Raw genomic sequence first — 47109 nt, 5'->3', positions numbered from 1 at the left:
ATAGGACATATGAACTGGCTTAAGCTTTAACCGAATACCCGACGCCTTGAAAACGCCAGAACCCGGAGCCGCCGCCCACATGTCCCTTCATCTAAACCAACAATGTCAAAGAACAAAACGCCGGCGCCGAATGTCACCCCCTTTCGGGAGTGGCCCGGTACCTCGCGTCTTAGAACCGTTCGAACCAGGCCGTGAAGGCCGCCCCGTCCGGTGAACAGGCATTTAGGGTAGGGGTCGGATACCGTCAAGCGATTCGATTGCAGTTTTTTGAAAAAAGTTCCGGTCGCCCGCCAAGGCGACGAAAAAAGCCGCACCGCGCCCCTTCCCCCGCCTGATGGACGCCTCTCCCTTAGCCTTCCGCATATTCCAGCTGCGGCTCCAGCACGGCCGGGCCATCGGAATGCACGGTGACCGGGATCGACTTGGCCGCAGGCGTCATGCTCTCCGCCGCATAGTGCCATACCGGCATCAGCACGTTGCACTCCGGATAATAGCCGCCGATGCAACCGAGCGGGACGTCGTAGGCCACGACCAGCATGCCCGACAGATGGCGATCGACGCCGTCGTCGGCAACCGTGCGCAGCGTCACGGCCTGACCAACCTTCAGCCCGAGGCGGTCGATGTCCGAGCGGTTCATCAGCACCACCTTGCGGGTGTTCTTGATGCCGCGGAAGCGATCGTCATAGCCATAGACGGTGGTGTTGAACTGGTCGTTGCTGCGCAGCGTCATCAGCCGCAGCACGTCCGGGCCTTGCGCCGGCATGTCGGCATCCTCGTCGAGCATGGTGGGCGTCACGAAGTTCGCACGCCCCGTGTCGGTCTTCCACTCGCGCTTCTTGGCCGGCAGCGGCCGCTGGAACCCGCCCGGCTCCCACATCCGCCGGTCATAGTCCCAGAAGGTGTCGGGCAGCGTCTCGCCGATCTCGCGGCGAATTTCGGCATAGTCGCGCATATAGGCGTCCCAGCGCATGCGCGGATTGGGGTCGAGCACGCGCTGTGCCAGCTCGCAGATCAGCCGCATCTCGCTGATGAGGTGCGGCGAGGCCGGGGTGCGTAACCCGCGGTTGCCGTGCACGCAGCCCGACGTGTCCTCCATCGACAGCGCCTGCTGTCCCGCCTCGGTCTCGTCGATCTCCAGCCGGCCGATCACGGGCAGGATGTAGCTGATCTCGCCCGGCAGCAGCGCGCTGCGGTTGAGTTTGGTGATGACGTTCACCGTCAGGCGGATGTTGCGCCACGCCGGCTCCATCTGGCCATGATCGGGGATCGCGCGCACGAAATTGCCGCCGAGCATGAAGAAGGCCTTCACCTCCCCCTTCAGCACCGCTTCGCAGGTCTCCACCGTGTTGTAGCCGGGCTCGCGCGGCGGCTCGAAGCCGAACTGCTCGCCCAGCCGGTCGAGCGGGAACAGCTCGGGCTTCTCGGTCACGCCCATGGTGCGCTGGCCCTGCACGTTGGAATGGCCGCGCACCGGGCAGATGCCCGCGCCCTCGCGGCCGATGTTGCCGCGCATGAGCAACAGGTTGACCAGCATGCGCACCGTCTCGACCCCGGCATGATGCTGGGTCAGCCCCATGCCATAGACGGCGATCACCGCCTGCGACTGGGCATAGACCTGGGCGGTCGCCTCCATGTCCGCGCGGTAGAGGCCGGAATGCCGCTCGAGCTCGGCCCAGTCCTGGGCACGCAGCCAGTCGGCGAACTGGTCGAAGCCATGGGTGTGCTCGGCGATGAACGCCTCGTCCAGCACGGGCGCCCCGCCGGTGCCGCGCGCGCCCTCGTGCAGCGCCAGCACCGCCTTGCAGATGCCGGCGATCGCCGCCAGGTCGCCGCCCGCCTTGACCTGATGATATTGCGAGCTGATCCGCGTTTCCTTGCCGGTCACCATCTCGGTCGGCGACTGCGGGTTCAGGAACCGCTCCAGCCCGCGCTCGCGCAAGGGGTTGTAGGTGATGATCGGCACACCCCGCCGGCTCGCCTCCTGCAGCGGGTGGAGCATGCGCGGCGAGTTGCTGCCCGGGTTCTGGCCAAAGAACAGGATGCAGTCCGACTTGGCGAAATCGCCCAGGTCCACCGATCCCACCGCCTGGCCGATGCTCTGCGGCAACGCGACCGAGGTCGTCTCGTGGCACATGTTGGAACTGTCGGGGAGGTTGTTGTTGCCATAGGCGCGGGCGAACAGCTGGTAGAGATAGCTCGCCTCGTTCGACAGTCGCCCCGAGCTGTAGAACACCGTCCCTTTCCGCTTGTCCTCGACCGCTCGGAGTTCGCGCGCGATCTCCTCGATGGCATGGCCCCAGGACACCGGCACATATTTGTCGGTCGCCGCGTCATAGCGCAGCGGATGGGTCAGCCGGCCCGGCTGCTCGAGGTGATAGTCGTCCCACTCGAGCAACTCGCTCACCGTATGCTCGGCGAAGAAGGCGGGCGTGCAGCGATTGGCTGTCAGCTCCCAGGCGACCGCCTTCACGCCGTTCTCGCAATATTCGAACGGCAGCGGGCTTGCCGGTTTCACCCAGGCGCAGCTGTTGCACTGATAGCCATCGACCTTGTTGTGGCGGCTGAGCGCCACGGGCACGCTTCCCAGCACGCCCTCTCGCCTGAGGATATTGCCCACCGACCGGGCGGAACCCCATCCGCCTGCGGGAAGGCGGTACGGCTTATATTCGGGCTTTTCCAACGACATCACTCCGGCGGGAGACAGGAGCCAAACACCTGGTGCCCGCCAGGGTTGCACCGGAACCGCCAGCGCCGCGAATTGTTCGTGGAAAAACTCGAAACACAGGCCTGGACCGGGAGGACCGCATGCTGGTCGATCGCGATTATATGCTGAAGAAGCCGTCCGGCCCGTCGGCCCCCAAGCTGTTCCTGGATACGCAGGTCGTACCCGTGGTGGTCAACGCACTCGGCGGCGGCGAGGTGGCGCTGCACCGCGTGTCGGCCCGCACCGGCGTGCGCCCGGCGGTGCTGCTTGCCGGCCTGGCCGGGGTGCTGGCCTATGCCATGGTGCAGATCTGGATCGCCGCGACCGAGGACGACGACGACGCGCCGCTGCCCGCCGACACCGCCCCGCCCGAGGCGCTGGCGGAAGCGCACCCGAGCTGACGCAGCCCCCTACTTCTTCACCGTGTAGAGATACGCCGCCATGTCGCGCGCTTCCTGCTCGGTCAGCCCCTGGTTCGGCATGCCGTTGCCGGGCACCACCTGCTGCGGCTGCCGCAACCAGCGGACCATGTTGCCGGGGTTGTTGACCAGCACGCCCGCGATCTCGGCCCGCACCGCGATGCCGTTGAGCGCGGGGCCGGTCGTGCCCGTGGCGCCGGCGATCCCCGGGATGCGATGACAGGCGCCGCAATTGGTGCGCGCCATCGCCGCCTTGCCCGCATCGACATGGCCGCCGGTCATCGCTTCGGCCTGGGTGCGCGCCTGGGCCGCATCCTGGCGGTAGATGCCGAACACCGACGCCGCACCCGCCAGCGTGGCGATGCCGGTGAGGATCAGCACGAAGCGCAGCTCAGACGGCATCGGCGGTCCTTTGCGTTGGCACCAGCAGCGTGCGGAACAGCACCAGCGCGGCGACCAGGTGGACGAGCCCGCCGGGCACCCACATGACGAGACCCGCGACCTGCTGGTCCTCCGCCGGGGTCATGCCGAACGGGGCGAGCGCCAGCCGGGCATAGCCCGCGTACCAGGGCGATTGGGAGAAGGCCATCAGCGCCCCCAGCGCCCCGGTGACGAAGGAGGTGACGAGCAGGCAGAAGGCGGCAAGCGCCCGGTCTCCCTGCGCGCTCGCCCCCGCCCCGCGCCGGCCGAGCATTGCCGTCCAGAACAACAGCGCGCTGACCAGGAAGCAGAGATGCTGGACCGCGTGCCAGCCCTCGCTCGCCAGCGCGATGTCGAAGAGCGACGGCATGTGCCAGATCCACAGCACTGCCGCCTGGAGGACGGTGGCGACGATCGCGCCGGTGGCCCAGGTGAAGGGCACCGACACGGCCCGGCTCGCGCTGATCCGGCCGAGCGCGCGCCGTGCGCCGGGCGCGAACGCCCAGAGCATCGCCGACAAGGGTTCGGCCAGCACCACCAGCGGTGCGGCGAGCAGCATCAGCAGTTCATGCTCGATCATGTGGGCGGTGAAGGATCGCTCCCCCGCCTCGTGCAGCGGCGACACCAGCGCGCCGGCAAGCACGACCCAGCCGGCGGCGAACCACCATGCCCGTCGGCGCAACTGCGCCCGCCCCCCGCTCGACCGTGCGTACAACCGCCGCCAGCCGAGCGCGAACAGCAGCGCGGATAGCAGCAGCGGCACCGTGATCCACGGGTCCCAGGTCCAGCCGGGGGGCTCGCCATGATCGTGGCCGCCATGCGCGAGCGCCGCGCCCGGCAGCGCAAGCGCCGGCAGGGCAAGCGCCGGCAGGGCCAGAAGGCGGATCAGTTGACGCATGGCGGGACGATCAGCACGGCCAGCGTCTGGAAGGCGATGGCGAGCGCAAAGATGCCGGCGAGCAGCAACGCCACTCGCGAAAGCCACGCACGCGGCGGCGTCTGGTCTCCCGCCGGCTGCGCGCAGGGCCAGGCGATTGCCGCCGCCAGCGCACACAGCAGCAGGCTCGCCGCTCCCCAGGAAAGCCCGAGCCAAGTGCCGACCGGGGCGCAATCGACCTTGAGCACGCTCCCCAGCCCCAGTTCAAAGACATACCAGGCCGCCGGCGGCAGCAGCAGCGCCGCCCAGGGTCGCACGCGCGCCCAGCGGGAAAGCGGCGCGCTCACCCCAGCCTCGGCGCCAGATGGATCAGTGCGCCGATCGGCAGCCAGGTCAGCACCACGAAGGTCCAGTAATTGGCATTGTCCTCGACATCGGCGAACTGGTCGTCGCCCACCTCGTGGGTAAAGAGCCACACGCTCTGGACCGCGGTGTCGCCGATGTCGGTGATGAGGTGACTGGTATGCAGCACCATCAGCATCCACACGAGCGAGCCATAGGCATTGTCATACCAGGCGACATTGAGGTGCGCGAACTCGAACCCGCGCGGGATCAGCAGCAACAGACCGATCACGGTCATCGCCAGCGTGCCGAACCGCACGCCGCGCTCGTCCTTCGCCTTTGCCCTGCGCCGCACCCACAGGTTCGGGATCTCGCTCAGGAACAGCCCCAGCGTGAGCACCGCGGGCCACAGCAGGTCGGGCGGGCGCACGCCATCGGGCGGCCAGCCGGCGGTCTGGCTCATGAGATACAGATAGGCGCCCGCGGCCAGCGCAAAGGCCGTCCCCTCGATCGCCATGAAGCCGATGTTGCCCCACCACACCAGGTGGCTGGCGCCGGCCGCGCTTTCGGGCAGGTCGGACAGGTCGCCGACGGTGCGGGTGGGCACGGCGTCGCTCATCGGCTGCGCGCCCGCAGCGGGCCGGTCTTGGCGCGCTCCCGCTGCGGCCAGAACCACCAGGTCAGCGCGATCCCCACCGGCACCGCCCCCCACACCAATGCCCAGGGGGTGAAGATGCTGCCGATGAACAGGATGGTGACGGCGATCGCCGCCACCAGTGGCGCGATCGAGGGCGGCGGGCTCTTCTGGCGGTACTCCGGGGTCGCCTCCACAACCGAGGTCACCAGCACTTCGCGCCGATCGACGGCCAGACCGCTCATCACCGCGAGCCCCTCTTTCTGCGTCCACATGGGCGTCAGGCTGTCGACCACCGGCGTCGCCTCGAAATTATGCGGCGGCGGCGGCGAGGGCACCGCCCATTCGAGGGTCGAGCCGTCCCACGGGTTCGGCCCGGCCGCCCGGCCACGATAGAAGCTCCAGGCCGCGTTGGCGACGAAGACCAGCCCGCCGGCCACGGCGATGGCGGAGCCGATCGAGGCCACCATGTTGAGCGTCCCCCAGCCCATGCCCTCGCTATAGGTGTAGATGCGCCGCGGCATCCCCTGCAGCCCCAGGATGTGCATCGGGAAGAATCCCAGGTTGAAGCCGCCGGCGATCAGCCAGAAGCTCACCTTGCCCCAGAACTCCGACATCATCCGTCCGGTCGCCTTGGGATACCAATAGGTGAAGGCGCCAAACAGCGGGAACATCGCGCCGCCGACCAGCACGTAGTGGAAATGGGCGACGATGAAGTAGGTGTCGGTCAGCTGCTGGTCGAGCGGGGCCGATGCCGTCATCACCCCCGACAGCCCGCCGATCACGAAGGTGACGATAAAGCCCAGCACCCACAAAAGCGGCGTGTCGAACCGCGGCCGCCCGCTCCAGAGCGTCGCGATCCAGCAGAATATCTGGATGCCGGCGGGCAGTGCCACCGCCATGCTGGCCGCGGTGTAGAAATCATTGCCCAGCCGCGGCAGCCCGACCGCGAACATGTGGTGGACCCACAGTCCAAAGGCGAGCGCGGCGATGCCGAGCATCGACAGCACCACCGCGGCATGGCCGAACAGCGTCCGGCGCGAAAACGTCTCCACGATCACCGACACGAAGCCGGCGGCCGGCAGGAAGATGATGTACACCTCCGGGTGCCCGAACCACCAGAACAGGTGCTGGAACAGCACCGGGTCGCCGCCGGCCCCTGCCGCAAAGAACTGGGTCGACACCAGCCGGTCCGAAATCAGCATGCTGGTGACCAGCATGACCGCGGGCAGCGCAAAGATCGTCATCAGCGCGGACAGGAACATCGCCCAGACGAACAGCGGGATGCGCGCCAGCGTCATGCCGGGCGGCCGCATCTTGAGCACGGTCGCCGCCACGTTGACCGACGCCGACAGCGCGGCGACCTCGGTAAAGGTGATCATCTGCGCCCAGATGTCGGCGCGGTGGCCGGGCGAATAGGCAGGCCCCGACAGCGGCGGATATTCGAACCAGCCGAGGTCGGGCGTGATGCCGAACGCATGCGGCACCCACAGCATCAGCACGCCGCCGAGATACAGCCAGTAGCTGAACGCCGCGAGCCGCGGAAAGGCGAGCGCCCGCTGCCCCAGCATCAGCGGCACCAGCCAGATCGCCATCGCCTCCATCACCGGCACCGACACCAGGAACAACATGGTCGAACCGTGGAGCGAGAAGCTCTCGTTGTAGAGCTGCGGCGTCATCCGCTCCATGTCGGGCATGGCCAGTTGCAGCCGCATGTCGAGCGCGAGCATGCCCGCCAGGAACAGGAGCAGCACCACCGTCAGGATATAGCGCGCGGCGATCCGCTTGTGATCGACCGTGGTCAGGAAGCCCCAGATCCCCGGGGCATCGGCCCAGGAGACGCGCAGCTTGCCGCGTTCGACAGCTGGGGTGCGCGGATCGGTCATTTCAGGTCCATCAGATAGCGCGAGGCCGCATCGGCATCGGCGGGCGAGAGCGCGACCGGCGGCATCATCGTGCCGGGCTTCACCGCCTGCGGCTGGGTGATCCAGCCCTGCACGGCGCCGCGGCTCATGGTGAGGGTACCGGCGGCGACCGAGCGGCGTGCGCCGAAATGGGTAAGGTCGGGTCCGGCCCGGCCGGTCGCCTGGGTGCCGCGGATCGCATGGCACATCGCGCACTGGCCGCGCGCGACCACCTGGAGCCCGCGTGCCGCCACCGCATCGGCCGGGGCCGCGGCGGGGCGCCTCTGGCTCGCGAGCCATGTCGCGAATTCCTGCGGCGTGTCGACCTTCACGTCCAGCGCCATGTGCGCGTGCTGGACGCCGCAGAACTCCGCGCATTGGCCGCGGAACCAGCCGGCGCGCGTCGGCGTCAGGTCGACCTGGTTGATGCGGCCGGGGATCAGGTCGAGCTTCTGGGCGATGTTGGGGATCCAGAAGCTGTGGATCACGTCCGCCGAGCCCAGCGACACGCGGGTCGTCTGCCCCAGCGGCAGGTGTAGCTCGTTGGCGGTTTCGATCCAGCCGCCGGTCGCGGGATCGCGTACCTGGATGCGCCACCACCATTGATGCCCGGTGACGCGGATCTCCAGCGCATCGCGCGCTCGCGCCTCGGCAATGCCGCGTTCGACCAGGAAGCTGCCGGTGATGAGCACGGTCAGCCCCGTCACGATCAGCCCGGCCCAGAACAGCAACCCGCGATTGAGGCCGCGATCACCCGGGTTGATGCTGGGCGCGCGCACCTCTCCCCGGCGGCGGCGCGCACGCAGCACGCTGACGCCCAACCCAGTCAGCACCAGCAGGTACATGAACCCGCACACCGCCATCATCAGCCAGAACAGCGAGCCGATGCTGGCCGCCTGCTCGCCCGCGGGCGCGAGCGGCGACTGGAAGCCGCCCTCGCACGCCGACAGCGCCAGCAACGGCAGCAGTGCCAGCCTGCGCGCGCTCATGGCAGTATCGGCCCTGTCCAGCTGCGGCCCTGCGCCTCCCCGACCTGCTCGACGTCCTGCCGCCGCCGCTTCTCCGGCTTCAGCTGGGGCAAAGTGCGGACATAGGCGGTGATCTGCCACAGCTGCTCGGGCGGAATACGCTCGCCATAGCGCGCCAGCGCTCCGGCATGGCCCCGCGCGATGTAGCGATAGACCTGTTCCAGGTCGCTGCCATGCGCCCACAGCTTGTCGTTGAGGTTGCGCGTCCCGGTCGCATCGCTGCCGTGGCACACGCCACAACCATACCAGGTGAAATAGCGCCCGCCCTGCGCGACCTGATAGACGTTCCGCTCATAGCGGGCCGCGCGCGGATCCTGCGCGCCATTGGGCTCGGTCTGCGGCAGGTCCGGACCGACGCTGCGCGATTCCGCGCTGCATCCCGCAAGGGCAGCTACCAACACGACCAGCAAAGGGAAGCGTTTCCTGCCCGACACCCGCCGAACCTCGCGCGCCGTGCAGTCGCGGTCAAGAACGCAAATCAGTCGAGCCGTCGTTCTTCTTCGAACCCGCCTTCACACCACGATCCGCACCGGCACGGCCTTGCTCGCCGGCGTCTTCGATTCCTGGTCGTGGTGCGCCAGCGGCACCAGCACGTTCATCTCGGGATAATAGGAGGCGACGCACCCGCGCGGCAGCAGGAACGGCGTGACCGTCAACCCGCCGACCGCGCGATGGACGCCATCGCGCGCATCGGTCTTCAGTCCCACGACCTGGCCTTCCTTCAGCCCGGCTGCGGCGATCTCGTCCGGGTGCATCAGCAGCACGTCGCGCGTGCCCTCGATCCCGCGCAACCGGTCCGAATAGCCATAGATGGTGGTGTTGAACTGGTCGTTCGACCGCAGCGTGATCAGCCGGTAGCGCCCCGGCGCATCCTCGAACCCCGCCGCCGACAGATGCTCGGGCACCGTGAACTGCGCCTTGCCGCTCTCGGTCTTCCAGATCCGCTCGCGCGCCGCATTGCCGCGGTAGAAGCCGCCGGGCGTGAACATGCGCGCGTTGAACTGCGCGAACTCGTCCGGATAAGTTTCCTCGATCAGGTCGCGAATGCGACCATAGTCGGCGATCCATTCGTCCCAGCGCACCTTGGGGTTCCCCGGCAGCGTCGCCTTGGCGAGCCCTGCCACGATCGCGGGTTCCGACAACAGATGCTCGCTTGCCGGCCTGGCGTGCGCCACCGACCCATGGATGCAGCTCAGACTGTCCTCCATCGTCACCGTCTGCGGCCCGCTCGCCTGCTCGTCCACTTCCGCACGGCTCAGGCACGGCAGCAGATAGGCGACCTTGCCGTTGATCAGGTGGCTGCGGTTGAGCCGCGTCGCGATCTGGACGGTGAGGTTGAGGCGCGTCCACGCCGCCTCCATCTTCTCGCGCTCCGGCACGGCGCGCACGAAATTGCCGCCCAGCCCGATGAACGCCTTCACCTCGCCGGAGAGGATCTTCTCGCACGCCTCGACGGTGTTCAGCCCCTTGTCGCGCGGGGGATCGAAGCCGAACAGCTCGGCGAGCTTGTCGAGCGGTACGAGTTCGGGCTTCTCCGAAATGCCGACGGTGCGCTGGCCCTGCACGTTGGAATGGCCGCGCACGGGCGAGCAGCCGGTGCCCTCGCGCCCGATATTACCCTTCAGCAGCAGCAAATTGACGATCATCGCCAGGTTCTCGAACCCGTGCACCTGCTGGGTAAGGCCCATGCCGTACATGATGATGGTCTTGTCGGCTTCGACATAGACCTGTGCCGCCGCCGCCAGATCGTCGCGCGACAGGCCCGATTCCGTCTCGATCGCGTCCCAGCCGACGGTCGCGACATGCGCCTTCAGCGCCTCGAAATCGGCGGTGTGCTGCTCGATGAAGTCGACATCCAGCACGTGGCGCCCTTCTTGGGCCCAAAGCTTCTCCTCGGCCGCTAGGATATGCTTGATGAGGCCGGTGATCGCCGCGATGTCGCCGCCGGGCCGCACCTGCCAATATTGCTGCGAGATCTGCGTCGGCTTCTTCAGGTGCAGCATTTCCGCGGGGCTCTGCGGATCGCGGAACACCTCCAGCCCGCGTTCGCGGATCGGGTTGAACGTCACGATCCTCACCCCGCGCTCCACCGCTTCCTTCAGCGGATGGAGCATGCGCGGGCTGTTGGTCCCCGTGTTCTGGCCGAAGAAGAAGATCGCGTCGCACTGGTCGAAGTCGCTGAGCACGCTGGTGCCCACCGGCACGCCGATCAGCTTCTTGAGCGCGACCGAGGTCGTCTCGTGGCACATGTTGGACGAGTCGGGCAGGTTGTCGTGCCCGTACAGCCGCGCGAACAGCTGGAAGAGATATGCCGTCTCCAGGCTCGCCTTGCCGGACGTGTAGAACACCGCGGACCCCGGATCGATCGCGTTCAACTCGCGTCCGATCGCGTCGAACGCCTCCTGCCAGCCGACCTGCACATAGCTGTCGGTCGCGGCATCATAGCGCATGGGGTGCGTCAGCCGCCCCAGCTGCTCCAGGTCATGGTCGCGCCAGGTCCTGAGCTCGCTGACCCGATGCCGGCCCAGCACCTGCGGCGTGCAGCGGCGCGTGGTCAGGTCCCACAAGGTCGCCTTGGCGCCGTTCTCGCAGAATTCGAACGCATGCGGATGCGCCGGCTTGGTCCAGGCGCAGGACACGCACATGAAGCCGCCGGGCTTGTTCTGCCGCTCCAGCGTGCGCAGCGCCGCCGGCCTGTCGACCTCGCGCCCCCAGGTCTCGACAATGCCGCGGACCGATCCCCAGCCGCCTTCCGCACCCGTGTAGTGGACGGTTCCCTGCTTCTCGTCGGCCATGGCGCACTCTCCCTGGGCTGAGCATAGGCGCGTGGCCGACCGCGCTCAACCGACGCCCGGTGCCTCCAGCGCGGCCAGGTCCGCGGGCGTGTTGATGTTGGCGATCGGCTCGGCAATCGTGATCGCCGCGGCGCCCGCCGCCGTGCCCCAGCCGCGCAGCGAGCGACGTGCATCCTCGACCACGAACCTGTCCAGCGCCGGCGACAGCGCGCTCGGCCACCAGCCGATCAGCGGCATCGCCTCCAGATAGGCAGGCCCCCCGCCCGCCTGCAACTGCCGCACCAGGTCGGCGGGCAACACCGGCGTGTCGCACCCGACGCTCACCACGCCGTCGAAACCGTGCGCCTGCGCATGGAACAGCGCAGCGGCAAGCCCGCCCAGCGGCCCCAGCCCCGGTGCGGGCCGGTCGGCCAGCTCGGCCAGCTCGGGCAGCAGTCCGCCGCCCCCGCACACCACCACTGCCGACACCTGGTCGCACAGCGCCCGCGCGGCATGGGCGATCAGCGGCTCGCCCCGGTGCAGCGCCAGCGCCTTGTTCGACCCGAACCGCCGCGCCTGCCCGCCCGCCAGGATCGCGCCGAGGACCTTCACGCGCCCACCGCCAGCACCGCGTCCGACCGCGCCAGCACCACCAGCCGCACGCCCGCATCGTGCGCGCGGGCGATGGCGAGGCTGGTCGGCGCGGAAATCGTCACCAGCGTGGGACAATCGGCCAGCGCCGCCTTTTCCACCAGCTCATAGGAGCAGCGCGACGACAGCAGCGCAAAGCCGCCGTCCCAGCCCAGCCCCTCGCGCAGCATCGCGCCGTTGAGCTTGTCGAACGCGCTGTGCCGGCCGACGTCCTCGCGCACCAGCCGGATCGTCCCGTCGGCGGCGACCAGTGCTGCAGCATGCACCGCCCCGGTCGCGCGGTTGAGCGGCTGGTGATCGCGCAATGCGCCCACCGCGGCAAAGATCGCAGCATCGGCCGGCGCCGGTGCCTGCGTCACGCGGCGCAGCGGCCGGATCGCCTGTTCGAGATTCTCGATGCCGCACAGCCCGCACGAGGATTCGGTCACCCGGTGGCGCACGCGTTCCACCACCGCCTCGGCGCGCGAGGGGGCAAGCGTCACCCGTACCACCACCCCCCGCTCGGTCGGGTGGATGTCGATGTCGACCAGCTCCTCGATCCGCTCGATCAACCGCTCCGACAGCGCAAAGCCGGTCGCGAAATCCTCCAGCGCCGCCGGCGTCGCCATCACCACGGCATAGCCAAGCCCGTTGAACTCGATCGCAACCGGCCGCTCCACTGCGATCGGCCGCGCCACTTCGGTGCGCGCGCCCGCGGGCGTGATCGCCACCATTGCGGTCCGCACCGCCTCGCCCGTCGCATCGAAATCCTGCTGGCTGGTCATGTCGTCCCTGTTGAACCTCCCGCTCCGCGCAAACAAGCGCCCGCCCCGCGCAAACAAGCGATTGCCACTGGCCAGCCCTCAGGCGCATGCGCCACACGAGCGCGGGGGCGCGGAATCACGGAACAACACCTATGTCGCTTGTCGAAACGCCTCCGGAGCCCTGCTGGGCAGACCTCAGCTTCGACGCGGCGCAGGCGCTGCTGGCGCAAGGGGCGCTCCCGCTCGGCACCGAGCAGGTGGCGCTGCGCAAGGCCGGGCGCCGCGTGCTCGCCGAACCCGTGCGCGCCGCATTCGACTCACCCCGCCACGACGCCGCCGCGATGGACGGCGTGGCGGTGCGCGACGCCGATCTCGCCGACGGCACCCGCCGCCTGCACGTGATCGGCGCCGCCTATGCCGGCTCGCCCTTCGCCGGCTCCGCCAAGGGCGCGGCCGTCACCATCACCACCGGCGCCGCCCTGCCCGCCGGCGCCGACCGGGTCGTGCCGGTCGAACTGCTCAAGCAAGGCGACGGCTGGGTCGAACTTCCCGCCGCCCTGCCACGCAAGCGCCACGTCCGCCCGCGCGGCTCCGATTTCGCATCCGGCTCCGCCGTGCTCGATGCGGGGCGCATCCTCGATCCGCGCGCGCTGGTGGTCGCGGCCGCCGCCGACTCGGGCCAGGTCACCGTGTGGCGGCGCCCGCGCGTGCACGTGATCGCAAGCGGCGACGAACTCGTCGCCCCCGGCGACGCATCGGCGGGCGAGGCGCGGGTCCCCGACAGCCTGTCGGAGGCGATCCAGCTCCTGGTCCGGCAATGGGGCGGCCAGCCCGGCGGCACCAGCCGCGTTGCCGACGACGCTGCCGCCATCACCGCGGCGGCCGAGGCTATGCTCTCCGACTGCGACATCCTGGTCATGGCCGGCGGCGCCTCACGCGGCGAGCGCGACCTCGCCCGCGCCGGCCTCGCCCCGCTCGGCCTCGTCCCCCGCTTCGTGGGCGTCGCGATCAAACCCGGCAAGCCCGTCTGGTACGGCCGCATCGGCGCGCGTCACGTCCTCGGCCTGCCCGGCAATCCCACCGCGGCGATGACGGTTGCGCGCCTGTTCCTGGTCCCGCTGCTGACTGCGCTCGAGGGCCGCGGCTTTGCCGCCGGCCTCGACTGGCAATCCACGCCGCTTGCCACGCCTGTCGAAGCCGGGGCCCCGCGCGAGTCCTTCCTCTGCGCCGCGCGCACGGCGGGAGGTGTCGAAATCCTCGAACGCCAGGCCGCCTCCAACCAGGCCCTGCTCGCGCGCGCCGACCTGCTCGTCCGCAGGCCCCCGGACGCGCCAGCCGGGGCGGCCGGTGATCTGGTGCAGACACTGCGCTTCTGAGCAGGACATGGCTTCCGCTGAAGCCGGGGCCTACGCATTTTTGCCGAGCTTACAGACGTCACGCGGACCGATAGGGTCGGCGCAGTGTCCCTGTTCGGTGACTGTCATGAACAAGCCTGCTCTTGCGTGGCGGCGCCTTCCCTCGTCACCTCTGCCTCCAAGCGACAGCGACTTCGCGAGCCGTGACTCTGCGCTTACCCGCAAGTTCGACAGCTTCGTCCGCCTGGATGCTCAGGACAAGAGGCTGCTCAACGACTTCTGCCGACAGCCTCGGCTCGCCCCGGCGGGACAGGACCTCATCCGGGAGTATGAGCGGGTCGAGAAAACCTATGTCCTGCTCGATGGCTGGGGGTACCGGTACAAGAGCCTGGACAACGGCAAGCGGCAGATCATCAGCTTCCTGATCCCCGGGGACATCTGCGACGTCTATGCCTTTGTATCGAGGAAGATGGACTATTCGGTCGGATTGCTGACCGATGCGAACGTCGCAACCTCCTCGCTGTCGAACCTCTGGGATCTGCTCTGGAGCTCACCCCGCATCGGCCAGGCCTTTTTCCGGTCGACCATCGTGGACGAAGGCATCCTGCGCGAGCGCCTTGTCAGCATCGCACGGCGCAATGCGCTGGAGCGACTTTCCCACTTCCTGTGTGAGACGTGGACGCGATTGGAACAGGTCGGGCTCACCGCCGACGACACCGCGCCCTTCCCCTTCACGCAAGAGCAGCTGGGCGACACGCTCGGGCTCACCGCCGTCCACCTGAACCGCACGCTTCAGATCCTGCGGACGCGGGGGCTCATCTCCCTCAGCCATCGCACGCTGCGCATCCACGACCCGCACGAACTGCGGCAGATCGCCGGCTTCGACGCATCCTATCTCTCGGTCGACGAGATGGTCTGAGCCCAGGCCGGACGCCGCCCTTCCCGTCGCGTGCGAGGCCTTTACCCGCCCGCCAGGGCCGACAGGCTCGCCGCCAATTCGTCGGCGCGGAACGGCTTGGTCAGCCGCTGGAGATCGGGGTCGACGCCCTCGGACTCGGCATAGCCCGACACGATCAGCACCGGCAGTTCGGGCCAGCTCGCCTTCAACGCATGCGCCAGCTGCGCACCGGTCATGCCCGGCATCAGATGATCGGTTACCAGCAGGTCGGGGCGCAGCCCCGTCGCAACCAGGCCGATCGCCTCTTCCGCCGAACTCGCCTCCGTCACCGAATAGCCGAACCCGGCCAGCATGTCGGCCGTGCTCATGCGCACCAGATCCTCGTCGTCCACCAGCAATGCGGTGCCGCGTGCCGACAGGCTGGAAAGCGCGTCCGAGACCAGCGCCGCGCCATCGGCCGCGGCGGCACTCACCGGCAGCCACAGCGCGATGCGCGTGCCGGCACCCGGCGCGCTGTCGATCCGCAAACCGCCGCCCAGCTGTGCGACCAGCCCGTGCACCATCGACAGGCCCAGGCCCGTGCCCTTGCCCACGCCTTTGGTGGAAAAGAACGGCTCGATCGCGCGCTGGCGAGTCGCCTCGTCCATGCCGATGCCGCTGTCGTGCACCGCCACGCACACATACTGCCCGGGCGCCATGTCGCCGGCATCGCCCTCGCCCGCGGTCTCGCGAGTCACCGCGATGCGCAGCGTCCCGCCATCGGGCATGGCATCGCGCGCGTTCACCGCCAGGTTCAGCAGCGCCATCTCCAGCTGGTTGGCGTCTGCCCGCGCCGGCGGCAGGTCCGGCGCCACCGACACGTCCATGCTGATCGTCGGTCCCAGCGTCGTGTCGATCAGCCCGACCATGTTCTCGACCAGCCGCTCGACGTCGACCGCGATCGGCTGAAGCGGCTGGCGGCGCGCAAAGGCGAGCAGCCGCTGCACCAGTGTCTTCGCCCGCTCCGCCGATTGCAGCGCGCCGTCGACCAGCCGCTGCTCACGCTCGGTCGCCAGGCCCTTGCGCGCCAGCATGTCCAGCGAGCCGATGATCGGGGTGAGCAGGTTGTTGAAGTCATGCGCCACCCCGCCGGTCAGGCTGCCCATCGCCTCCATCTTCTGGCTTTGGCGCAGCGCCTCCTGCGCCGCCTCCAGTTCGGCGTGCGCCACCAGCCGGTCGGAAATGTCGTTGGCGTGGTGAAAGGCGCCGATCACCCGGCCGCTCGGGTCGCGCAGCGGCGTGTAGCTGATCTCCCAGCACGGCATGCCGAGTTCCGGGCGCCCGAACGCCGCGGCGGTGGTGAAGCTTTCCCCGGCCAGCGCGCGCGCCATGAACCCGCGCATCACGACCGCCTGCTCCGGCAGGAACAGGTCGGGGAACACGTCGCCGACCCTGGTGTCGAAGCCGTTGACGCGTCGGAACTCGGAATTGTGCGCGCGGTTGAACGCGACCAGCCGATAGTCCGTGTCAAAGGCGCAGATCGGCGCCGCGGTCGCCTCGACGATCTCGTGATAGCGGCGCAGCTCGGCCGTGCGCTCGATCACCTGCTGCTCCAGCGTGTTCTTGAGCTCGTGCAGGGTCATTTCGGCCCGCGCACGCTCGACCACTGCCTTGACCCGGTCCGCCACCTCCTGGACCAGGCTTTCCTCTGCGGGCGTCCACACCCGCGGCGTCGCGCTCTGCACGGCCAGCAGCCCGACCCATTGCGCTTCCTCGAACAGGACGACGTCGACAAACGCGCCCACGTGTCGCGCCAACAGGCCGGCGCGCGCCTCCTCGCTCAATCGTTCGTCCGCCGGCACGTCGTGTGCCACCACTGGCGCCCCTGGGCGGTAGGCGCGCAGCAGGTCGGGACCAAAGGCTTCCAGCGAATGCGTGCCGACGATCGAGGGCACGCCCCGGTTGTGGTCGCGCTCCACCGTCATCATCCCGCTCGCGATCTCGGCATAGAAGACCCGGCTGGCGTCGAGCTGCTCGCCCAGCGCCTTGGCGGTGACTTCCATGATCTCTGCCGGGGTGCCAAGCGGGCGCAACGCGTCCGACAGCGCCAGCAGGAACGCAGTGTGGCGCTCGGCCGCTACACGCTCGGTCGTCTCGGCCAGGATGCAGATGACGCCGGCCGGTTGCCCCGACTCGTCCAGCACCGGCGAATAGTCCAGGTCCATCCACACCTGCTCGGCCCGTCCGTGGCGGTGCAGTGTCAGCTCCTGGTCGGAATAGGCGAGCGTCCTGCCGGCAAGCCCTACCTTCATAACATTGTCGTTGAAGTCGGCGACCTCGGGCCAGCCCTCGCGCACGTTGGAGCCGAGCAGTTCGGGGTGCCGGCCGCCTGCGAACACCGAATAGGCGTCGTTGTAGAGCATCACGCCGTCCTCGCCCCACAGCATCACGATCGGCACGGGCGAGCGCATCAGGATCGACGTCGCGGTCTTCAGGCTCTGCGGCCACGCTTCGATCGGCCCGAGCGGAGTCCTCGACCAGTCCCACTCGGCGACCAGCGCGGCGCACGCGCCACCGCCGGCCAGAAAGGCGAGCTCCGGAGCAGGGGGCACGAACGTGGTACGCGGAAAGACTTCAGGCATCGTGGCAGCAAGGACCTGCAAGCGTTCGCGATCCGCAGGGCCTTTGACCTCGCATGCTCGCCTCGATGGGCCCAGCGTAGCGGACCCGTCCGCATTCGCAAAGACGCTCGCCTCGGCGCGCCGGCCTCGTGCACCGGCCCCTCCGCTCAGCCCCCGTTCTTCTTGACGTTCGTGTACTTGTTGCAACAGGTCTAAGTAGAACTGCGCATTTGCTGACCTTTTTACTTGATTGGTATTGTCTCGACAGAGCCACTGTGACAGCTTCGCGACCACGACGCCGGGGGGCGGGCGCGGCATGGCAAGGCATCAGAATGCCAACATGCGCACGTGTATGGCGCGGCCGACAGGGACGGCGACGCCATGCGGCTCCTCCGGCGCGTTGTGCACAAGGGGGAAGATGATGGTGTTAAGGCATTTGCTGGCCACGGGTTGCTGCGTGGCCGCGCTGGTGGCGCAACCGGCGTTCGCGCAGACGGCGGACGCGGACGCTGCGGCACAGGATGGTGCCATCGCGATCGGCGATCCGGTCGCCTCTGCAAAGCTTGCCGCCGACAGCCAGCGCGCCGAATCGCGCGACGGGGGCGAGGGCGAGGTGATCGTCACGGGCACGCGCATCCAGCGCCCGAACAACCGTTCCGCAGCCCCGATCGTCACCACCACCTCGGCCGAGATCGCCGCGCAAGGTGCGACCACCATCGAGGAAGTGTTGAACCGCCTGCCCCAGGTGCAGGTGAACTCGGAACAGAATTTCAGCGATTCCGAAGGCCGCCAGCGCATCAAGCTGCGCAGCCTGGGCTATGAGCGCACGCTGATGCTGATCGACGGCCTGCGTATCGGCCTGCCCAACACGGTGGACGTCGGCATCATCCCGACCGCGCTGGTCGACCGCATCGACGTGCTCACCGGCGGCGCCTCGTCGGTCTACGGCTCCGACGCGGTTTCGGGCGTGGTTAACTTCATCCTCAAGAAGAACTTCGAAGGCGTCCGCATCGACGCCAACTACAGCTTCTTCAATCACAACAACCGCGCCAACGCCGTTACCGAGGCTGCGAGCCGGATCGGTGTCGACTCGGCGACGGGCATGACCAATGACGGCGGGCGCGCCGACATCAGCCTGTCCGCGGGCACCAACCTGTTCGACGACCGCGTGAACATCAGCGGCTTCGTCAACTATCGCCAGTCGGATCTGGTGCGCCTGCGCGACCGCTCGGGCGCCGTCTGCGAGGTGGTTCAGACCAGCAACACTGCGCCGCTGGCATGCTCGCGCGCAAGCTACACGCCCGCCGGCACGATCATCCCGCAGGCCGGCGCCTTTGCCGGAACGCAGCTGGTCAACAACCCGAACGGCGACGGCACCTTTATTCCCATCAACAGCGGTCCGACGGCGGCGCAGGCCAACCCGTACGACGATTTCGCATTCCAGCGCGCGTTCGACCGCATCAACGCCGGCGGCTTCATCACTGCCCAGCTCACCGATCACATCGAGTTCTACGGCAACGGGCTGTTCTATCGCGACAAGTCGTACAACACGTCGCTCAACCGCGTTCTGTCCTTCTCCGCCTTTGGCAGCACGCCGTACCAGGTGAACTGCGACAACCCGTTCCTGTCGGGGTCGCAGGCACAGGTGCTGTGCGGTGCCAACGCCGGGGTGGCGGGGCAGTACGCGCCGCTCGACGTGCGCTACCGGTTCGACGGGCTGCCGCTGGTCCAGCAGAAGTTCATCAACGAGGGCTATCGCATCGTCGCCGGCCTGCGCGGCAAGGTGCTGAACGACGTCTGGTCCTATGACGTTGCCGGCATGATCTCGCGCGCGCGGCTCGACAACATCGACACGCCCTTTGCGCAGGTCGCAAGCGTCAACAATTCGCTCGACGTGGTGAACGTCGGCGGCACCCCGACCTGTCGTTCGGTGGTCAACGGCACCGATCCGGCCTGCGTGCCCTTCAACGCCTTTGCGCCCTTCAATCAGGATGTGGCGCTCAACAACTACCTCTATGGCGGTGCGACCGGCGGCATCTACACGCGCATCCCCCGCCTGCTCCAGTTCGTGGGAACGGTCAGCGGCGATCTCGGCAAGTACGGCATCACCTCGCCGCTTGCGGAGCAGGGCATCGCGATCGCGATCAGCGCCGAATACCGCGAGGAGATGGAACGCTCCATCGCCAACGAGATCTTCCAGGAGAACAACGGCTACGGCGAGAACCAGCGCGTCACCCAGAACATCCTGGAGGGCAACATCGAGGTGCAGGCGCCGCTGGTCGAGGATCAGTCCTGGACCAAGCTGCTCCAGCTCAACGCCGGCTATCGCCGGTCGAAGTACAACCGCCTCGAGGGCAGCTTCGGCACCTGGAAGGTAGAGGGCATCTGGGCGCCGATCGACGACATCACCTTCCGCGCATCGTACAACAAGTCGCAGGCGGCACCGGGTGTCGGCGCGGCTGCAGGTGCTGCCAACGTCTTCTGGAACCAGGGCTTCTATGCCGACCCGTGCGCGCCACGCGTCGATCCGTCGAACCCCAACGGCCCGCGCCTGGCGCCCTCCGCAACGCTGGAGCAGTGCCGCAACACCGGCCTTGCCGACAATCTCTATGGCAGCGCGACGCTGATCTGCCCGGACGATCGCTGCACGGTGCGCGAGGGCGGCTTCGACCTCGCACCCGAAAGCGCCTTCACCAAGACGTTCGGCGTGGTCCTGCGGCCCCGCTTCCTGCCCGGCCTGACCGTGTCGATCGACCGCTGGCTGATCGACCTGGAGGACCAGCTCACCTTCCTCAACCCGGCCGACTGGATCAACGAGTGCATCGGCACCGGCAATGACTATTTCTGCCGCGGCATCGTGCGCAATGCGGACGGCACGCTGTCGAGCTCGCCGGCCACCAGCCCGTCGACCGGCTGGGTGTCGCGCGGATCGGTCAACGGCTACAAGTCGCAGTCGCACGGCTGGGACTTCCAGGGCCAGTACAACCTGGGCCTGGGCGACGTCGGCTCCCTCGACATGAACTTCAACGGCACGCTGATGACGCTGGTTGGCAGCCAGGGTGCCCCGACCGTCGAGCCGCGCGACTGCACCGGCTATTGGGGCAGCGGCTGCGGCGAGAGCATGCCGACCTGGCAGCACCAGTTCCGCACGACCTGGACCTCCCCGGACCGGGCCACCAGCGTGTCGCTGAACTGGCGCCACCGCAGTGCGATGCCGCTGACCTTCTACGCACCGGAGGAAACCGGCATCCCGGCGCAGGACGAGAGCGCCCGTCGCGACGAGTATGCGGGCATCAAGGCCTATGACTGGTTCGACGTGGCGTTCACCTTCGACATCAACAAGCAGATGACGTTCCGGCTCGCCGCGAACAACATCTTCGACCGTGACCCGCCGATCATCCCGGACAGCCGTTCCCAGATCGGTCTGCTGCGCGGCAACACGATCATGGGCTACGACCTCCTGGGTCGCCAGATCGTCGCGGGCGTTTCGCTCCGCCTGTAACCGGCCAGGCGGCCGCCCCCGGGCAACCGGGGGCGGCCGCTCCTGTTTCGGATGTGCTGCTGGAGAAAAGCAGCGCGACCAGCGTTCCCGTTTCAGACCCGGACCGCCGCTCGCACCTGTGCCTGGGGTGATAAGACATTGGAAAGCCTGCTCCTCCATGATCGGGGCAGCAGGCAAAGATGCCGGCCGACCCTTGGAACATGGCGTCGCGCGCATGGAACGATTGTTAGAACTACAGAACGTCATCCTTGAGATGATCGCAAAGGGAGAGGCACTCGAGCGCACAGGCACCCGCCTGTGCCTTGAGGTCGAGAAACTCGTGCCGGGCGCGATCTGCTCGGTGCTGACCGTCGACTCGCACGGCCTGCTGCACCCGCTTGCCGGGCCCAGCCTTCCCAGCGCCTATTCCGCTGCGCTCGACGGCATCGCGACCGGGCCGCGGGTGGGTTCGTGCGGCACCGCAGCGTTTTCGCGCACGCCCGTCACCGTCACCGACATCGCCACGGACGATCGCTGGACGGACTTCCGGCACCTGGCCCTTCCGCTGGGCCTGCGTGCGTGCTGGTCCAGTCCCATCCTGGACGCGCACGGCGCGCCGGTCGGGACCTTTGCCTTCTATTATCGCGAATGCCGCGGCCCTACCCCGGCCGAGGAGGAGATCGTCGGCTATTGCGTCCACCTGGGCGTCATCGCGATCGAACGCGACCAGCGGGTGCTGGACCGCGAACGCCGCGCCTACACCGATGCGCTGACCGGCCTGGCGAACCGTGCCGCGTTCGAGGCAGCGCTGGGCCAGCTGCCGTGCACGGTCCCCGAGGCCTGGGCGATCTTCGTGGTCGACCTCGACAATCTGAAGGTCGTCAACGACACCTTCGGGCATCACACCGGCGACTGCCTGTTGCGGATCGCGAGCGAGCGGATTTCGAACGCCGTCTGGCCAGACCGCTGTTTCCGGATCGGCGGGGACGAGTTCGCCGTGATCGTTCAGTCCGCCAGCATGCTCCAGGCACCGGAGGAAGCCGCGGAGCATATCCTCGCTACGCTGCGGACGCCCAGCGACTGCGCCGGGCATGTCGTGGTGCCGCGCGCAACCATCGGCGGCGCGCTGCTCGCCGAGGACGACCGCACGGCCGAACGGGTCCGCCAGAATGCCGACTTCGCCCTCTACCACGCCAAGGAAAGCGGCCGCGGCGGCTTTATCCGCTACTGGCCCGGGATCGGCACCAGCATCACCCGGCGGCTCACCGCCATTCGCGACGTCGACGAGGCGCTGCGGGACAACCGGATCGAGGCGCATTACCAGCCGATCGTGCTGCTCGAAACGCGCCAGGTCGTGGGGCTGGAGGCGCTGTGCCGCATGCGCGTCGGCGATCGGGTCCTGCCCGCCGCGGCCTTTCACGAAGCCACGACCGACGCGCACGTGGCGCATGAACTGACGGCGCGCATGATGGCGCTGATCGCGGCCGACGTGCGGCACTGGCTCGACCTGGGCATCCCGTTCAAGCATGTCGGCATCAACGTCTCGTCCGCGGACATGCACGGATCCGTCGACCGCGTGCTGGAGGCGGCCTTTGCCGCCGAGGGCGTTCCCTTGCAGCACGTGATCCTGGAAGTGACCGAGTCCGTCTACATGGGGCAGGGCAGCCGCATCGTGCAGAGCGCCGTGGAGGCGCTGCGGGCCAAGGGGCTGCGCGTCGCACTCGACGATTTCGGCACCGGCTTTGCGTCCCTCACCCATCTGCTGACGGTGCCGGTCGACATCATCAAGATCGACAAGAGCTTCGTCGATCGTCTCGCTCCCGGCGACCCCAGCGAGGCGATCATCGAGGGGCTGATCCGCATCGCAGGCAAGCTGGACATCCGCGTGGTCGCCGAAGGCATCGAGACCGAAGCCCAGGCCCGGCACCTGGCATCGCTCGGCTGCCTGCTCGGCCAAGGCTATCTCTTCTCGCGCCCGGTGGATCGAGACGCGACCACCGCCCTGCTGATGGGGCGCTGATCGCTTCGGTCCGCAGCTGCGCGACCCAAGGCTTCAACGTCCGTCAGGCAATGCCTGCACGACAAGCTCCCAAAATCCCTGTCTTTATATGGAGTTGCAACAGGTCTTGAGCTGGACCGGCTCCGTCGCAGCAAGAAGTTTGTCCCGACGTCCGGCATGGAAACCATCGCATGACGCTCGCAACCGGCCGAAGTGTCCGGGAGAACCCGGCGCAGAAGACCGATGACGAACGAGAACTTCACGGCAGCAAACCGCTTCTTGCAGGATCTTGGCTCCACCCCTGTGTCATACAAATAGGATGACAAGGTGCGTCACGTCAGACGACGCCGAGGGGGGGATAGGACGATGCGGTCTACCGTTCTGCTGGGGGTATCGATGCTGGCCCTTTCCAGCGTTGCGTCGGCGCAAGGAGGCACCCCGGCGCAGTCCGCCGCGCCGGAGCCGGTCGCCTCAGAAGCTGCCGGCCAGACGGCCGACGACCCCGCCGACATCGTCGTGACGGGCATCCGCCGCAGCCTGGAACGCGCCGCCGAGATCAAGCAGAGCGCCGCGCAGATCGTGGACTCGATCGTGTCGGAGGATATCGGCAAGTTCCCCGATCCCACCACTGCCGCAGCACTTCAGCGCGTGCCGGGCGTCCAGGTGTCGGTCACCGCATCGAACGAGATCGGCAATGTCCGCGTGCGAGGCCTGGGCGACATCCTGACCACGGTCGACGGGCGCGAGCTCATCACCACCACCGGCCGCACCTTTTCGATGCAGGACCTGCCCGCCGACGCGCTCGCGCGGGTGGACGTCGTCAAGTCCAACACTGCCGACCTGATCGAAGGCGGCATTGCCGGCATCATCGACCTGCAGCTCAACAAGCCGTTCAACTTCAAGAAGCCGACCGTCGTGGTGAACGCGCGCGGCAACTATGGGCTGAAGTCCGACCGGCTGGATCCGCAGGTCAGCATCCTGGCGACCGACACCTGGGAAACCGGGATCGGCGACATCGGCGCGCTGGTGAACGTCAGCTGGGCCAAGACCCACTACAACCACCCGCGCACCCGCGAAGGCGTGCGCCGCTCGGCACAGGGCACCAGCCTGCCCTTCAACTTGCCCGGCGTGCTGCTGCCGAACGTGGTGGAGAGCCATTCCGATTATGGCTGGTACGAGCGGCCGCAGGCCAATGCCTCGCTCCAGTGGCAGGCGTCGGACAGCGTGCAGGTCTATGCCGACGCGCTCTACACCGGCTATCGTTCACAAAGCCAATGGTCGCTCGCCAACGCGCAGCTGTTCCTGCCGGGCACCGGCATCTCCGACGTCGAAGTGTCGGACCAGTGCATCACCGCGCGCGGCCGCAACGACAGCGGACAGACGCCGCTGCCGGGCGGCACCCCCGTGACGCTGCCCGGCTTCACGGTGCAGGAGCTGTGCAAGGTCTCCTCCGCGACCTTCACCAACGCGGTGAGCGAGCAGAAGACCTACAGCTACGACAATCGCACGGACGCCTGGATGGGCGCGCTCGGTGCCCGCTACGAGGCCGATGGCGTCAGCGCCAAGGCGGAGCTGTCCTACCAGCGTTCGACCTACACGTCGGAAACGGTGTTGGCAGTGGTCAGCCAGCGGCTGCCGGTGTTCGAATATACCGCCAACACCGGCGACGGCGCGCACGTCACCACGCCCGGCGACCCCTATCTGTCGTCCGCGAACCTGGTGGTGGCCCAGGGCCTCGACCAGAATTTCAACAAATCGACCGGCGACCTGTGGCAGGCGCGGCTCGACGGCAGCTTCGACATCGACAGCAGCCTGCTGAGCAAGTTCCAGGCAGGCTTCCGCTTCGCCGACCGCTCCGCCAAGTTCCAGCAGGCGGTCCTCAACAAGGGCGCGCCGGGCGGCAGCATCGGCACCGGCACCGAAGCCACGGCGATCCGGGTCGAGGATTCAGGCCTGCCCGCGGATTACCTCTACAAGATGCCGGGCATCCCGACCTTCAACAACGGCGCGGGCGCGCTGGTCCCCGATCCGGACTTCCTGCGCTCGGACGAAGGACGCGATCTGCTGCGGGCCTTTTACGGCGTGCCGACCGGGGATCCCGCTTACCAGCCAGAACGCCGCTTCGATGCAAGCGAGCGCACCTTCGCGGGCTATGCCCAGCTGAGCTATGCGACGCCGATCGCAGGGGCGGTGACGCTGGACGGCGTCGTCGGCGTTCGCCCGACCCGGACCGAACGGACCATCACCGGGTCAAGCGTGGTTACCATCCCGGCGGCCAACGGCCAGCCGGCCCGGACCGAGATCCGCCCGCTTTCCGCCAGCACCGCCGACGTCGACATTCTCCCCAATGCCAGCGCGCGCGTGCAGTTCGGCGGTGGGCTCCAGTTCCGTGCAACCTATGCCAAGACGGTGCGACGCCCGGACTTCGCCTCGCTCAACCCCGGCCTCACCTATTCGCTGTCGACCAACCCGAACCTCCTCAACTCGGGTTCGGCCGGCAATCCGGACCTGCGCCCGCAAAAATCGGACAGCTACGACGCCAGCCTGGAATATTATTTCCCGCGCGGCTTCGTGGCGGTGGCCGCCTACAAGCGCGACATCACCGACCGGGTGGTGACGGCCTCCGCCAACGAGGTGATCGACGGCATCAACTATTCGATCAGCCGCCCCCGCAACATCGGCTCCGCCCGGCTGCAGGGCGTCGAGGTGAGCGGACAGGCGTTTTTCGACTTCCTGCCGGGCGCGCTGTCCGGGCTCGGGCTGATGGCCAACTTCACCTATGCCGATACCGAGGTGAAGGGCAGCGACCGGCTCGCCGGGCTGCCGCTGCAGGGCGTGTCGAAATACAACTACAACGTCGGGCTGTTGTTCGAGAAATACGGCTTCTCCGGCCGCCTGGTCTACACCTACCGCTCGCGATACTATGACGCGGACGAGACCGGCGGGCTCGGCATCCGCCCGCTCGAAGACGAATCCCGCGCCGCCGACCCGACCTACAATCCCCTGCTGCTCAACTATGTGAAGCCGGCCGGGCGTCTCGACCTTGGGCTCAGCTGGGACATGAACGAGCGCATCCGCTTCGATCTTGGCGGCACCAACATCCTGGGCAACAAATATCAGGGCTATTTCGCCGAGCCCTATCTCGGCAACGAATATCGCTACGACGAGACGAGCTACACGGCGGGCGTGCGGTTCCGGTTCTGACACATGACGGGAGCGCGGTCGCGCGCTCCCGACCGCCATCTGGGAGAAGAAACGATGCGTCCTGCCAGCCAGCCTTCGATCGCGGGCTCTCGCCGCCGCTTCCTCCAGAAGCTGGCGCTGCTCGGCTCGCTGGCGGCGATGGGCGGCCCGGCCAGCGCGGGACTGCTGGGTGACCTGCCGCTCGCGCCGGAGGAACCCGCCCGAACCGGCGCCCGGCGCCCCAACATGATCGTGATCATGGCCGATGACGTCGGCTATTCGGACATCGGCGCGTTCGGGGGGGAGATCGACACACCCAACCTCGACGCGCTGGCGAAGCGCTCGGTCAGCTTCGCCAACTTCTACAACATGTCGCGCTGCTGCCCGTCGCGGGCGAGCCTGCTGACCGGCCGCTATCCGCACCGCGTCAACATGGCCGGCAACGGCTCCAGCCTGTCGCGCGACGTGCCCACGGTCGCCGAGGAGCTTCGCCGCGCCGGCTACGCCACCACCATGGTCGGCAAGTGGCACCTGACCGCGGCCGTGCCGATGACCGACAAGGCCGAGCACATGAAGTGGCTCAACCACCAGGCGCACTTCGATCGCGACTTCGGCGACCGGCGCACCTATCCGGTGGCGCGCGGTTTCCAGCACCATTGGGGCATCATCTGGGGCGTGGTGAACTACCATGACCCGTTCAGCCTGGTGAACGACTTCGAGCCGGTACGATCGGTGCCCAAGGACTTCTACTTCACCGACGCGATCAGCGACCATGCGGTGGGCGAGGTGCGGCGGCTCGCCAGGGGTCGCGACCCGTTCATGATGTACCTCGCCTATACCGCCGCCCATTGGCCGCTGATGGCGCCCGAGGCGCTGATCCGGAAGTACATCCCCCGCTTCGAAGGCGGCTGGAACCAGATCCGGCAGGACCGCTATGCCCGGCAGGTGAAGCTGGGGCTGGTCGACCCGGCGGTCGATCGGCTCGACGCGGTGGAGGCCCGCTACGAGCACAACGATTCGATCCCCTGGCAGCGACTGACCGCCGAGCAGCGCGCGATCCAGGTCCGCAAGATGGCGACCCATGCCGCGATGATCGAGGTGATGGACCAGGGCATCGGCCGGCTGGTGCAGGCGCTGAAGGACAGCGGCCAATATGACGACACGCTGATCGTCTTCACCGTCGACAATGGCGCCTCGCCCGAGGTGATGGTGGAGGCAGGCTATGACCGCTGGAGCGAGACCCGCGACGGCCGCCCCGTCGCCTATGGCGAATATCCCGACCAGCAGATCGGCGGCGACCAGACGATGGCGTGCCTGGGCGCGCAATGGGCAAGCGCCGCCAACACGCCCTGGCGCTATTGGAAGGCGGAAAGCTACCAGGGCGGCACCCATGCGCCGTTCCTGATGAGCTGGCCCGCCGCGATGGCCGGGCGTGCAGGCACCACGGTGCGCGAGCCGGCGCACATCGTCGACGTGACCCCGACCCTGCTGGAGCTCGCCGGCGTGACACCACGCACCGACAAGGCACCGATGGACGGCGTCTCGCTTGCCGGCGTGTTCCTGGGCCGGGCTGTGCCAACGAACCGCCCGTTCTTTTTCGAACATTATGGCGCGCGCGCAGTCATCGACGGCCGGTGGAAGCTCGTGTCGCTCGCACCGCAGGGCGATCGGCCGGACCTGGAATGGGCGCTCTACGACCTGGAGCGGGACCGGACCGAGACTCAGGACGTGCGCCCGCTCTATCCGGAGGTCGTCGCCCGGCTGGACGGCTTGTGGATGGCCTGGGCCCGCGAGGTCGGCGTGCCTGCGCGCGGCGGCCGGATCGGCACCCCCGCCCCGGCGGCAGGCGGCCTTAGCGACTAACGGCGATAAGGGGCGAGGCTGACCCGGTCGGCCCCGCCCCTTCGCTTACTTACGCGCGTCGTCCGCGAACAGCGGCGCGTGGATGCGCGCGAACTGCTCGACCGGCAGCTTGCTCACCTCGCGGTCATAGGTGAGCAGGCCGTTCACCTCGCCCTCCACATCGGTGGTCTGCGTGTAGACGGCGGCGCTCAGGCCCAGGTCGCGCGCCTGGCGGATCACCTCGGCGAGCTTGCGGTTGTAGCGGGCCGCATAGTCCTTCTGGTCGGTCGCGGTCTGGTAGCCCCAGTTGCGCTTTTCGGCGAACCACAGATAGCCCGGGACCGGCAGGCCGATGCCGCCATATTCACCGATCACCACCGCGCGGTGCTGTTGCGGGGTCGGCACGCGCGGCACGTCCTCATAGGTGTGGATGTCATAGATGTCGGACCCGGCATCGCCCGTGTCCAGCCAGCCGGACACCTTGTTCACCACCCGGCTGGGATCCAGCTCATGGACCATCTTGGCGAGGCGGGTGGAGGCATATTGCCCCCAGCCCTCGTTGTTTACCACCCAGGTCACGATCGACGGATGGTTGCGCAGGTCCGCGATCATCCGCGTGAGCTCATATTCGAACTCGTTGGTGGTCTCCTGCGGCATCACCGCCTCGGCCTGCGAGCTCGGCCGGACGAACTGGTCCAGGCTCTCGTCTTCCTCGCCCGAGGGCATGTCCTGCCAGATCAGGATGCCCATGCGATCCGCCTCGTAGTAATATTGGGCGGGCTCCACCTTGATGTGCTTGCGCAGCATGTTGAACCCGGCGCGCTTCAGATAATCGATCTCCCAGCGGATCGCCTCTTCGGACGGCGGCGTCAGCAGGCCGTCGGGCCACCAGCCCTGGTCCAGCGTGCCGTTCTGGAAGACCGGCTTGTTGTTGAGCAGCAATTGCGGCTGGCCGGCAATCTTGCCCGGCCCCAGCGAGCTCTTGCGCATCGCGAAATAGCTGTCGACCGTGTCCACGGCGCCGCCGGTCACCTGCGCCGCGCGATAGAGCGCCGCTTCCTGCTCGGTCAGGATCGCGTCGCCGCGGTTGCGGTGCGGGCTCTTGTCCGCATCGTCCGCATAGGGGCTGCGCACCTTCACCAGCTCGACCTTCAGGTCATAGAGGAACGGGTCCTCCGGCGACCAGAGATGCGCGTTCGGGATCGGCAGGCTGGCGTGGCGATTGCCGCGCACCAGCGTGCTGGCCACCGTGCGCCCCTTGGACGAAGCGGTGATCCGCACCGCATCGCTGTCACTGGCACTGCGGTTGAGCGCCACGTCGACGTCGAGCACGCCGCGGTCGATGTCGGGCGTGATCTTCATGTCCTGGATGTGCAGCGCGGGGACCGGCTCCAGCCACACCGTCTGCCAGATGCCGCTGACGGGCGTGTACCAGATGCTGTTGGGGTTGAGCTGCTGCTTGCCGCGCGGCTGGGCACCCGTGGACGTAGGATCGGTGACCTGGACGACGAGCTCGTTCTGGCCCGGTTTCAGATAGTCGGTGATGTCGATCGCAAACGCGTCCGATCCGCCGCGGTGCGAGCCCGCGATGCTGCCGTTGACGAGGATATGGGCCTCGTAATCGACCGCGCCGAAGTTCAGCAGGACGCGCTGGCCCTGCCAGTCCGCTGGGATGGTGACGGTGCGGCGGTACCAGAGGCGATCGTTGGGCCCGACCTTGCGCGCGACCCCGGACAATTTGGACTCGACCGCGAACGGCACCAGGATCTTGCCGTCGTGCGCCTGGAGCTGCGCCTCCGTCTTGGGGCGGATGGCATAGTCCCATTCGCCGTTCAGGTTGATCCAGCGGCTGCGCTTGAGCTGCGGGCGCGGATAGCTGCGCCAGGCATTGTCGGGCCGGACCTGCCTGCCCCAGCGAGTCATCAGGTTGCTGGTATAGACGCGATCGGCCTGCCCGGCGGCAGCGGCCCCCGCCTGCCCTGCCGGCGTGGATTGCGCCGTCGCTACCACCGGCATGGCCGCCAGCGCGGTTGCCAACGCAGCCTGCGAAATGAGCTTCAACATCGCTCCCCTCTCCCTTGTATGTTTTGGTGCAGGCTAGCGTCGGACCCGGGCCACTCGCAAGCTTTGATCCGAGTGATCATATTTCTTATGATGTCCGGCATGGAGGCGCGGATGTCATCGACGAACGATCCGGAAGCGATGCGCTTCATCCCGGGCGGCAGCTTCACCATGGGGTCGGAGCGCTTCTACGACGATGAGCGTCCGACCCGCCGAGTGGCGGTGCACGGCTTCTGGATCGACGAGACGCCCGTCACCAACCGGCAGTTCGCCGCCTTTGTGGAGGCCACGGGATACCGCACCCTTGCCGAGGAAGCGCCCGATCCCCGCGACTATCCGGGCCTGGACCCCGCACTTGCCGTTCCGGGATCGCTGGTCTTTCAGCGCAGCGCGCAGCCGGTGCCGCTCGACGATCACGGCCGCTGGTGGGCGTTCGTCGCGGGCGCCGATTGGCGCCACCCGACCGGCCCCGACAGCAGCATCGACGCGCTGCTCGACCATCCGGTGGTCCATGTCGCGCACCGCGATGCCGAGGCCTATGCCGCCTGGTCGGGCAAGGCGCTGCCGACTGAGGCGGAATGGGAATTGGCGGCACGCGGCGGCATCGACGGCGCCGAATATGCCTGGGGCGACGAACTCGCGCCCGGCGGCGCCATCCTCGCCAACTACTGGCAGGGCATGTTCCCCTTCGCCAACCAGCGCGCGGACGGCGGCTATCGCACGACGCCGGTGCGCAGCTTCCCCGCCAACGGCCACGCGCTGTTCGACATGATCGGCAACGTCTGGGAGTGGACAAGCGACTGGTATGCGACCGCAAAGGCGCTCAGGCCCGCCCCCGGCGGCGGCGCGCGCAAGGCGAGTTGCTGCGCCATCCGCAACCCGCGCGGCGGAACCCTGCGCGGAAGCATGGAGGCATCCGGCCCGGACCTGGGCCGCGGCCGCAAGGTGGTAAAGGGCGGCTCCCACCTGTGCGCCGCCAACTATTGCCAGCGCTATCGCCCGGCCGCCCGCCACCCGCAGACGCTCGACAGCACCACCTCCCACATCGGCTTCCGCTGCGTCCGCCGGGTGTAGGCGGGGCGCCCACGCCTACTGGATATACACCCCCACCACCTTCCAGCTCTCGCCTTCGCGGTCGAGCGACACGGTTTCGGTCGCGCCGCGCTTGTTCTCGAAATCGGTGCGGAAGCGGACCATGTGGTAGCCCTTGGGCGGTGCGGGGACGTCCTCTGCACTCAGCAGCTGGCGCGACAGCATGCGGCCAAGCGGCACGCGCGCCTGTTCGGAGGCGGCTTGCCAGGCGGCGACCGTATTGAGCGACTGGAACGACTGGCCGGTCGCGGCCCAGCTTTCCTGCCACTTGCCCGCGTCGAGCAGGGCAAGAAAGGCGGACGCCGCGCGGGTAACGGCGCTCTCGGTCGCGGGCGCGGCGGCGGCGGGCTGGGCGTCGGGCGCCTGCGTGCCGGCCTGGGGCGGCTGGCCGGGCGTCGACAGGGCGAGCAGGGTGATCAGGAACGGGATCATGACGAGTCCTCCGATGGCCCAGGCCGCTTTCGGGGGTGAAGGCGGCTCGGTGCTGGGCTGTCCCGACTGCTCGTCGATCGGCACGGGCGGGGCATCCCCGAACCTTGTGTCCCCCAGGCTTTGGGGGACGGCTTCGCGCTGGCGCAGCAGGCGCGCGGCCTCCTTGCTGGTGGAGACGGAGAGCTTGCGCCGGGCGTCCCGCAGCCGCTCGTTGATGGTGTGCACCGACAGGTCGAGGTGACGCGCCATCGACTTGGCGTCATGCCCCTCCAGCAGCAGGCGAAGCGTCTGCTTCTCCTTCTCGGTGAGTGCCTGGAGCCCGTCGGCCATGACCGCCATTCCCTGTCCTTTCGCGGGCGGATGCTAGGGCGCGGGCGGGGCGCGGGTCACCCCAAAATCCTTGTACCTGTGCGGCGGGCGCGCCGTTTAGACGGAGGTGTGCGCCGGTACGCCGTTGAGCAGCCCCTCGGTGCTCAGGTCCTCGTCGATCTCGGGCCAGTGGATCCCGTAGCCGCCAGCGCATGGCTCCCAGATGGTGCGCTGCTCCGGGGTGGCGTGGAGGAGGCGGGGGTACCAGGCGAGCGGCACCGAAATGGTGCGGCCGTCGATCAGGTCGACCGTGAGAGTGGAGTCGTCACAGCGCACATCCTGCACGCGCTCATCCGCGATCTTAGCCGAAATGTTCATGCCATGCCTCCAGCAGCACCGCCCGGTGGTCTGCGACCAGACGCAATATGGCATTGATCTCGGGCGGTCGGAAGCCGCGGTTGCGTGCGAGTTCGATCGGATCCAGCCACGCTTTGAGAGTGGCCCCACCCCGGTCGACATGGACGTGGGGCGGCTCATTCGGTTCGTGGCTGAAGAAATAGGAGCGGCAGCCCTCGATCCGGAGAATGGTCGGCATCGATGATCCTTTCATTCGATGCCTGAACATTGCCGCGAGAGTGGCTTCCGTCACGGGGAATTGAAACCAGAAGTAACCCCGTGACGGAGGTTAATAGCTGCAAATTACTCCGCAGCGGGCAAATACACCTCGCTACCCCGCTCGCGGAAGCGGTCGCTCATTTGGGCCATGCCGGCTTCGGCATCCTCGGCGGCAACGAAGCTTTCCACCGGGGCGTTCTGCTTCGCCGCGAACTCCCGCACTTCCTGCGTGATCTTCATCGAGCAGAACTTCGGCCCGCACATCGAGCAGAAGTGCGCGGTCTTCGCGCCTTCCGCCGGCAGCGTCTGGTCGTGGTAGCTCTCCGCCGTGTCGGGATCGAGGCTCAGGTTGAACTGGTCGCGCCAGCGGAACTCGAAGCGGGCGCGGCTGAGCGCATCGTCGCGCAGCTTGGCGGCCGGGTGCCCCTTGGCGAGATCGGCGGCGTGGGCGGCGAGCTTGTAGGTGACGACGCCGACCTTCACGTCGTCGCGGTCGGGCAGGCCCAGATGCTCCTTGGGCGTGACGTAGCAGAGCATCGCCGTGCCGTACCAACCGATCATCGCGGCGCCGATGCCCGAGGTGATGTGGTCATAGCCCGGCGCGATGTCGGTGGTGAGCGGCCCGAGCGTGTAGAAGGGCGCCTCGCCACAGGCCTCCAGCTGCTTGTCCATGTTCTCCTTGATCTTGTGCATCGGCACGTGGCCGGGGCCCTCGATCATCACCTGGACGTCCTGGTCCCAGGCGCGCTTGGTGAGCTCGCCCAGGGTGTAGAGCTCGGAGAACTGGGCCTCGTCATTGGCGTCGGCGATGGAGCCGGGGCGCAGGCCGTCGCCGAGCGAATAGGCGATGTCATACGCCTTCATGATCTCGGTGATCTCGTCGAAGCGCTCGTAGAGGAAGCTCTCCTTGTGGTGCGCCAGGCACCATTTCGCCATGATCGAGCCGCCGCGGCTGACGATGCCGGTGACGCGCTTGGCGGTCATCGGGATGTACGGCAGGCGGACGCCCGCATGAATCGTGAAATAGTCGACGCCCTGCTCGGCCTGTTCGATCAGCGTGTCGCGGAAGATCTCCCAGGTCAGCTCCTCAGCGATGCCGCCGACCTTTTCGAGCGCCTGGTAGATCGGCACAGTGCCGATCGGCACGGGCGAGTTGCGCAGGATCCACTCGCGCGTGTCGTGGATGTTGCGGCCGGTCGACAGGTCCATGACCGTGTCGGCGCCCCAGCGGATCGACCAGACGAGCTTGTCGACTTCGGCCGCGACGTTGGAAGCGACGGCGGAATTGCCGATGTTGGCGTTGATCTTGACCAGGAAGTTGCGACCGATCGCCATCGGCTCGGATTCGGGGTGGTTGACGTTGTTGGGGATGATCGCCCGCCCGCGGGCAACCTCGTCCCGGACGAACTCGGGCGTCACGAAGTCGGGGATGGCGGCGCCCCAGCTGTTGCCGTCGCGGGTCGCGGCCTCGTGCATCGCCGCGCGGCCGAGGTTTTCGCGCGCCGCCACATATTCCATCTCGGGCGTGACGATGCCGCGGCGGGCATAGTGCATCTGGCTGACGTTGGCGCCGGGGTTTGCGCGCAAGGGGCGCTGGATCAGGCGCGGGAAGCGCGGCACGCCACCCGACCGGTCGGGGCCGAGCTGGCCGTTGTCCTCGGGCCGGATCTCGCGCGCGTCATAGGCCTCGACATCGCCGCGGCTCTCGATCCACGCGCGGCGCAGCTGCGGCAGGCCCGCCATGATGTCGATCTGCGCGGCGGGGTCCGTATAGGGCCCCGAGGTGTCGTAGACGCGCAGCGGCGGCTCGCCCGAGCTGGGATCGAGGTCGATCTCACGCATCGCGACGCGGATGGCCGGGTTGCCGGGCGCCGGCACGTGCACCTTGCGCGAGCCGCGGATGGGGCCGGTGGTCACGCCGATCGGATTTGCTTCAATGTCTGCCATGGTTCCACTCCACATGGAGGAAACGGGCGTTGGCCGACCGCTCCCTCCCTACGCCGGTGTCAGCCGGATCAGGTTCAGCGGGTCGTGGGCTCCTGCCCACCTCTCAACCGCGGCATAGCGGTCCCCCGGGGATGCGAGCAGTGTACGCGCGTTCGCGGCGCAGGCCAAGCGATGATGCGTGCGGACGAGGTCGGCGGCGAAAACGGCTGGCGTCGGCGCGCGCGCTTTGCTAGGCGCATCCACCGGCCGGCACCCGTAGCTCAGCTGGATAGAGCGCTGCCCTCCGAAGGCAGAGGCCACAGGTTCGAATCCTGTCGGGTGCACCATTCTCGATCAGCTTTGGGCACTGCGTCCGCTGCCTTGGCGAAGGCGACGGACACGAGGCCTCATGCGCTCGCGCGGGGCTCAGAAGAGCCCCGGCACCTCACGCTGGGCAGGCGTCGGCCGCTGCGGCGTCAGCAGCTGGCGTTCGGGCGGACGGCCGAGCCCTACCGATCGCGCAGCGCTGGCGGTCGCGGCCATGCCGGTGATCGGCGAGCAGCTGCGCCCGGCCAGGAAGTCCAGCGCCTGGCGCACCGAAGCCTCGCGCGGATCGCCCAGCGGGTAGCTGATGTCGTCATAGGCCTGGCAGCTGTTCGGCACCGTGCTGGCGAGGCCGTTGTAATAGTCCGCGTTGCCGGCCGCATTCTGCACGGCCAGCGCGATCACCCGCAGCCGGTCGTCGCAGGCGGTCTTGTCGAGCGCGATCTGGCCCACCGGCTTGCCATAGGTGTTGCTCCCCACCAGCGCCATGTTGGTGCCGAGGTACGGCACAAAGCCGTTGATCACCATCTCGCTGGCGGACGCCGTGCCGCCGGTGCCGATAAAGGCGACACGGGTCGGCGCGACCGATTCGGGTTGTGGCGTGAAGGTGCTGGACTCGTTGTTCTCCGCCTTGGACGGGCGGAAGGTGATCCTGGTGAACACCTCGCTCGTCTGGCGATTGGCGCCCATCAGGTCGCCCATCAGCTCGGCGATGCTGATCAGCCCGCCGCCGTTGTAGCGCAGGTCCACCACCAGGTCGGTGATCCCCTGTGCGCGGAAGCTCGCAAAGGCTGCACGCAGCTGCGGGTCGGCGGTGCCGATAAAGGTGCGCAGGTTGAGGTAGCCGACGCGCCTGCCGCCATCCTCCAGGATCTTGGCGCCATAGCGGTCCGACACCGGCTGCAGCGCAAAGTCGGCCATCGCCACCGTCACGTTGCGCGTGCCCGCCGTGTCGCGGATCTGCATCACCCGCGTGGTGCCAACCGCGCTGTCGCCCAGCGCCGCGTTCAGCGCGTCGGTGGTGCCCGAGCTCATGAGGCTCGCCACCGTTTGCAGGCTGCCCGCGCTGGCGCCCAGCGCCACGATCTCGGTGCCGCGGTCGATCCCGGCGGCAAGCGCCGGTGCCCCTTCGAACGCCTCGGTCACGAACAGCCGGTTGTCGTCCGTCAGCCCCAGGCGGAAGCCATAGCCGGCGCTGGACCCCGCCTCATAATAGGCGTTCTCCTCGGCGATCGAGGTGCGATAGGTGAAGTACCGGTCGCGCCCCTGCGCCCGCGCATTGGCGGTCAGCGCGTCGACATAGGCATCGACGCTCGCATAGGGCGCCGGATCCAGGCTCGCCGGCAGCGTTTCGGGGAACAGATACCATTCGTTGAGCTGCGCCGCCGCCCAGTCCTGACGCTCGCGCAGCGAGCAGCCCGCGGTCTGGGTGGGAGTCGGCGTCGGCGTGGGGGTCGGGGCGGCGACCACGCCGCGGCCCGAGTCACCCCCGCCGCCACCGCATGCAGACAACAGCGCCAGCGCGCTCAGGACTGCACCGAACCGCATCTGCTTCATGAAAAATCCCCTCTTTTCCCAACAGTCTATCGGGGAATTGGCAGGGCACCAGCCGTTTTCTTGTCGCGACTTGCACGAATAGCCGGGCTCTCAAGTCGCGGTCTTGCGTTGATCCGCCATGACTGCCGATTCCGCTCCGCTCGAACCGATGGAAGCCAGGCTCGCCGCTGAACTGCCGGAGGGCGCCGGCTGGCAGTTCGAACCCAAATGGGACGGCTTCCGCTGCCTGGCCGTCAAGCAGGGCGACACCGTGCTGCTCTGGTCCAAGTCCGGCAAGCCGCTCGCCCGCTACTTCCCCGAAGTGGCCACCATGCTCGCCGCACTTCCCGGCGATTTCGTGCTCGATGGAGAACTGCTGATCCCGGTCGGCACGACGCTGTCGTTCGGCGCGCTCCAGATGCGCCTCCACCCGGCAGAAAGCCGCATCCGCCGTTTGTCAGTGGAGACCCCTGCCCGGCTGATGCTGTTCGACTGCCTCGCTGCCGAGGGTGAGACGCTGGCGGATCGCCCGCTGTCGGAACGCCGCGCCGCGCTGGAGCGCTTCCACGCCCGGCACCGTTCGCAATCGCTGCGCCTCTCGCCAACCACCGAAGACCCGCAGGTGGCACGTCGCTGGCTCGGCGGCACCGGTGCCGCGCTCGACGGCGTCGTCGCCAAGCCGCTCGCCGAACCCTATCGCCCCGGCGAGCGCGCGATGGTGAAGGTCAAGCGCATGCGCACCGCCGACTGCGTGGTCGGCGGCTTCCGCTATGCAAGCGGGCGGCCGGAAGTCGGCTCGCTGCTGCTCGGCCTCTATGACGACGCCGGTCTGCTCCACCATGTCGGCTTCACCAGCGGCCTCCCGGCGGCCGAGCGCGCCGAGCTTACCGCACGGCTGGAGGCGCTCGTCGAGGCGCCCGGCTTCACCGGTGACGCGCCCGGCGGCCCCAGCCGCTGGTCGACCGAGCGTTCCGCGCAATGGCAGCCACTGCGCCCCGAACTGGTGGTGGAAGTGCGCTACGACCAGGTCACCGACCGCCGCTTCCGCCACGGCACCGCGCTGCTGCGCTGGCGTCCCGACAAGGCGCCCGGCCAGTGTACCTTCGCCCAGCTGGAGGAAGAAGCCCGCCCGGCGGTGGTGGAGGCGGCGATCGGCGGAGGGTAAGGGAACGCCTCGCAAACCCTCCTCATGCTCCTGCGCAGGCAGGAGCCCAGAGCCAAGTAGCGCCTCGCTGAGTAACCCTGGGCTCCTGCCTGCGCAGGAGCACGGGGTCTCAGCCCACCCCAAACCTCGACATGCCCCGACCGCGGCCGCTACAGCGCCCCCATGCCCGCCGATCCCGTGTCCGTCCTGCAATCCACCTTCGGCTTTCCCGGCTTCCGCGGTGTCCAGGGCCAGGTGGTAGAGCGGGTGCTCGCCGGCCAGCGCACCCTCGCCGTCATGCCCACCGGCGCCGGCAAGTCGCTCACCTACCAGTTGCCTTCCGTGGTGCTCGACGGCACCTGCGTGGTCATCTCGCCCTTGATCGCGCTGATGCACGACCAGCTGCGCGCCGCCACCGCCGTCGGCATCCGCGCCGGCACGCTGACGTCCGTCGACGAGAACCGCCAGGAGACGATCGCCCGCTTCCGCGCCGGCGAACTCGACCTGCTCTATGTGGCGCCCGAACGCGCCTCCAGCGGCCATTTCCGCGACCTCCTCGGCCAGGCACCGCTCAGCCTGTTCGCGATCGACGAGGCGCATTGCGTCAGCGAATGGGGCCATGACTTTCGCCCCGACTATCGCCTGCTGCGCCCGCTGTTCGACCAGTTCCCGGACGTGCCGCGGCTGGCGCTCACCGCCACCGCCGACGCCCACACCCGCGCCGACATCCTCGAGCAGCTGGGCATTCCCGAAGAGGGCATGATCGTCGCCGGCTTCGACCGGCCCAACATCCGCTATGCGATCACTCCGCGTGACAACACCACGCGCCAGATCGCCGACATCCTCGCCGAGCACCCCGGCCCCGGCATCGTCTACGCCCCCACCCGCGCCGCGACCGAGCGGCTGGCCGCAGCACTCTCGACCCCCAAACGCGAGGTCCGCGCCTATCACGCCGGCCTCGACCCTGCCGTGCGCCAGCGCAACCAGGCCGATTTCGTCGCGAGCGAGGACATGGTGATGGTCGCCACCGTCGCTTTCGGCATGGGCATCGACAAGCCCGACGTCCGCTTCGTGGCCCACGCGGGGCTGCCCAAGTCGATCGAGGGCTATTACCAGGAAACCGGCCGCGCCGGCCGCGACGGCGACCCGGCGGTCGCCCACCTGTTCTGGGGCGCCGACGACTTCGCTCGTGCCCGCCAGCGCATCGGTGAGGTCGAGGCGGAGCGCCAGCCCGGCGAACGCGCGCGCCTGAACGCGCTCGGCGCGCTGGTCGAGACCGCCGGCTGCCGCCGCGCGATCCTGCTCGCCCATTTCGGCGAGACGCCGCCCGACACCTGCGGCAATTGCGACAACTGCCTCAACCCGCCCGCCGCCGTCGATGCGACCGAAACGGCGCGCAAGTTCCTCTCGGCCGTGTTCCGCACCGGCCAGATGTTCGGCGTCGGCTATATCGAGCAGGTGCTGCAGGGCCAGTCGACCGAGCGCAGCATGACCAACGGGCATGAGTCGCTGTCGGTGTGGGGCATCGTCGAGGCGGAGGAAGCGCATCTCCTCAAACCCGTCGCCCGCGCCCTGCTGCTGCGCGACGCGGTCCGCGCCAATCCGCACGGCGGGCTGGAGTTCGGCCCCGGCGCGCGCGGGCTCTTGAAGGGTGAGGCGACGCTCAAGCTCGTGCTCCCGCCCAAGCGCGACCGCCGCCGCCGCGGCGCGGCCGGCGCTACCCCCAATCCGATCGGCAACCCGCTGTTCGAAGCGCTGCGCCGCCGCCGCCGCGAGCTTGCCGAAGAGGCGTCGGTGCCGCCCTATGTGATCTTCCACGACTCCGTCCTGCGCGACATGGCGACCATGCGCCCGTCGAACCTTCAGGCGCTCGGCCGCATCACCGGCGTTGGCGCGCGCAAGCTGGAGGCGTATGGCGACGCCTTTCTCCAGGTCATCCGCGAGGCAGCATGATCCGCACCATCGACAGCAAGGTCTCCGTCGCCCCCCAGATTCTCCCTGTGCAGATGCCGGACATCGCGGCGGCAGGCTTCGTCGCGATCGTCAACAACCGCCCCGACGACGAGGAGCCGGGCCAGCCTAGCGGCGCCGAAATCCAGGCGGCGGCCGAGGCGGCGGGCCTGGCGTATACCGCCATCCCCGTGACGCACGCCGGCTTCGGCCACGGCCAGCTCGACGCGATGCGCGCAGCCCTGGATGCCGCCGACGGCCCGGTGCTCGCCTATTGCCGCTCGGGCACCCGCTCCTGCAACCTGTGGGCGCTGGCCGAGGCCAAGAACGGCACGGACTCCGCCGAGCTGGTCGAAAAGGCCGCGGGCGCCGGCTACGACCTGTCGGGCATCCGTCCCACCCTGGACGCGTTGAGCGGCCGGTGAGCCAGCAACGCTAGCATGTCGGACGAACGCTTCGGTCTGCGCCGCCGCGCGCTGCTCGCCGGGCCGCTGCCGCTCGACGGCGGCGCGTCGCTGCCCGCAGTCGAGATCGGCTACGAGACCTATGGCACGCTGTCGCCGGCGGCCGACAATGCGGTGCTGGTCTGCCACGCGCTGACCGGCGACCAGTATCTCGCCTCCGACCATCCGGTCACCGGCAAGCCCGGCTGGTGGACGCGCATGGTCGGGCCCGGCAAGCCGATCGATACCGACCGCTGGTTCGTGATCTGCTCCAACGTGCTCGGCAGCTGCATGGGATCGTCCGGCCCCGCCTCGATTGATCCTGCGACCGGCCAGCAATGGGGCATGGCTTTTCCGGTCATCACCATTCGCGACATGGTGCGTGCGCAGGCGCTGCTGCTCGATCATCTCGGCATCGACCGGCTGGCCGCGGTCGTTGGAGGCTCGATGGGCGGCATGCAGGCGCTGTCCTGGGCGGCCACCTATCCCGAACGCGTCGAGGCAGCGGTGGTGATTGCCGCCACCGCGCGCCATTCCGCCCAGAACATCGCCTTTCACGAAGTCGGCCGCCAGGCGATCATGGCCGACCCGAAGTGGCGCAACGGCGCCTATTACGAGAGCGGCGACCCGCCCGCGGCCGGCCTGGCCGTCGCGCGCATGGCCGCGCACATCACCTATCTGTCGGAAGCCGGGCTCACCGCCAAGTTCGGCCGCCGCCTCCAGGCGCGCCCCGACGGGCAGGCCGGCGCCAAGACCTTCGGCTTCGACGCCGACTTCCAGGTGGAGAGCTATCTACGCCACCAGGGCCTCGCCTTCACCGACCGGTTCGACGCCAACTCCTACCTCTACATCACCCGCGCACTCGACTATTTCGACCTCGCCGAGGAGCATGGCGGCATGCTCGCCAACGCCTTCCGCGACACTGCCACGCGCTTCTGCATCGTCAGCTTCGACACCGACTGGCTTTACCCCACCGCCGAGTCGCGGGTGATGGTACAGGCGCTCAACGCCGCCGGCGCCCGCGCGAGCTTCGTCGAGCTCTCCAGCCCGTTCGGCCACGACGCCTTCCTGCTCGACTCGCCCGAACTCGACCGGGTGGTGCGTGGCTTCCTCACCTGGGGACGGGCATGATCGACATTTCCACCGACAAGAGCCGCCTGCAGCTCGACCGCATCCACGCCTGGCTTGCCAACACCTACTGGTCGCCCGGCATCGCCCGCGATCTGGTCGAGCGCGCGATCGCTGGCTCGACCTGCGTTGGCGCCTATCGCGACGGCGTGCAGATCGGCTTTGCCCGAGCCATCACCGACGGCGCGACCTTTGCCTGGGTCGCCGACGTGTTCGTGGACGAGGCCGCGCGCGGTCAAGGCATCGGCCGGGCGATGGTGGCGCATCTGACCGGGCTTCCCGAGCTTGCCGGTCTGCGCCGCTGGATGCTCGTCACCCGCGATGCGCATGGCGTCTATGCACCGCTCGGCTTCGCGCCGATCAACGACGTCGCAGATTACATGATCCACCGTCCGGGCGCAGTGCGGGAGACCGCGGCATGACCGCGCTGCGCCCCGACCTGGCCGTCATCGCCGCGAACGTGGCGGAGGGCGCGCGCGTGCTCGACGTCGGCTGCGGCGACGGCGCGCTGATGGCGGCGCTGCGCGACACCCGCGGCATTGACGCGCGCGGGCTGGAGATCGATCCCGGCAACGTCGCCGCCGCGGTCGCGCGCGGCCTGTCGGTGGTGCAGGGTGACGCCGACACCGACCTTGCCGGCTATCCAGACGCGAGCTTCGACTATGCGATCCTCAGCCAGACGCTGCAGACGACGATGCGCCCGCACGTGGTGCTCGACCATCTGCTGCGGATCGGCCGGCGCGCGTTCGTGTCTTTCCCGAACTTCGCGCACTGGCGGGTGCGTGCGTCCCTGCTGTGGGGCGGGCGGATGCCGGTCACCCGGCTGCTGCCGGTGCCGTGGTATGCGACGCCCAACATCCACCACGTCACCATCGACGACTTCCGCGCCTTTGTCGCCGAACGCGGCATCACCGTGGAAGAGGCCTGGTTCCTGAAAGGCGACCGCCGCACCAGCGCCGCCGCCGCCAACTTCCGCGCCGAACACGCGGTGTTCCTGCTTCGGCGATAGCTCCGCCCCACACGTAACCCGTACCCCGGCGAAGGCCGGGGCCCAGTTGCGGTTTCGTTCGACTGGGCACCCGCCTGCCTCCCCTCTCACGTGCTCCTGCGAAGGCAGGAGCCCAGGGTCCCGGGCGCCAACAGCCGTTGTCCTGCTTGGCCCTGGATCCCTGCCTGCGCAGGGATACGGTTCTTGCCGGGCGTATCGCAGGCACAAAAAAGGGGGCACGCGGCCCCCTTTTCCGATCGCATCGACGCCGCAAATCAGAACGGCACGTCGTCGTCCAGGTCGTCGCCGAAGCCACCACCAAAGCCACCGCCGCTGCTGCCGCCGCCCGAGCGGCCACCGCCGCCACCGCCGCTGCGCCCGCCGCCGCTGTTGAAGCTGCCGCCGCGACCGCCCGAACCACCGCCGAAATCGTCGCCACCGCCGAAGTCGTCGCCACCGCGGCTACCGCCGCCGCCGCCACCCTGACCGCCGCCGGGACCGTCGAGCATCGTCAGCACCGAGTTGAAGCCCTGCAGCACGATCTCGGTCGAATACTTGTCCTGGCCGTTCTGGTCCTGCCACTTGCGGGTCTGCAGCTGGCCTTCGATGTAGACCTTCGATCCCTTGCGCAGGAAGCGCTCGGCGACGTTCGCCAGGCCTTCGTTGAAGATCGCGACCGAATGCCACTCGGTCTTTTCCTTGCGCTCGCCCGAGTTGCGGTCCTTCCACGATTCGGATGTGGCGATGCGCAGGTTCACCACCTTGCCGCCGTTCTGAAAGCTGCGCGATTCCGGATCGCGGCCCAGGTTGCCGACCAGAATGACCTTGTTGACGCTGCCGGCCATGATGTCTCCATTACTCTCGAAAATGCGGGCGCGCGTGGCACCATATCCCCGCGATGTATGCCAGGCAGCGCGAGCGCGCTAGAGTGAGCATATGGCCGAGATCATCAACCTCAATCGCGCCCGAAAGGCCCGCGCCCGCGCTGAAAAGGCAGCGGAGGCCGACGTCAACCGCCACCGCTTCGGCCGCACCAAGGCGCAGAAGGCGGCGGAGGCACAGGATCGGGACCGGGCGGAACGCACCCTCGACGGCGCTCGCCGCGACGAAATCCCCGACTGATCCCCCAACCTAGTACCCCGGCGAAGGCCGGGGCCCAGTTGGGATGGCGGCTGAGAGGGCGCGCATCCTTTCAGGACGCACCGCAACTGGACCCCGGCCTCCGCCGGGGTACAGGAACGGCTACAACCCCAGCGCCACCGCGCTCCAGTAGGTGATCCCCGCCGCCGCATAGGCGAGCCCGAACAGGTAGGCGAGCATCAGCCCCGGCACCCGCCAGCCATTGGTCTCCCGCCGCACCACCGCGATCGTCGACAGGCACTGCGGCGCGAACACGAACCAGGCGAGGAAGGCGAGCGCCGTCGGCAGGCTCCAGCGGCCCGACAACCGCCCACCCAGTTCCTGCGCGCCCTGTTCCTCGTCGGCCGCATCGATCGCATAGACGGTCTGGAGCGCCGACACCGCGACCTCGCGCGCCGCCATTGCCGGGATCACCGCCAGCGACATCTCATGGTTGAAGCCGATCGGCCGCAGCACGACTTCCAACCCCGACGCGATCCGCCCGGCGGCCGAATATTCGCTCTGCTTCACCCCCTCCGGCGCCACCGGATAGGAGGCGAGCAGCCACAGCGCGACCGTGACGGTCATGATCGTCGTGCCCGCACGCCGCAGGAACACATAGGCGCGGTGCCACAGCCCCAGCCCCACGTCGCGCAGCGAAGGCATCTGGTAGCGCGGCATCTCCATCATGAAGCCGCCGCCCTGCCCCTTGGCCAGCGTCCGGCGCAGCACGAACGCCGCGAGCACCGCGCCGACGATACCGGACAGGTACAGCACGAACAGCACCAGCCCCTGCAGGCCGACGCCCGGCACCACCTGCCGCGCCGGAATGAACGCGCCGATGATCAGCGCATAGACCGGCAGGCGCGCCGAACAGGTCATCAGCGGCGCGATCAGGATCGTGGTCAGCCGCTCTTTGGGATCGTCGATCGCGCGCGTCGCCATGATGCCGGGGATCGCGCAGGCGAAGGAGGAGAGCAGCGGGATGAACGCGCGGCCCGAAAGCCCCACGCTCGCCATCAGCCGGTCCATCAGGAACGCGGCCCGCACCATGTATCCCGATGCCTCCAGCACCAGGATGAACAGGAACAGAATCAGGATCTGCGGCAGGAACACCACGACGGAGCCCACCCCGTTGATGATCCCTTCGACCAGCAGGTCACGCAGGAAGTTCTCCGGCAGCGTGGCCACTGCCGTGTCGGCCAGCCAGCCTTGCAGTCCCTCGATCCAGCCGATCGGCGCTTCCGACCAGCTGAACACCGCCTGGAACATCACGAACATCAGCGTGAGCAGGATGATCGGCCCGAACACCGGGTGCAGCGCGATGGCGTCCATCGATTTCGTCACGGCACGCGCACGCGGCTGTTCGGTGATCGCCACGCTCGCGACGCGGCGCGCCTCGCGCTGGAAATGGCGGATGTCGGCGTCGAAGCTGTCGAGCGGCGGCGGCAGGGTTGCAGGCGCACCCGCCAGCACCTCGGCCAGCGCGTCGCGCAAGGCATCGAGCCCGCGCTTGCGCACCGCGACCGTCGGCACCACCGGGCAGCCGATCTCCGCCGACAGCGCCGCCAGGTCGAACTTCAGCCCGTCGCGCTCGGCCATGTCGACCATGTTGAGCGCGACCAGCATCGGCCGGTCGAGCGCCTTCAATTGCAGAACGAAACGCAGATGATTGTCGAGGTTGGTGGCATCGGCCACCACCACCAGCACGTCGGGCAGCCGCTCGCCCTGCTGGCGGCCGAGCACCACGTCGCGAGTCACCGCCTCGTCGGGGCTGGAGGGATCGAGGCTGTAGGTGCCGGGCAGGTCGACCAGCTCGATCGGACGCCCGTCGGGCAGTGCCATGCGCCCGGAATGGCGCTCCACGGTCACGCCCGGATAATTGCCCACCTTCTGGCGCGCGCCGGTCAGCGCGTTGAACAAGGCGCTCTTGCCGGCATTGGGGTTGCCGACGAGCGCGACCAGCGGTGGGTGGTTCATGATCCTGTCCGAGTTGGCCTCAGTCGGCCGTGGTGCTGACGCGAATGGCGGCGGCGACATGGGGACGCAGCGCCACCATCATCCGGCCGATGCGGCAGGCGACTGGCCCGCCGCCGAGCCAGGCGCGGTGCAGCAGCTCGATCTCCACGCCCTCGTCCAGCCCGAACTCGCGCAGCCGCCGCGCCTCGGCGGGCTGCAGCGCGTCCCAATCCACACCCGCCACGCGCGCATGCTGGCGCTGGGCAAGGTGCGAGAGGCTGGCGTTGGGCGAAAGCATTGCGAGTGATTATCAATAGTTGACGCAGAAGGCCAGCTTTTTCGTTTTCAAACCGCCGGATAGCGCAGCCGGCCGATGAAGCGCGACAGGCTCAGCCGCCGCTCGCTCGACGCACGGCCGACCCATTGCGCCTTGGCCTTTTCGAACTGCATGATGTTGTCGATCCGCCGCGACAGGAACGCGCGGGTGTCGGCCCAGCCCTCGCTCTCGTCGTCCAGGAACACGGTCACGGTGGTGCCATAGACGGCCCCCAGCGTCGCCCGCTTGGTATAGTGGTTATAGTCGGTCGCGGTGTCGCCCGCGAGCCGCCACATCAGATCGACGCTGCGCCAGCCGAGCCGGGTGGCGCGGGCGAGATTCTGCGGCATCGCCAGGATCGCAAGCGCCCGGCGCAGCGCCTCCCGCTGGGGAGCGACGGCCGCGAGTCGCGCCTCGACCAGCGCGGTGATGCGCTGGCGGATCTTCATCGCGGCGAGCTGATCGGCCGGCAACTGCTCCATCATCAGCCGGTCGACATGTGCGAACCAGGCGTCGATCATGTCGACGGGACCCGGCAGCGCGGCGCGCGCCACGTCCGGGTCCACGCCCAGCTGCTCGGCCGCCATGGTCACGGCCGCCGGCGCCCAGCCGTCGAAGGCGGCGTTGGACGCCACCAGCGGCGCCAGCGCGGCGCGCAGCTCGTCGAGCGTTGCGTCTTGGAGGGATGCGGTCGCCATCACGGAGTCCTTCATGGGGTCAGGCATCCGATCTAGTCTGCCCGGCGACAGGCGCAACCTTCGGCTCGCGCCGGACCAGCACCAGCGCCGCGGCGACGAGCAGCGCGCCGATCCAGTCGGGAGTGCCGGGCCGCTCGCCATAGACCGCCCAGCCGATGCCGCCCGCCACGACCGGCTGAAGCAGCAGCGTGATCCCGATCACCAGCGGCGGCAGCCGTCCGAGCGCGTAGATCATCAGCCCCTGGCCGGAAACCTGGCTGACCAGCGCCAGCGCGATCAGCGGCCCCCAGCCGGCGACACCCGTCGGCACCAGCCGCTCGCCCAACCCGATCGCCAGCACCAGCAGCGGCGCCATCGTCGCGATCCCCGACAGTGCCAGCGCCGGCATCGGCGGCACCACCGCGCGCACTCGCGCCATGCCGATGAAGTAGACCGCGTAGGCCAGCCCCGCGAACAGCGCGAGCAGGTCGCCCACCAGATGCGCGTGCGACAGCTCCGCCGACTGGCCGAGCAACATGCCCCCGCCCACCGCCGCCAGCAGCAGGGCTGCGACCTGCGGCCGGCTGGGCCAGGCCCGCGCGATCAGAAAGCCATAGATGGGGTAGATCAGCGTCGCCGAATTGGCGAACAGCGTCGCATTGGCGAGCGTCGTGCGATGGATGCTGACGTTCCAGGTCGCCAGATCGGCAGCAAAGGCGAGCCCCGCCACCAGCAGCACCGGCCAGAAGGCGAAGCCGCGGCGCAGTGCTCCCGGCGTGGCGACCGCCGACCAGATCAGCAGTGCCGGCATCGCCAGCGCCAGCCGCCAGAAGCCGGTGGCGACCGGCCCGGTCTCCGCCAGCCGCACCAGCCATGGCCCGATCGCCAGCGCCACATTGGCGAGGATCGCGGCCGCCAGGCCTCCGGCGGTGCCGCGGCTGTCCGATGTCATCGGATCCGCCGCAGCCCCAGGCTCAGCCGAAACGCTGGCGCAGCGCCAGCATGGCGAGCGCCGCCTTTGCGGCTTCCCCGCCCTTGTCCTTGTCGTTGCGGTCGGCGCGCGCCAGCGCCTGCGCCTCGTCCTCGACGGTCAGGATGCCGTTGCCGATCGGCAGGCCGTCCATGGCCAGCGCCATCAGCCCGCGCGCGCTTTCGTTGGCGACGATCTCGAAATGATAGGTCTCGCCGCGGATCACCACGCCCAGTGCGACATAGGCGTCGAACTGGCCGGTCTCG

Annotated in this window: 39 protein-coding genes, 1 tRNA gene and 1 riboswitch (1 of these 41 only partly in view); of the genes, 16 read left to right on the top strand and 24 right to left on the bottom strand. The window is 68.5% G+C overall.

The window, feature by feature from the left end:
- Positions 1-349: 349 nt before the first annotated feature.
- The gene (locus LK533_RS13855; protein ID WP_229363658.1) at positions 350-2686 is read right to left on the bottom strand and encodes an FdhF/YdeP family oxidoreductase; all 2337 of its coding nucleotides are present in this window, start codon (positions 2684-2686) and stop codon (positions 350-352) included.
- A gap of 119 nt (positions 2687-2805) precedes the next feature.
- Between LK533_RS13855 and LK533_RS13850 the strand changes: the two genes are divergently transcribed.
- Positions 2806-3105, top strand: a complete 300-nt coding sequence (locus tag LK533_RS13850; protein ID WP_229363657.1) for a hypothetical protein — start codon at positions 2806-2808, stop codon at positions 3103-3105.
- A 9-nt stretch (positions 3106-3114) separates the two neighbouring features.
- Here LK533_RS13850 and LK533_RS13845 read toward each other — a convergent pair whose 3' ends face one another.
- The 10 genes from LK533_RS13845 to fdhD form a co-directional block, all read right to left on the bottom strand.
- Positions 3115-3525, bottom strand: coding sequence for a c-type cytochrome (locus tag LK533_RS13845; protein WP_229363656.1), 411 nt, complete (start codon positions 3523-3525; stop codon positions 3115-3117).
- Positions 3515-4441: a cytochrome c oxidase assembly protein gene (locus LK533_RS13840; protein WP_229363655.1), complete on the bottom strand. Its 927-nt coding sequence runs from the start codon at positions 4439-4441 to the stop codon at positions 3515-3517. The genes LK533_RS13845 and LK533_RS13840 overlap by 11 nt, the downstream gene beginning before the upstream one ends.
- On the bottom strand, positions 4429-4767 hold the full coding sequence (locus LK533_RS13835) for a hypothetical protein (protein ID WP_229363654.1): 339 nt from the start codon (positions 4765-4767) through the stop codon (positions 4429-4431). The genes LK533_RS13840 and LK533_RS13835 overlap by 13 nt, the downstream gene beginning before the upstream one ends.
- Positions 4764-5381, bottom strand: a complete 618-nt coding sequence (locus LK533_RS13830; protein WP_229363653.1) for a cytochrome c oxidase subunit 3 — start codon at positions 5379-5381, stop codon at positions 4764-4766. Before LK533_RS13830 ends, LK533_RS13835 begins: the two co-directional genes overlap by 4 nt.
- Complete coding sequence (locus LK533_RS13825) at positions 5378-7282, bottom strand: cbb3-type cytochrome c oxidase subunit I (RefSeq protein WP_229363652.1); 1905 nt, start codon at positions 7280-7282, stop codon at positions 5378-5380. The genes LK533_RS13830 and LK533_RS13825 overlap by 4 nt, the downstream gene beginning before the upstream one ends.
- Positions 7279-8289 carry a cytochrome c oxidase subunit II gene (locus LK533_RS13820; protein WP_229363651.1) on the bottom strand — a complete coding sequence of 337 codons (1011 nt, stop codon included), beginning with the start codon at positions 8287-8289 and terminating at the stop codon, positions 7279-7281. The genes LK533_RS13825 and LK533_RS13820 overlap by 4 nt, the downstream gene beginning before the upstream one ends.
- Complete coding sequence (locus LK533_RS13815; protein WP_229363670.1) at positions 8286-8729, bottom strand: c-type cytochrome; 444 nt, start codon at positions 8727-8729, stop codon at positions 8286-8288. Before LK533_RS13815 ends, LK533_RS13820 begins: the two co-directional genes overlap by 4 nt.
- Before the next feature lie 111 nt (positions 8730-8840).
- Positions 8841-11123, bottom strand: a complete 2283-nt coding sequence (locus tag LK533_RS13810) for an FdhF/YdeP family oxidoreductase (protein ID WP_229363650.1) — start codon at positions 11121-11123, stop codon at positions 8841-8843.
- Positions 11124-11168: 45 nt separating this feature from the next.
- A complete protein-coding gene (mobA, locus tag LK533_RS13805) occupies positions 11169-11714 on the bottom strand; it encodes a molybdenum cofactor guanylyltransferase (RefSeq protein ID WP_229363649.1) in 546 nt (181 codons plus the stop codon).
- The gene (fdhD, locus tag LK533_RS13800) at positions 11711-12517 is read right to left on the bottom strand and encodes a formate dehydrogenase accessory sulfurtransferase FdhD (protein ID WP_420705862.1); all 807 of its coding nucleotides are present in this window, start codon (positions 12515-12517) and stop codon (positions 11711-11713) included. The genes mobA and fdhD overlap by 4 nt, the downstream gene beginning before the upstream one ends.
- A 131-nt stretch (positions 12518-12648) precedes the next feature.
- Here fdhD and LK533_RS13795 point away from each other — a divergent pair, with 131 nt between their 5' ends.
- Together LK533_RS13795 and LK533_RS13790 are read left to right on the top strand one after the other, a co-directional pair.
- Entirely contained in the window at positions 12649-13872 is a 1224-nt protein-coding gene (locus LK533_RS13795) for a molybdopterin molybdotransferase MoeA (RefSeq protein WP_229363648.1), read from the top strand.
- 106 nt (positions 13873-13978) lie between these two features.
- On the top strand, positions 13979-14770 hold the full coding sequence (locus LK533_RS13790; RefSeq protein WP_229363647.1) for a Crp/Fnr family transcriptional regulator: 792 nt from the start codon (positions 13979-13981) through the stop codon (positions 14768-14770).
- Positions 14771-14811: 41 nt separating this feature from the next.
- Here LK533_RS13790 and LK533_RS13785 read toward each other — a convergent pair whose 3' ends face one another.
- Positions 14812-17370 (bottom strand): PAS domain-containing protein, encoded by a 2559-nt coding sequence (locus tag LK533_RS13785; protein WP_229363646.1) that lies wholly within the window; start codon positions 17368-17370, stop codon positions 14812-14814.
- Positions 17371-17806: 436 nt separating this feature from the next.
- Here LK533_RS13785 and LK533_RS13780 point away from each other — a divergent pair, with 436 nt between their 5' ends.
- The 4 genes from LK533_RS13780 to LK533_RS13765 all read left to right on the top strand — a co-directional run bounded on the left by LK533_RS13780 (position 17807) and on the right by LK533_RS13765 (position 27875).
- Positions 17807-20851 carry a TonB-dependent receptor domain-containing protein gene (locus LK533_RS13780; protein WP_229363645.1) on the top strand — a complete coding sequence of 1015 codons (3045 nt, stop codon included), beginning with the start codon at positions 17807-17809 and terminating at the stop codon, positions 20849-20851.
- A 214-nt stretch (positions 20852-21065) separates the two neighbouring features.
- Positions 21066-22850, top strand: a complete 1785-nt coding sequence (locus tag LK533_RS13775; protein WP_229363644.1) for an EAL domain-containing protein — start codon at positions 21066-21068, stop codon at positions 22848-22850.
- Between the two features lie 345 nt (positions 22851-23195).
- Positions 23196-26033 (top strand): TonB-dependent receptor, encoded by a 2838-nt coding sequence (locus tag LK533_RS13770; RefSeq protein ID WP_229363643.1) that lies wholly within the window; start codon positions 23196-23198, stop codon positions 26031-26033.
- A gap of 54 nt (positions 26034-26087) precedes the next feature.
- On the top strand, positions 26088-27875 hold the full coding sequence (locus tag LK533_RS13765; protein ID WP_229363642.1) for an arylsulfatase: 1788 nt from the start codon (positions 26088-26090) through the stop codon (positions 27873-27875).
- Between the two features lie 45 nt (positions 27876-27920).
- Here LK533_RS13765 and LK533_RS13760 read toward each other — a convergent pair whose 3' ends face one another.
- Positions 27921-29918 carry a glycoside hydrolase family 2 protein gene (locus tag LK533_RS13760; RefSeq protein ID WP_229363641.1) on the bottom strand — a complete coding sequence of 666 codons (1998 nt, stop codon included), beginning with the start codon at positions 29916-29918 and terminating at the stop codon, positions 27921-27923.
- Between the two features lie 138 nt (positions 29919-30056).
- On the opposite strand from LK533_RS13760, the gene LK533_RS13755 reads away from it, so the two are divergent.
- Positions 30057-30989, top strand: a complete 933-nt coding sequence (locus tag LK533_RS13755; protein WP_229363668.1) for a formylglycine-generating enzyme family protein — start codon at positions 30057-30059, stop codon at positions 30987-30989.
- Positions 30990-31004: 15 nt separating this feature from the next.
- Here the strand turns inward: LK533_RS13755 and LK533_RS13750 are convergent, their stop codons facing one another.
- The 4 genes from LK533_RS13750 to thiC form a co-directional block, all read right to left on the bottom strand.
- Positions 31005-31769: a helix-turn-helix domain-containing protein gene (locus tag LK533_RS13750; protein WP_229363640.1), complete on the bottom strand. Its 765-nt coding sequence runs from the start codon at positions 31767-31769 to the stop codon at positions 31005-31007.
- 96 nt (positions 31770-31865) lie between these two features.
- Positions 31866-32126, bottom strand: a complete 261-nt coding sequence (locus tag LK533_RS13745; RefSeq protein ID WP_229363639.1) for a DUF2442 domain-containing protein — start codon at positions 32124-32126, stop codon at positions 31866-31868.
- The gene (locus tag LK533_RS13740; protein WP_229363638.1) at positions 32110-32343 is read right to left on the bottom strand and encodes a DUF4160 domain-containing protein; all 234 of its coding nucleotides are present in this window, start codon (positions 32341-32343) and stop codon (positions 32110-32112) included. The genes LK533_RS13745 and LK533_RS13740 overlap by 17 nt, the downstream gene beginning before the upstream one ends.
- Positions 32344-32447: 104 nt before the next feature.
- Complete coding sequence (gene thiC, locus LK533_RS13735) at positions 32448-34310, bottom strand: phosphomethylpyrimidine synthase ThiC (RefSeq protein WP_229363637.1); 1863 nt, start codon at positions 34308-34310, stop codon at positions 32448-32450.
- Between the two features lie 41 nt (positions 34311-34351).
- Positions 34352-34442, bottom strand: a riboswitch (TPP riboswitch).
- A gap of 117 nt (positions 34443-34559) precedes the next feature.
- Between thiC and LK533_RS13730 the strand changes: the two genes are divergently transcribed.
- A tRNA-Arg gene (locus tag LK533_RS13730) sits at positions 34560-34636 on the top strand.
- Between the two features lie 79 nt (positions 34637-34715).
- Here the strand turns inward: LK533_RS13730 and LK533_RS13725 are convergent.
- Positions 34716-36170, bottom strand: coding sequence for a S41 family peptidase (locus tag LK533_RS13725; RefSeq protein ID WP_229363636.1), 1455 nt, complete (start codon positions 36168-36170; stop codon positions 34716-34718).
- A gap of 118 nt (positions 36171-36288) precedes the next feature.
- Between LK533_RS13725 and LK533_RS13720 the strand changes: the two genes are divergently transcribed.
- From LK533_RS13720 to metW, 6 genes are all read left to right on the top strand, one after another.
- Positions 36289-37314, top strand: a complete 1026-nt coding sequence (locus LK533_RS13720) for an ATP-dependent DNA ligase (protein ID WP_229363635.1) — start codon at positions 36289-36291, stop codon at positions 37312-37314.
- Positions 37315-37476: 162 nt separating this feature from the next.
- A complete protein-coding gene (recQ, locus tag LK533_RS13715; protein WP_229363634.1) occupies positions 37477-39246 on the top strand; it encodes a DNA helicase RecQ in 1770 nt (589 codons plus the stop codon).
- Entirely contained in the window at positions 39243-39668 is a 426-nt protein-coding gene (locus LK533_RS13710; protein WP_229363633.1) for a TIGR01244 family sulfur transferase, read from the top strand. Before recQ ends, LK533_RS13710 begins: the two co-directional genes overlap by 4 nt.
- Positions 39669-39683: 15 nt before the next feature.
- Complete coding sequence (gene metX / locus LK533_RS13705) at positions 39684-40817, top strand: homoserine O-acetyltransferase MetX (RefSeq protein ID WP_229363632.1); 1134 nt, start codon at positions 39684-39686, stop codon at positions 40815-40817.
- Positions 40814-41236: a GNAT family N-acetyltransferase gene (locus LK533_RS13700; RefSeq protein ID WP_229363631.1), complete on the top strand. Its 423-nt coding sequence runs from the start codon at positions 40814-40816 to the stop codon at positions 41234-41236. The genes metX and LK533_RS13700 overlap by 4 nt, the downstream gene beginning before the upstream one ends.
- A complete protein-coding gene (gene metW / locus LK533_RS13695) occupies positions 41233-41823 on the top strand; it encodes a methionine biosynthesis protein MetW (protein ID WP_229363630.1) in 591 nt (196 codons plus the stop codon). Before LK533_RS13700 ends, metW begins: the two co-directional genes overlap by 4 nt.
- Positions 41824-42077: 254 nt before the next feature.
- On the opposite strand, the gene ssb is transcribed toward metW, so the two are convergent.
- Positions 42078-42647 (bottom strand): single-stranded DNA-binding protein, encoded by a 570-nt coding sequence (gene ssb / locus LK533_RS13690; RefSeq protein ID WP_267495403.1) that lies wholly within the window; start codon positions 42645-42647, stop codon positions 42078-42080.
- 91 nt (positions 42648-42738) lie between these two features.
- On the opposite strand from ssb, the gene LK533_RS13685 reads away from it, so the two are divergent.
- Complete coding sequence (locus LK533_RS13685; RefSeq protein WP_229363629.1) at positions 42739-42924, top strand: DUF4169 family protein; 186 nt, start codon at positions 42739-42741, stop codon at positions 42922-42924.
- 120 nt (positions 42925-43044) lie between these two features.
- Here LK533_RS13685 and feoB read toward each other — a convergent pair whose 3' ends face one another.
- The 5 genes in view from feoB to ribH are tightly spaced (at most 47 nt apart) and all read right to left on the bottom strand, a layout consistent with a single transcriptional unit that may run on beyond the window.
- Positions 43045-44901: a ferrous iron transporter B gene (gene feoB, locus LK533_RS13680; RefSeq protein ID WP_229363628.1), complete on the bottom strand. Its 1857-nt coding sequence runs from the start codon at positions 44899-44901 to the stop codon at positions 43045-43047.
- A gap of 19 nt (positions 44902-44920) precedes the next feature.
- The gene (locus tag LK533_RS13675) at positions 44921-45178 is read right to left on the bottom strand and encodes a FeoA family protein (protein ID WP_229363627.1); all 258 of its coding nucleotides are present in this window, start codon (positions 45176-45178) and stop codon (positions 44921-44923) included.
- 47 nt (positions 45179-45225) lie between these two features.
- Positions 45226-45894, bottom strand: a complete 669-nt coding sequence (locus LK533_RS13670; RefSeq protein WP_229363626.1) for a COQ9 family protein — start codon at positions 45892-45894, stop codon at positions 45226-45228.
- Positions 45895-45913: 19 nt separating this feature from the next.
- The gene (locus LK533_RS13665; RefSeq protein ID WP_229363625.1) at positions 45914-46825 is read right to left on the bottom strand and encodes a DMT family transporter; all 912 of its coding nucleotides are present in this window, start codon (positions 46823-46825) and stop codon (positions 45914-45916) included.
- A gap of 22 nt (positions 46826-46847) precedes the next feature.
- Positions 46848-47109 carry the 3' portion of a 6,7-dimethyl-8-ribityllumazine synthase gene (gene ribH, locus LK533_RS13660; protein WP_229363624.1) on the bottom strand. Its footprint extends 158 nt past the window's final position, so only the last 262 of its 420 coding nucleotides appear in the window; its start codon lies beyond the right edge, outside the window; the stop codon is at positions 46848-46850.

This window comes from Sphingomonas sp. PL-96, assembly GCF_020707215.1.
Classification (GTDB): Bacteria; Pseudomonadota; Alphaproteobacteria; order Sphingomonadales; family Sphingomonadaceae; genus Sphingomonas.
The sequence above is the reverse complement of the archived record's forward strand: the minus strand, read 5'-3'. Positions and strand labels throughout refer to the sequence as shown.

What these genes read in the sequence shown, in the direction of transcription:
- LK533_RS13855 (WP_229363658.1), bottom strand. Translation starts at nt 2,686, where the DNA reads ATGTCGTTGGAAAAGCCCGAATATAAGCCGTACCGCCTTCCCGCAGGC.
- LK533_RS13850 (WP_229363657.1), top strand. Translation starts at nt 2,806, where the DNA reads ATGCTGGTCGATCGCGATTATATGCTGAAGAAGCCGTCCGGCCCGTCG.
- LK533_RS13845 (WP_229363656.1), bottom strand. Translation starts at nt 3,525, where the DNA reads ATGCCGTCTGAGCTGCGCTTCGTGCTGATCCTCACCGGCATCGCCACG.
- LK533_RS13840 (WP_229363655.1), bottom strand. Translation starts at nt 4,441, where the DNA reads ATGCGTCAACTGATCCGCCTTCTGGCCCTGCCGGCGCTTGCCCTGCCG.
- LK533_RS13830 (WP_229363653.1), bottom strand. Translation starts at nt 5,381, where the DNA reads ATGAGCGACGCCGTGCCCACCCGCACCGTCGGCGACCTGTCCGACCTG.
- LK533_RS13825 (WP_229363652.1), bottom strand. Translation starts at nt 7,282, where the DNA reads ATGACCGATCCGCGCACCCCAGCTGTCGAACGCGGCAAGCTGCGCGTC.
- LK533_RS13820 (WP_229363651.1), bottom strand. Translation starts at nt 8,289, where the DNA reads ATGAGCGCGCGCAGGCTGGCACTGCTGCCGTTGCTGGCGCTGTCGGCG.
- LK533_RS13810 (WP_229363650.1), bottom strand. Translation starts at nt 11,123, where the DNA reads ATGGCCGACGAGAAGCAGGGAACCGTCCACTACACGGGTGCGGAAGGC.
- fdhD (WP_420705862.1), bottom strand. Translation starts at nt 12,517, where the DNA reads ATGACCAGCCAGCAGGATTTCGATGCGACGGGCGAGGCGGTGCGGACC.
- LK533_RS13795 (WP_229363648.1), top strand. Translation starts at nt 12,649, where the DNA reads ATGTCGCTTGTCGAAACGCCTCCGGAGCCCTGCTGGGCAGACCTCAGC.
- LK533_RS13790 (WP_229363647.1), top strand. Translation starts at nt 13,979, where the DNA reads ATGAACAAGCCTGCTCTTGCGTGGCGGCGCCTTCCCTCGTCACCTCTG.
- LK533_RS13785 (WP_229363646.1), bottom strand. Translation starts at nt 17,370, where the DNA reads ATGCCTGAAGTCTTTCCGCGTACCACGTTCGTGCCCCCTGCTCCGGAG.
- LK533_RS13775 (WP_229363644.1), top strand. Translation starts at nt 21,066, where the DNA reads ATGGAACGATTGTTAGAACTACAGAACGTCATCCTTGAGATGATCGCA.
- LK533_RS13770 (WP_229363643.1), top strand. Translation starts at nt 23,196, where the DNA reads ATGCGGTCTACCGTTCTGCTGGGGGTATCGATGCTGGCCCTTTCCAGC.
- LK533_RS13765 (WP_229363642.1), top strand. Translation starts at nt 26,088, where the DNA reads ATGCGTCCTGCCAGCCAGCCTTCGATCGCGGGCTCTCGCCGCCGCTTC.
- LK533_RS13760 (WP_229363641.1), bottom strand. Translation starts at nt 29,918, where the DNA reads ATGTTGAAGCTCATTTCGCAGGCTGCGTTGGCAACCGCGCTGGCGGCC.
- LK533_RS13755 (WP_229363668.1), top strand. Translation starts at nt 30,057, where the DNA reads ATGCGCTTCATCCCGGGCGGCAGCTTCACCATGGGGTCGGAGCGCTTC.
- LK533_RS13750 (WP_229363640.1), bottom strand. Translation starts at nt 31,769, where the DNA reads ATGGCCGACGGGCTCCAGGCACTCACCGAGAAGGAGAAGCAGACGCTT.
- LK533_RS13745 (WP_229363639.1), bottom strand. Translation starts at nt 32,126, where the DNA reads ATGAACATTTCGGCTAAGATCGCGGATGAGCGCGTGCAGGATGTGCGC.
- LK533_RS13740 (WP_229363638.1), bottom strand. Translation starts at nt 32,343, where the DNA reads ATGCCGACCATTCTCCGGATCGAGGGCTGCCGCTCCTATTTCTTCAGC.
- thiC (WP_229363637.1), bottom strand. Translation starts at nt 34,310, where the DNA reads ATGGCAGACATTGAAGCAAATCCGATCGGCGTGACCACCGGCCCCATC.
- LK533_RS13725 (WP_229363636.1), bottom strand. Translation starts at nt 36,170, where the DNA reads ATGAAGCAGATGCGGTTCGGTGCAGTCCTGAGCGCGCTGGCGCTGTTG.
- LK533_RS13720 (WP_229363635.1), top strand. Translation starts at nt 36,289, where the DNA reads ATGACTGCCGATTCCGCTCCGCTCGAACCGATGGAAGCCAGGCTCGCC.
- recQ (WP_229363634.1), top strand. Translation starts at nt 37,477, where the DNA reads ATGCCCGCCGATCCCGTGTCCGTCCTGCAATCCACCTTCGGCTTTCCC.
- LK533_RS13710 (WP_229363633.1), top strand. Translation starts at nt 39,243, where the DNA reads ATGATCCGCACCATCGACAGCAAGGTCTCCGTCGCCCCCCAGATTCTC.
- metX (WP_229363632.1), top strand. Translation starts at nt 39,684, where the DNA reads ATGTCGGACGAACGCTTCGGTCTGCGCCGCCGCGCGCTGCTCGCCGGG.
- LK533_RS13700 (WP_229363631.1), top strand. Translation starts at nt 40,814, where the DNA reads ATGATCGACATTTCCACCGACAAGAGCCGCCTGCAGCTCGACCGCATC.
- metW (WP_229363630.1), top strand. Translation starts at nt 41,233, where the DNA reads ATGACCGCGCTGCGCCCCGACCTGGCCGTCATCGCCGCGAACGTGGCG.
- ssb (WP_267495403.1), bottom strand. Translation starts at nt 42,647, where the DNA reads ATGGCCGGCAGCGTCAACAAGGTCATTCTGGTCGGCAACCTGGGCCGC.
- LK533_RS13685 (WP_229363629.1), top strand. Translation starts at nt 42,739, where the DNA reads ATGGCCGAGATCATCAACCTCAATCGCGCCCGAAAGGCCCGCGCCCGC.
- feoB (WP_229363628.1), bottom strand. Translation starts at nt 44,901, where the DNA reads ATGAACCACCCACCGCTGGTCGCGCTCGTCGGCAACCCCAATGCCGGC.
- LK533_RS13675 (WP_229363627.1), bottom strand. Translation starts at nt 45,178, where the DNA reads ATGCTTTCGCCCAACGCCAGCCTCTCGCACCTTGCCCAGCGCCAGCAT.
- LK533_RS13670 (WP_229363626.1), bottom strand. Translation starts at nt 45,894, where the DNA reads ATGGCGACCGCATCCCTCCAAGACGCAACGCTCGACGAGCTGCGCGCC.
- LK533_RS13665 (WP_229363625.1), bottom strand. Translation starts at nt 46,825, where the DNA reads ATGACATCGGACAGCCGCGGCACCGCCGGAGGCCTGGCGGCCGCGATC.